The 57671-nt window shown below is 45.1% G+C and carries 37 protein-coding genes and 1 pseudogene (2 of these 38 only partly in view); 32 read left to right on the forward strand and 6 right to left on the reverse strand.

Going from position 1 to position 57671, the window contains the following annotated elements; translation table 11 throughout:
• From PAENI_RS14190 to cydC, 4 genes are all read left to right on the forward strand, one after another.
• Positions 1-760, forward strand: partial view of a cytochrome ubiquinol oxidase subunit I gene (locus tag PAENI_RS14190; protein WP_149645730.1) — the 3' portion only. It extends 605 nt beyond the left edge of the window; only the last 760 of its 1365 coding nucleotides appear in the window; its start codon lies beyond the left edge, outside the window; its stop codon occupies positions 758-760.
• The gene (locus PAENI_RS14195; protein WP_149645731.1) at positions 757-1773 is read left to right on the forward strand and encodes a cytochrome d ubiquinol oxidase subunit II; all 1017 of its coding nucleotides are present in this window, start codon (positions 757-759) and stop codon (positions 1771-1773) included. The genes PAENI_RS14190 and PAENI_RS14195 overlap by 4 nt, the downstream gene beginning before the upstream one ends.
• A 101-nt stretch (positions 1774-1874) precedes the next feature.
• Positions 1875-3674, forward strand: coding sequence for a thiol reductant ABC exporter subunit CydD (gene cydD / locus PAENI_RS14200; RefSeq protein ID WP_410477469.1), 1800 nt, complete (start codon positions 1875-1877; stop codon positions 3672-3674).
• Complete coding sequence (cydC, locus tag PAENI_RS14205) at positions 3671-5398, forward strand: thiol reductant ABC exporter subunit CydC (protein ID WP_149645733.1); 1728 nt, start codon at positions 3671-3673, stop codon at positions 5396-5398. Before cydD ends, cydC begins: the two co-directional genes overlap by 4 nt.
• Before the next feature lie 68 nt (positions 5399-5466).
• On the opposite strand, the gene PAENI_RS14210 is transcribed toward cydC, so the two are convergent.
• Positions 5467-5994 carry a DUF1036 domain-containing protein gene (locus PAENI_RS14210; RefSeq protein WP_149645734.1) on the reverse strand — a complete coding sequence of 176 codons (528 nt, stop codon included), beginning with the start codon at positions 5992-5994 and terminating at the stop codon, positions 5467-5469.
• Between the two features lie 324 nt (positions 5995-6318).
• Here PAENI_RS14210 and PAENI_RS32215 point away from each other — a divergent pair, with 324 nt between their 5' ends.
• The 3 genes from PAENI_RS32215 to PAENI_RS14220 all read left to right on the forward strand — a co-directional run bounded on the left by PAENI_RS32215 (position 6319) and on the right by PAENI_RS14220 (position 8052).
• Positions 6319-6552 (forward strand): hypothetical protein, encoded by a 234-nt coding sequence (locus tag PAENI_RS32215; protein WP_223178952.1) that lies wholly within the window; start codon positions 6319-6321, stop codon positions 6550-6552.
• Entirely contained in the window at positions 6549-7142 is a 594-nt protein-coding gene (locus tag PAENI_RS14215) for an RNA polymerase sigma factor (protein WP_042188431.1), read from the forward strand. Before PAENI_RS32215 ends, PAENI_RS14215 begins: the two co-directional genes overlap by 4 nt.
• 85 nt (positions 7143-7227) lie before the next feature.
• Positions 7228-8052 carry a hypothetical protein gene (locus PAENI_RS14220; RefSeq protein ID WP_149645735.1) on the forward strand — a complete coding sequence of 275 codons (825 nt, stop codon included), beginning with the start codon at positions 7228-7230 and terminating at the stop codon, positions 8050-8052.
• A gap of 200 nt (positions 8053-8252) precedes the next feature.
• On the opposite strand, the gene PAENI_RS14225 is transcribed toward PAENI_RS14220, so the two are convergent.
• A complete protein-coding gene (locus tag PAENI_RS14225; protein WP_149645736.1) occupies positions 8253-9275 on the reverse strand; it encodes an MBL fold metallo-hydrolase in 1023 nt (340 codons plus the stop codon).
• 166 nt (positions 9276-9441) lie between these two features.
• Here PAENI_RS14225 and PAENI_RS14230 point away from each other — a divergent pair, with 166 nt between their 5' ends.
• The 11 genes from PAENI_RS14230 (at position 9442) to PAENI_RS14280 (ending at position 28125) form a co-directional block, all read left to right on the forward strand.
• Positions 9442-10452, forward strand: coding sequence for a fumarylacetoacetate hydrolase family protein (locus tag PAENI_RS14230; protein ID WP_149645737.1), 1011 nt, complete (start codon positions 9442-9444; stop codon positions 10450-10452).
• A 92-nt stretch (positions 10453-10544) separates the two neighbouring features.
• Entirely contained in the window at positions 10545-11126 is a 582-nt protein-coding gene (locus PAENI_RS14235; protein ID WP_149645738.1) for a TetR/AcrR family transcriptional regulator, read from the forward strand.
• Positions 11127-11144: 18 nt separating this feature from the next.
• On the forward strand, positions 11145-11294 hold the full coding sequence (locus tag PAENI_RS14240) for a hypothetical protein (protein ID WP_262495607.1): 150 nt from the start codon (positions 11145-11147) through the stop codon (positions 11292-11294).
• A 351-nt stretch (positions 11295-11645) separates the two neighbouring features.
• Complete coding sequence (locus PAENI_RS14245) at positions 11646-12593, forward strand: ABC transporter permease (protein WP_076283686.1); 948 nt, start codon at positions 11646-11648, stop codon at positions 12591-12593.
• A gap of 13 nt (positions 12594-12606) precedes the next feature.
• Positions 12607-13476: a carbohydrate ABC transporter permease gene (locus PAENI_RS14250; protein WP_149645739.1), complete on the forward strand. Its 870-nt coding sequence runs from the start codon at positions 12607-12609 to the stop codon at positions 13474-13476.
• A gap of 66 nt (positions 13477-13542) precedes the next feature.
• The gene (locus PAENI_RS14255; protein ID WP_149645740.1) at positions 13543-15129 is read left to right on the forward strand and encodes an extracellular solute-binding protein; all 1587 of its coding nucleotides are present in this window, start codon (positions 13543-13545) and stop codon (positions 15127-15129) included.
• Between the two features lie 188 nt (positions 15130-15317).
• Entirely contained in the window at positions 15318-17057 is a 1740-nt protein-coding gene (locus PAENI_RS14260) for a sensor histidine kinase (RefSeq protein ID WP_149645741.1), read from the forward strand.
• Positions 17057-18679, forward strand: coding sequence for a response regulator transcription factor (locus PAENI_RS14265; protein WP_149645783.1), 1623 nt, complete (start codon positions 17057-17059; stop codon positions 18677-18679). Before PAENI_RS14260 ends, PAENI_RS14265 begins: the two co-directional genes overlap by 1 nt.
• An 84-nt stretch (positions 18680-18763) precedes the next feature.
• Positions 18764-20995 (forward strand): FAD-dependent oxidoreductase, encoded by a 2232-nt coding sequence (locus PAENI_RS14270; RefSeq protein WP_188114569.1) that lies wholly within the window; start codon positions 18764-18766, stop codon positions 20993-20995.
• A 17-nt stretch (positions 20996-21012) separates the two neighbouring features.
• Complete coding sequence (locus PAENI_RS14275) at positions 21013-22221, forward strand: SGNH/GDSL hydrolase family protein (protein ID WP_149645742.1); 1209 nt, start codon at positions 21013-21015, stop codon at positions 22219-22221.
• 297 nt (positions 22222-22518) lie between these two features.
• Positions 22519-28125, forward strand: a complete 5607-nt coding sequence (locus PAENI_RS14280) for a golvesin C-terminal-like domain-containing protein (RefSeq protein WP_149645743.1) — start codon at positions 22519-22521, stop codon at positions 28123-28125.
• Positions 28126-28669: 544 nt separating this feature from the next.
• On the opposite strand, the gene PAENI_RS14285 is transcribed toward PAENI_RS14280, so the two are convergent.
• On the reverse strand, positions 28670-29590 hold the full coding sequence (locus PAENI_RS14285) for a helix-turn-helix domain-containing protein (protein WP_188114570.1): 921 nt from the start codon (positions 29588-29590) through the stop codon (positions 28670-28672).
• On the opposite strand from PAENI_RS14285, the gene PAENI_RS14290 reads away from it, so the two are divergent.
• The 10 genes from PAENI_RS14290 (at position 29589) to PAENI_RS14335 (ending at position 51302) form a co-directional block, all read left to right on the forward strand.
• On the forward strand, positions 29589-31838 hold the full coding sequence (locus PAENI_RS14290; protein ID WP_149645745.1) for an FAD-dependent oxidoreductase: 2250 nt from the start codon (positions 29589-29591) through the stop codon (positions 31836-31838). The two genes, PAENI_RS14285 and PAENI_RS14290, sit on opposite strands and share 2 nt — an antisense overlap.
• 121 nt (positions 31839-31959) lie before the next feature.
• Complete coding sequence (locus PAENI_RS14295; protein WP_188114571.1) at positions 31960-33966, forward strand: cache domain-containing sensor histidine kinase; 2007 nt, start codon at positions 31960-31962, stop codon at positions 33964-33966.
• Positions 33938-35374: a response regulator gene (locus PAENI_RS14300; protein ID WP_149645747.1), complete on the forward strand. Its 1437-nt coding sequence runs from the start codon at positions 33938-33940 to the stop codon at positions 35372-35374. Before PAENI_RS14295 ends, PAENI_RS14300 begins: the two co-directional genes overlap by 29 nt.
• Positions 35375-35479: 105 nt before the next feature.
• A complete protein-coding gene (locus tag PAENI_RS14305; protein ID WP_149645748.1) occupies positions 35480-36817 on the forward strand; it encodes an ABC transporter substrate-binding protein in 1338 nt (445 codons plus the stop codon).
• 118 nt (positions 36818-36935) lie between these two features.
• Positions 36936-37805, forward strand: coding sequence for a carbohydrate ABC transporter permease (locus PAENI_RS14310; protein WP_149645785.1), 870 nt, complete (start codon positions 36936-36938; stop codon positions 37803-37805).
• Positions 37806-37822: 17 nt separating this feature from the next.
• Positions 37823-38671 (forward strand): carbohydrate ABC transporter permease, encoded by an 849-nt coding sequence (locus tag PAENI_RS14315; protein ID WP_076283675.1) that lies wholly within the window; start codon positions 37823-37825, stop codon positions 38669-38671.
• 109 nt (positions 38672-38780) lie between these two features.
• The gene (locus PAENI_RS14320; RefSeq protein WP_149645749.1) at positions 38781-42080 is read left to right on the forward strand and encodes a sugar-binding protein; all 3300 of its coding nucleotides are present in this window, start codon (positions 38781-38783) and stop codon (positions 42078-42080) included.
• A gap of 18 nt (positions 42081-42098) precedes the next feature.
• Positions 42099-43055 carry an alpha/beta fold hydrolase gene (locus tag PAENI_RS14325; protein WP_149645750.1) on the forward strand — a complete coding sequence of 319 codons (957 nt, stop codon included), beginning with the start codon at positions 42099-42101 and terminating at the stop codon, positions 43053-43055.
• A 422-nt stretch (positions 43056-43477) separates the two neighbouring features.
• Positions 43478-44419, forward strand: coding sequence for a hypothetical protein (locus PAENI_RS14330; protein ID WP_149645751.1), 942 nt, complete (start codon positions 43478-43480; stop codon positions 44417-44419).
• Between the two features lie 109 nt (positions 44420-44528).
• Entirely contained in the window at positions 44529-51302 is a 6774-nt protein-coding gene (locus PAENI_RS14335; RefSeq protein ID WP_149645752.1) for a stalk domain-containing protein, read from the forward strand.
• Positions 51303-51686: 384 nt separating this feature from the next.
• On the opposite strand, the gene PAENI_RS32615 is transcribed toward PAENI_RS14335, so the two are convergent.
• The 3 genes and pseudogenes from PAENI_RS32615 to PAENI_RS32625 all read right to left on the reverse strand — a co-directional run bounded on the left by PAENI_RS32615 (position 51687) and on the right by PAENI_RS32625 (position 54232).
• Positions 51687-52403 (reverse strand): galactose-binding domain-containing protein, encoded by a 717-nt coding sequence (locus tag PAENI_RS32615; RefSeq protein ID WP_262495612.1) that lies wholly within the window; start codon positions 52401-52403, stop codon positions 51687-51689.
• Positions 52380-53528, reverse strand: a pseudogene (locus PAENI_RS32620) (family 8 glycosyl hydrolase); the annotation flags it as partial. The gene PAENI_RS32615 and the pseudogene PAENI_RS32620, both read right to left, overlap by 24 nt.
• Before the next feature lie 572 nt (positions 53529-54100).
• Positions 54101-54232 (reverse strand): hypothetical protein, encoded by a 132-nt coding sequence (locus tag PAENI_RS32625; RefSeq protein WP_262495608.1) that lies wholly within the window; start codon positions 54230-54232, stop codon positions 54101-54103.
• A gap of 249 nt (positions 54233-54481) precedes the next feature.
• On the opposite strand from PAENI_RS32625, the gene PAENI_RS14345 reads away from it, so the two are divergent.
• From PAENI_RS14345 to PAENI_RS14360, 4 genes are all read left to right on the forward strand, one after another.
• Positions 54482-54781: a hypothetical protein gene (locus PAENI_RS14345; protein WP_149645753.1), complete on the forward strand. Its 300-nt coding sequence runs from the start codon at positions 54482-54484 to the stop codon at positions 54779-54781.
• A complete protein-coding gene (locus tag PAENI_RS14350) occupies positions 54775-56655 on the forward strand; it encodes a peptidoglycan D,D-transpeptidase FtsI family protein (RefSeq protein ID WP_149645754.1) in 1881 nt (626 codons plus the stop codon). Before PAENI_RS14345 ends, PAENI_RS14350 begins: the two co-directional genes overlap by 7 nt.
• A gap of 250 nt (positions 56656-56905) precedes the next feature.
• Positions 56906-57583, forward strand: coding sequence for a response regulator transcription factor (locus tag PAENI_RS14355; RefSeq protein WP_149645755.1), 678 nt, complete (start codon positions 56906-56908; stop codon positions 57581-57583).
• Positions 57580-57671, forward strand: the 5' portion of a protein-coding gene (locus PAENI_RS14360) for a sensor histidine kinase (RefSeq protein ID WP_149645756.1). It continues 916 nt past the right edge of the window; the window shows 92 of its 1008 coding nt (coding positions 1-92); its start codon is at positions 57580-57582; the stop codon falls past the right edge of the window. The genes PAENI_RS14355 and PAENI_RS14360 overlap by 4 nt, the downstream gene beginning before the upstream one ends.

The raw sequence follows: 57671 nt of genomic DNA on the forward strand, positions 1-57671 counted from the left end.
AGCCTTTGCGATGCTGAGAAAAGGAGTGTCCGCATACCACAAAAAATCCTTGAATCTCATGATGGCGGTCGTTTTGCTGTTCAGCTTGCTGAACACGTTAGCTGGTGATGTGTCCGCCAAGTTTTTGGCCGAGCATCAGCCAGAGAAGCTTGCAGCGGCAGAGTGGCATTTTGAGACGGGTAGCGGTGTGGACTTGGTTCTAATGGGATGGCTGAATGCAGAGCATGAAGTGATAGGGGCTCTTCATTTGCCGAAAGTGCTCAGCTTCCTGGCCTTTGGAGACTTTAATGCGGAGGTAACGGGGCTGGAGGAATTCCCCAAGGAAGAATGGCCACCGCTTCTTGTTCACTACCTGTTTGATTTAATGGCTGGAATCGGATTTGCTCTGCTCGCGATTTCGGTCCTGTACTTCCTGTTTGTGTTCTGGAAAAAACGCAATGTGCTTAACAAGTGGATGCTTGGCATCATCGCACTGATCGCACCGCTCGCGTTTCTAGCTGTAGAGCTGGGCTGGTTTTATGCAGAGGTTGGGCGACAGCCGTGGATTATCCGTGGATATATGCGTGTAGAGGAGGCTGCCACGACTTCACCGAATGTAAGAATTATATTCTTCGCCTTATTGCTCTTGTACATCGTACTCGGCAGTATGTGTGTAATCGTGCTAAGACGTTTGTTCAACAATAATCCGGCAGAAGCTGAGATGGAGAAATGGATGAAGGAACATCCTAATCAATCTGTGGAAAAGGGGGGCACTGAATGATGAGTTACGAAATAATTGGCATCTCGGTGCTCTGGCTGTTCTTGTACGGCTATTTAATTATAGCTTCCATTGATTTCGGAGCGGGATTCTTCGCCTTTTATGCACGTTTGACGAAGCAGGATCATCTCATTAATCGTCTGATTTCCCGTTATTTATCACCCGTTTGGGAGATCACAAATGTATTTTTTATCTTTTTCTATATTGGCATCGTCGGATTTTTTCCAGACACAGCCTATTATTATGGCTCCGCGCTGCTTGTCCCGGGAAGTATTGCAGTGGTTCTTCTTGCGATTCGCGGTTCGTTCTATGCTTTTGAAAATTACGGTTCCAAGAAAAACATAGTTTATCTTTTTTTGTACGGAGCTACAGGTCTGCTTATTCCGGCTTCGTTGTCAGTGGCGCTAACTTTGTCTGAAGGCGGCTTTATTGTGAAGCAGGCTGAGACGGTTTCTCTGGATTACTGGGCGCTGTTTACCAATCCGTTATCGTGGAGCATCGTTGGACTGGCAATCGTGTCCGTTTTGTTCATAAGCGGCTCATTTCTGACTTTTTACGCATCTCGTGCAGAGGATCATTCCGCGTTGAAGCTGATGCGGAACTACGCCCTGTTTTGGAGTACACCGACGATAATTCTCGCACTGACAGCATTTATCTATTTGGGTCAACACAATGAGCGGCATTTTCAAAATATGATGGATTTATGGTGGTTGCTGGCACTTTCCGTTGCTTTCTTCATGATCGCGATGTGGCTGATATATAACGGACGCCGTTACGGATTAGCTTTCATATGCATCATGCTGCAATTTTTCTGTGCCTTTTTCGCTTATGGGATTGGGCAATACCCTTATATTCTCGATCCGTATATCACGATTCAGAGCAGTGCAACTTCACCAGCAATGGGCTTAGCGTTAGTTGTTGTGTTTATCGGCGGTCTGTGCCTGTTGATCCCATCCCTTATTCTGGTCTTCAAGCTCTTCCTGTTTGATGCGGATTATGTAAAAGGGAAAAAATAAAGCTAATTGATCCATTACGGCGTGTTTGAGGTTTCTCTACAAGCCTATATATAAAGGAGGTGTGATCTGTGCCGAGGAAATCCAGTCTGATTTCTCAACAAATGTCTTCACAAAGAAAAAATATGCCCCTCCTCGCGATCCTTTCGCTCGGGCTAGGTACAGCTATTGTGAGTCAGGCTGGACTGCTTGCTGAAGCAGTCCAACGGATTTTTGTGGAGAGAGCTTCATTTTCATCGGTTATCATGTTGCTCGGCATTCTTCTGGCTGTTATGGCTGTACGCACATTGTTGTCATATGGGAACGGTAAAGTTGGCTTGCGCATGGCTGCCACTGCCAAGACAAATATGCGCGCAGCCGTGCTGCAAAACTTAACCCATGCTTCCATGCCTTCCACCCTTCGTGGACAGACGGGAGGCAAGGTCAGTATTGCTCTGGATGCTGTGGATGAGGCTGATAGTTATTTCAGTCAGTACATGCCGCGTATGATGGAAGCTGCTATCATCCCGATTCTGATTTTGGTCGTTACATTTATCCAACATGCCAACACAGGTTTCATTCTATTATTTACAGCTCCTTTCATCCCGCTGTTCATGATTTTGGTAGGGCTGAAAACGAAGAACAAATCCGAAGAAAAATATGCGCAGCTGGCCGAGTTTTCAGGTACGTTTCTGGATTCTCTTCAAGGGCTAGTGACGTTGAAAATATTTGGACGGGCACACCGTCAGCAACAGAAAATTGAACACAGTAGCCTGAGTTACCGTGATGCCACAATGGGCATTTTGAAGATTGCGTTTACGAATACCTTCATGTTGGAATCGATCGTGATGCTAAGCATTGGCATTGTCGCTCTTGAACTGGCCATCCAGTTGCTCGTTTTCAAATCTATGACGTTTCACACCGCCTTTCTCGTGTTGTTGCTCGTTCCCGAGTTTTACAACCTGTTAAAGAATACGGGAACGGCCTTTCACAGTGGCCGGACAAGTATGGGTGCGGTTCGTAAGGTGGAACAGATGCTTGAAGAACCGGCAGGGGAGAGTAGGGACGCGAATAGCATTGAAGGAGCATTAACAACCGTTGGAATCAACGAGATCGACAGCATGGATAGGGTCGAAAGGGGAAGCAAATTGGAAATTGGAAATTCCAATGATCTTTCAGTACCGCCATCCATGGAAATAGATCATCTTCAGTTTCAATATGCTCCAGATTCATTCAAGCTTGAGACGGGTCGGATCCAGTTTAATCCGGGAGAACATATTGCGATTGTAGGTAAAAGTGGTTCCGGTAAAACAACTTTGCTCCATCTCATTGCCGGTCTGCTGAAACCAGAATCGGGAACGCTTCTGGTAAATGGAAGTCCACTCTCGCAATACGATGAAACTGAATGGTTCGAACATGTTAGCTACATTACACAGCATCCGTATATTTTTGCAGGCACATTTTCTGAAAATATTGCGATTGGTGCTCGTGGGAGCATCTCCAGGGCAGAAATTGAGCGGGCGGGGGAGGAAGCAGGACTCACTGCGCTTACAGCCCAATTGGAGCATGGATTTGATACCTTTGTTGGTGAAGGAGGCAGGGGACTGTCTGGTGGGGAAAAGCAACGGCTTGCCTTAGCACGCGCTTTTTTGAAGCGTCCTGCTATCATTTTGTTTGATGAACCAACAGTTGGACTGGATTTGCACACCGAGCGGGTACTGCAACGCTCCATAGCCAAACTGGCAAAAACGGCTACGATGATTACGGTGGCTCACCGATTATATACGATTCAACAAGCCGACAAGATTTTGTTTATGGACAATGGCGTGTTGGTGGACTCCGGACAGCATGAAGAGCTTCTGGGGCGCCTGCCTCAATATGCCGAGATGATTGATGTAGAGCGGAAAGGGGGGATATCCTCATGAATGAACTGGCCGTTCTGTCAAAGGCGATGATTCAGGAGCGTAAGGATATCATTCTTTCGATTTTGGGTGGATTTATCGCCGGCATAGCCGGTGTGGCACTCTTTTCTGCGAGCGGGTATCTAATTTCGCAAACGGTATTTGCGCCGCCGCTTTATACTTTAATTGTACTCACCTCGATGGTCAAACTGCTTGGTCTGCTTCGGGCGGCGAGTCGTTATGGAGAACGCTTATATTCTCACCGGGCGACATTCTCCATGCTTAGCCGTGTACGTACATCCTTTTTTGCCAAGCTTATTCCTTTAACGCCTGGTATATTGAACAAAAATCGAAGCGGGGATCTGCTTGCGCGGATCGTTGGGGATGTGGAAAGTTTGCAAAATTATTTTTTGCGAGTCGCTTATCCTCCGATCATGGTCGTCATGGTGTTTTTGGCTACGGTGCTGTTTACTTCTACCTATTCGATCTGGATTGCCGTTTTGTTTGTATTAGGTATGCTGATAACGGCATTCGTTGTACCGGGAATTGTGTTACTCGGGCAGCGGAGAATACATGGACGCGTTCGTGAGCAGAGGGCGCAGCTGTCCACGGAAGTTACCGAAGTGTTGTACGGTTTCCGGGATTTGAAAGTATACGGTCAATTGGCACAGCGGGAGGAGCAGCTTCAGCACGCTTCCGCTGTATTGGCAACTGAACAGCAACGAGCAGCCGGGCACTTGTTGCGCGGGCAATCGATGCACACTTTTGTTACGTTTCTCGTTTCCTGGGGAGTGCTGACGCTCGGCGCCTATTTAATTATGGAAGGAGCGCTTGCAGGCGTATTTCTTGCCATGTTGGTCATGGCATCACAAACCGTATTTGAAGAAGCGACGGCTATGGCCACATTACCAGCGTATAAAGAGGATAGCGAACACGCAGCCAAACGACTGACGGAAACAGTTCAGACCTTTGATGAGCAGTCCTCGCAGCCAAGTGGCACATTGTCTGTTGATCATGCTGTTACGATGGAACTATCCGATGTTACGTTTCAATATGATGGGGAGTGGAGACCGGCGCTCAGGGATGTGTCCCTGCACATTTTACCTGGCTCCAAAACGGCGATTGTCGGGCCGAGTGGGTCAGGAAAATCAACGATTATCGAATTGCTGCTCAAACTGCGAACACCAACGGCTGGAGATATACGATTAAACGGCATTTCGGTGAAGGAACTGGATGAGACGAGCATTTGGCAAACGGCTAATGTAGTGTTTCAACAAAGTCATTTTTTCCGGGGAACGATCAGGGACAACCTGCTGCTGAATGGAGAAGAATATACTGACGAACAATTGTTGGATGTACTAGCTAAAATGCAGCTGCCCGATACATCGTTGACCGATATGGTGTATGAAAAAGGGGAGAATCTGTCAGACGGCGAGAAGCAGCGGCTGGCTCTAGCGCGAGTGATGCTCCGCAAAGGACGGGTATGGCTTCTGGACGAACCCACTTCATCGCTGGATTATGTGACAGAGCATCACGTTTTGAAGCATCTCTACGCACAGGCGGCTAATGATACGCTTCTCCTGATTTGTCATCGGCTAACCGGATTGGAAGAGATGGACCAGATTGTGGTCATGGACCAAGGCAGGGTAGTCGAAACGGGGTCCTATTCGGAGTTGATGGGGCAAAAAGGCTATTTTTATGAGATGAAACAAATCGAACAGCAAATGATCGGAGAAGTTGGAGTGTGATGATTTGAAAAGTAGAAACAGTCTTGGACTGAATAGGAATGTCCAAGACTGTTTCTGCATTTTTTCGCTTAACGTTTCGAGATAGATTTTCTGCCAGCAGCAGGCCGTACAACTCGAAGACCTTTAATAGGAGAGGTACTCCGGCCAACATTCTTCTTTTTACCAGGAACTGCCGTGTTGACATTTAAAAACTTAGATTGACTTTGAATATTACTAGATACAATATTAACTGTATAATTTCTAAAGTTACCAATCCTGATTTTTCTCAAACCTAGCCTTCTACAAAGCGGAGCATCACAGTAACCTGCGCCACCACAAAGTTTGAAAGCATTTTGCGGTAGAGTAAGATAGTTAACACCTGACCATACAAGACTCCTATCTGTAGATTCAGCATAGTAATATATCTCTCGATTGTTGACTGCCCCGCTCAATACCTCTACCGTTTGACCTGGATTTATTGTGTACCAACCTACCGCTTCATACCAGCTGGGCCAAGGTATCAAGGGGATAGAGCCCTGATTACAGCTTGCTGAGGAGTAATATGCGAAGGCAACATATACGGTTAAACTCGTATTGTTACGAAAACTAAGTCCCATTGCATTCAGCTCCTTTCTTGTTAATAGAATAAAGTATGCAGTTTAATAGAAGAAGGAAATGGACATCAAGAATACAATTTCGAATCGATTGGGCTGCTCATGAGTAAACTGACGATCTGGATTTATGAAGTTCTAGCACTACTTATTACAGTTTTATTTCACCAATCGTACCTGGATGAATATCTAAAATAAAAGACTGATTAATTCTCTTGCGGTGTCCAGAAAGCCATTTTATGGCTGTTTAGGGCACCTTTCGTTTTTTTATATAAGATTTAGGTAAACACCAAAATTCGTTTTTTCTTTGAATCTACTACAGAAAATGTGATGATACATAGTCATGATATTCCTAAGGTTAATGAAGAAGATGAACGCATTTATGCTGTGCAGGGGGTCGCAGGCTTTGTCTATGATGCGGCTATAACTGACTATGAATTTTCACATACAACAAAAGAAAAAATATTTAAAGTAAGTAACTATGGCTTAATCCATGAACAATTGCTGTCACATTTTGGGTCGAGCTCTTCGTTGTATAGAGTGAAAGGGGGGGAGACAGCTTGAATGATACGGAGTTAAGTCAGATCATTGCAGATGTGTTGGATGGGGACACAGAAAAATTCGAAAAAATCATGGAGGTTTATCAAAAACCGATTTTTCTCTACTGTTATCATATGCTGGGTAATTATGCCGAAGCCGAGGATAACGCACAGGAAGTATTTTTGAAGACATTCCGCACCTTGAAGAAATATACCCAATATCAAATAGATTTTGGCGCCTGGGTATACAAGATTGCCTACCATCAATGTATCGACATCATCCGTAAGCGAAAGTTGGTGAAATATTTGCCTTTCTTTTACCAGGATGAGAAAGAAAATAATGAAGTCGACTTGCATATTGAAGCCAACTATTTTGATGAATCCGTACATCAAGCCATGGCAAAATTATCAGCGGAAGAGCGTAATTTGTTAATCTTACGTTGTGTCGAGGATAAAAGCTACCAGGAGATCGGATTGATTCTCGGCAAAAACAGTGCCAGCCTTCGTAAAAAATACGAACGTGCATCTGCAAAATTTCGAAAGTATTATGCTCAAGTGAAGGGAGTGGGAGTGTATGAATATGGACAGGGATCGGGATTTGAAAAAACTGTTTGATGACCCGCGCATTCCCGACGCCGACTTGACAGGAAAAGTAATGAGAATATTACATGCTAAGCCAAAAGAAAAGGAGAGGTTTTTTATGAAATATAAAGTTGTTCTGACTGCGTGTATAGGGATGATGTTAATGGCCTCCACAGGTTATGCGGCAGTTCAATATCATTCTTTGACGAATAAGGATGGCGAAGTCGTATATGATACTAAATCGACGAAAGATTACGGAAAAACAGAATCGAAAGATGAGATAGAGCGTTACAAGGCATTTTATGAACTTAAGGATAAGGTGCTAAAGAACGGGGAAGCTGGGCTGTTCTATATGGTTGCCAATAATCCGAATCATGAAACAATTCTTGGAACGAAGGTGACTATCTTCCAAGATCTTTCTCAATTGAGAGATAAGATTACGGATAAATCCATTAAGGTCGCAGACAAAGTCAATGGAAATTATACATTCCAAAAGGCGGACGTAATCTTTAAAAATGCTCAGGAAGTGAATCCTCCTTCTTCGGAAGAAAAAAAGAAAATGGCAGAAAAGCTGAGAAAGCAGGCGGAAGAATCCAATCAGGGATATGCCATGATGCCGGTTGAAATGACAGATCAGTTTTTCCTTCTCTTTGCTACGTATCAAAATGGCGAAGATAAAATCGGGGTTAATATCACTAATCTGAGTGGAAAGAGCGATCCTACAATGTATATTGACGAGAAGGTTGAATTTAAGCAGGAGAAGGTTCAAGTGAAGGGAGTAGAAATGCTGCATACAGAATTTGCTCCTTCGCAGACGCACGAGCTGAAATGGGTATACGAGAGCCCTGACAAAAAGGTGAAATACGCCTATACTTTACGTGGAGACATAAATAAAGTAAGCAAAGAAACCCTAATGAAACTTGCCGAAAGCTATTTGGAATAATAATTCTAAAACAACGGAACTCTTCTCCAATCCAATTGGGTGAGAGTCCCCTCTAGTAAGTCATAAGTCCTTCTCCATTTTTTTTCATAATCGTTTCAAAGCACCGATTATAATTCCGTTGAACAATTCAAAAAAACGGCCGCTGTTCGCATCGTTTGCGACAGGGCCGTTTTTTGTATTTCGTAGGCTGCTTCAAATTGCTATTCTTGCCAAACACTCATAGGGTCCCATGGCTTGATTTGATTACCATATTTTCCGGCCAAAAAAACTTTCATGTCTTCCAGCTTAGCAGGCACCTCGTTCCAAATTGGAAGGGGTGGTAACCCTCGTTTGCTTTTCAATAGGATGTCCACTGTAACATACAAACGTTCTGGCTGAATCCAATGAAGGAAGCGGGAAATATCAATTTGCTTGGTCAGGGACAAGGCATCAATTTCGTCATTGTAATGCTTGTTGAACTCGCTGATCAGGTTCAGGAGGTAGTCTCTCTGCTCCTTCACGAAGTCCAGGCCGCAGATGGCGCCATGTCCTGGAATAACGATTTCGGGTTTAATTTCATCAATAATGCGGTCAAGCACTTTAACCCAATTGAGGGTTCCCTCTTCGCTGTATGCCGTACACCCGTTAAACACGACATCGCCGGCGAACAGCACTTTTTCTTTTGGCATCCACAGCAGCAAGTCACTGTCAGAGTGGGCCGGAGCAACGTTGTAAATCATTACTTCCGTATCGCCAAGACGGATGTTGATATCGTCCTTTATCTCAATATTCGGGAGCAACCATTCTACGCCTTCCAGGTCGAATCCTTCAAATTCCGCTGCAAAAAACCGCTCGCCCGAAGTAGATTCCGGAGAATCCTTTCCTCTTCTGATGACGCTGTCCATCCAGGCGATATTTTCGGTGAGACGCTCTCTGGAGGCTTCCTTGTGCATAATAATGCAAGCATCTTCAAACACTTTGTTTCCCCAGGCATGGTCGCTGTTATAGTGCGAGTTCACCACATATGCGGGAGAGCCGCCGTTGCTTACTTCCATAAAAGCCTCCCTCATTTCCCGCGCATGGAACAAATCGAAGAACGTGTCATACACCAGCCCTTCACCCTTGTTGATGAACCCGGCATTGGCCCAACTGATCCCGCGATACGGCGAAATACCGGCAAAAACGCCATCTGCAACTTCAATAAATTTAACGCGAGGTTTTTGGATAATACGTCCATACTTCATGAAAATTCTCCTTTTTCGTATATGTTTTTGGGGTAAGGCATACTGACTATGGCTTTATTATAGAGAACGGAAAACAGAAATGCAAGCATGTACTTGCATGCATTTATACTGTACGATATGATAGTAACAGAACAACATCACACTACATGGATGGAGGCGCTGCAACATGAAGCTAGTAACCTTTCAAACCAAAATATCCCAGGAACCTTTGTTTGGGCTTGTAATTAACGAGAAATTTGTCGTGTCTTTTGCCGCAATCATGAAAAAGCAGGGAACATTCGTTGACAGTCTTGAAAGTATGGACAGCTATCTTCATTATTTACCGGCAAGTTATGATGCCGCTAAGGAATTGATGCAATATGCTGTCGAACAGTCGCATCAATTTAATGAAAATGAAATCTGCCCGATTGTAGCGGTAAAACTGCTGCCGCCAGTTCCAAATCCGGCTGCGCTTATCGATTTCGGGCTGACACCAAGACATCTGAGAAATGCTGGCGTAAATCTGCTGCAAAGAGAATATACAGGGCCGGAAAGAGAAGAGCTTACACGTAAAATTGCCGAAAAATTCCAGCAAGATCTGAATAAAGTAACTTTCAGTTATTATAAGTGTAACCATAATGCATTAATTGGCGATGGGGATACGATTCATTGGCCTTCGTACTCTTCCTACCTGGATATCGAGCCGGAGCTGGCCTTTGTTACAGGGAAGGGGAACTGCATTGCAGGTTATGTTATTTTTAACGACAGTACTGTCCGCGATGTGCAGTGGCCGGATTTCCAGGCGATGACCGGACCGACGCGCTGCAAAGATTTTGATCGCAGCAAAGGAATAGGACCATTTCTGGTAACGCCGGATGAAATCGACAACCCGCTGGCATTGGATGTGAATGTATGCATCGGGGAGAGACTGCACTGGAAGGGGAGCACATCCGAGTATTCTGCACACCCTGCAAAAGTGATGGAGGAGATTCTCAAAGTTTTCACGCCGCTCCCGGGCACGATTATAGGAATGGGGACGATACCGGATTGCTGCGCAATCGAGACCGAACAATGGCTGTTGCCCTCTGACCGAATCCAGATTACATTTGATAAATTAGGCACGCTCACGCAATTGGTCCCTGATCATGTCAAGATTACGGAACCAAGCCGCTGGGAAAAAAGAAGCGATTCGTTTTAAATAAACGTTTATGAAAATGATGAACCCCGACCCTGCTGCATATGCAAAACTTGTAGTAGAATAGGTTTAACATATGCAAAAGGAGAAATGCAATGCAAACTTCAGACAGAATCATTGAAGCCGCGACACAGCTCATCAAAAAGAAGGGCTATCGGGGAGTAAGCACCAAAGCCATTGCAACGGAAGCTAAAGTCAATGAATCTACGATTTTTCGGCAATTTGGAAGCAAACAAGGCATATTGGAAGCCATCATTGAAAGACATTCGGATATCCCGCAATTTGAGAAGCTGTTAAAAGAGGACGCGACCGATAATCCGGAAGTTGATCTGCTGAATGTAAGCCAGCAGTACCGTTTGTTTTTCCATAAAAATGCGGACATCATTTTGATTGGCATCCGCGACAAAGGAATGCTTCCCGAATTAGACAGAGTGCTAGCCGATCCGCCAGCGAAGCTTCACTCCTTGCTGGTTGAATATTTTCAACGCTTGCAGAATAAAAAAGTTATAGCCAGACAGGATGAGCGTCTTGTCGCAATGTCTTTTCTCTCGATGTGCTACGGATTTCAGATGAGCGAGCTGATTCACCGGCAATATCAATCCCAACTCGTCACCGAGGAAGAGTTCTACAAGCACAGTGTCTCATTGTTTGTTAAAGGAATTTTGGCTCAGTCATAAGCACTATTGATTTATTTAATGAGAAGTCTAAACTTACGAGAACGGGCTGAGTCTGGAAACTCGGTGTTACAATCCATTCATCTAATGGAAGACCATACAGCGACGGTTGATGATGTGGTAATTATTAAGCATGGAACAATCGTTGCAGATGGAACATTGGAGAAGTAAAAGGTAACCCTTCCACGCTGGAGGATGCCTTTTTTGCTCATGAATGTAGTTTTTAGTAATGGAAAATAAAATACGTGGATGCATTATATAAAAAACATGACTCATTAAATTAAGCCCAATTTTTTCTAGGGCTTTTTTTGTTTGGGACCTCGGGATTGTATTTGGTCTATACTCAAACTTTCGAGTCAGAGTTATTGTACGAGCTTTAAATCAAGACAATCATGCCTATTGGATTGGATTTTTCCAAAGCCCCACTTACTTAAAATCTTATAAGAAATTCTTGAAATCACAGAAATTTATTCGGGTAGTGGGATGCTATTATACAAATATAAATAAAGACGAGGTGATGATATGCAAGCAAAATTGGCAGCGGACGCCATTCCCCTCACCAAAAAGCGAAATTCATGGATAAGAACGATAAAAAAGTATAAAGTGATGTACGCTCTCTTGTTCCCGGCATTACTTTACTTTGCCGTATTCAAATACATTCCTATGGCGGGAATCATTATTGCTTTTAAAAACTATAACCTAGCATTGGGACTATGGGATAGTCCATGGGTGGGATTTAGAAATTTTACAGATTTTATGAACGGCGTTTATTTCTGGGACATCATGAGAAATACGATAATCATATCGCTGTATAAGCTATTGTTCGGTTTCTCAGCTCCTATCATACTTGCTTTGCTGCTCAATGAAGTCTATACCCAATGGTTTAAGAAAATCGTACAAACGATCACTTATTTACCCCACTTTCTATCATGGGTCATTGTTTATGGAATGATGGTGGCATTATTAGCCCCAGGGGATGGTCTTTTTAACATGATTTTGAAGGAAGCTGGAGTTGAACCCATCTCATTCCTAACGGAACCTGCCTGGGGCAGACTGCTGATCATCTTATCTGAAATATGGAAGGATATTGGATGGGGAGCGATATTGTACCTTGCAGCATTAGCAGGAATCGATCCAAGCTTATATGAAGCGGCTAGAATTGATGGCGCTTCCAAATGGAGACAGCTATGGCATGTAACACTTCCCGGCATTCGAGGCGTGATGATTCTGATGCTGATCCTTAAATTAAGCCATATTCTGGATGCTGGTTTTGACCAAATATTCATGTTTGCCAACAGCTTTAATCAGGAGAAGATCGACATTATCGACACATGGGTATACCGTGAAGGGCTCGAGCGACTTAAGATTGGCTTGGCTACTGCTGTGGGATTGTTTAAAGCGGTCATCGGATTTGTTTTAGTGTTGGCAGCGAATAAGCTCGCCAAAAAATTCGATGGGCAAATTTGGTGAGGTGGTTATCAATATGATCAATTTGACAATCGGAGAGAAAGTCTGGCAAGCAGTCGTTTATTTTATTCTTATTTTGCTAGCTCTACTTTGCTTACTACCCTTTCTATATGTGGTTGCTGTTTCAGTGACGCCAGAAGCGGAAGTGTTAAGAAGAGGAATTGTTATTATACCAGAAACCTTTACCTTTCTAGCCTATAAAGAAGTATTCATTTCTCATGGTATCGGGCAGGCGTATAAAATTACATTGTTTCGAACGATAGTAGGTACTGCTCTTAATGTGTTCTTTACGGTAATAGCGGCATATCCGTTATCCAAAAAATATTTGCCGGGTCGAAGCCCATTTTTACTATTCATTGTCTTTACCATGATGTTTGGGGGAGGATTAATTCCGACTTATTTACTAGTCCGCTCTCTGGGATTGCTAAACAGTCCATGGGTATTGATTATTCCCAATCTCATTAGTGCATTTAATCTGGTGATCATTAAAGGCTTTTTCGAGCAATTGCCTGCTGAAATCGAGGAATCAGCGAGGGTAGACGGTGCAAGTGAGCTTCAGTCGTTATGGCGGATCATTTTACCCCTGTCCTTGCCCGTCCTTTCCACAATTTCCTTATTTTACGCAGTCGGGCATTGGAATAGTTATTTCGATGCTATTGTTTATATCAATGATTCCAACTTAATGCCGCTTCAAGTGATCTTGCGCAACATCCTGCTTAACGTCGCAACACAAAGTGCTGATTCGCTTGCCAATACCGGAGCTGTTAGTACGTTCGCTATACAAATGGCAGCAGTTGTCGTGACTACAGTTCCGATTTTGATCGTTTACCCATTTATGCAAAAGCATTTTACCAAAGGTGTACTCTTGGGATCGGTTAAAGGTTAAAAAGAAATTCCAACCTGAGTTGTTACGGGGAAACCGTGATAATATAGAAGCAAAGGAGAGGTCATTATGCAACGTAAAGCGATTACATTTGCTATTCTGACAGCAATGGTCGGTGTGGGAACGGTATTGTCAGGATGTGGGGACAAAAAAGAGGTTACATCGTCAGCTACGGATAATTCACAAGGCCAGTCTAGTCCCTTTGAAACCAAATTGAAAATTTCGATGTTTAACCAAGGCACTTTCAATGCTGCTGCTCCGATTCCTCCCCGTGAAGAAGATATCCAACGCCAAATGTTGGAGAAAGCAGTAAATATCGACTTGGAAATGATGATTCCTCAATCAGGTCAAGCAACGACTAAATTAAATACGCTCATTGCTGGAGGAGATATTCCAGATTTGATTTTCTTGAAGAGCCGGGCTGATCTCGCGCAATATTATGACCAAGGCGTTCTTGCGGATTTGACACCGTATCTGGATCAATTTCCTGAATTACAGAAACGTTTTAGCAACGACTCCTGGGAGGCGATGTCCTATCAAGGAAAAACCATTGGGGTTCCAGGTTATGATAATGTAAATGGTATCAGTCGAAGCTTCTTCATTCGCAATGATTGGCTGAAAAAGCTGAATATGGAAGTGCCAACGACACCTGACGAGTTATTCGAAGTTATGAAAGCCTTTACAGAGAAAGACCCGGACGGTAATGGCAAAAACGATACTTACGGATTCATAGGCGGCATGAATAAAGAAGGCAATCTGCAAACCTACGGCTTCGATAGTTTGATGTGGATGTTTGGCGTCAATCCTCCATCAGCCATTGATGTGAAAGACAATGAACCGGTGTTCCTGTATACCGACCCAAAAATGAAAGAGGCGCTCGCTTATATCAATAAAATGATGGAAGCCAAAGTTGTAGATCCAGACTGGGTGACAATGAATACTCCCGATTTGTTGGACCAAAAGTTATTTAAGGGTAAAGTTGGCTTCATGATAAGAGATGCACGCAGGCTGGAACCGGATTATCAGCAGAAAATGAAAGAAATCAGTGGAGAGGTGCCGGAATGGATCGTCATTCCTCCAATGATAGGTCCTTATGGTGATCAAATTGTAGAGAGAAAATCGTTCCAAGGCAATTCATGGGCCATATCCAAGAAAGCGGATAAGGACAAAATCATTCGGATCTTGTCCATGCTGAATTATCTCTTTACGGACAAAGAAGCATATCCGAATTTTGCATACGGAATTAAAGGAATTCATTGGGATTTAGTGGACGGCAAGATCAAGAATAAAACCTCCGAATTATCAAAGGAAATGAAAGAAAAGTACCTATGGGTTGACCATTATAGAATGCCGCGTCGTGGTGATGATGCTGAGTACTTCAGCTTCCAGAATCCTAAGACGGCAGAAGCTTTTGAGAACAATCAGAAATACGTGGCGCCTACTTTGCCCGGGAATTTATTGACTGAAGACCCGAACGATACATTGGCAGCTGACCGCCAACGTTTCATTAATGAAAGTTTGGTCAAATTTATGACCGGAAAAGATCCTCTTTCTAACTGGGAGAATTTCCTCAATACGTTGGATACCAAGTTTGACATGCAGAAATATAAGGACACAGTAATCAAGCAATTTAAAGAAGCGGGCTTAATTAAGTAAATCAAGTAGAAACGGCTTCGCCGTCCTTTTAAAGGACGGTACCGTTTCAGCGAGAAAGATAAGGAACATTTATGCGCGAAGCATATAAATTCTTATCTTTTAAACAAAGAGAGAGGCTATAAATAGCCCCTCTCTTTATTGTCATATGCTATTATTTGTTTAATACAGATTTAAAAGGAAGATGATAGATGCGAAGAAGAATCAGCTTGCCTTTAAAATTATTTTTTATCGTTTTTGCATTTGTATTAAGCTGCATAATCTTGATAAGTCAATTGTCTTATCACTATGTCCAAAAGGAAATAAGAAAAACTGACATTTATTACACTAACCAAATACTAGACAAGGTAGATCAGTATTTCACAGTTAATTTTTCCTCCTTCCAGACGATCCTGTTCTCGGTCGAAACATCGGTGAAAGCCAACATTGACAATACAGAAGTGATTAAAAAGCAATTAAGAGAGCTGTATGAACTCAACAGTAATTACGTCAGTAATATTTATTTGATCAAAAGCGATTTATCCATTCTAGGCGGGAGTACACCTACCCGAATATTCGATGAACCTTTAGCTGAAAGAGAACCTTTGTTTGATGCGGCTGACAAGAACAGAAGGACTACATTTGTCAGTGATCCTTACAAATCTAAATATTCCGGCTGGACAGTTACGATGGTTCGATATCTGAACAGTGCTCCGTTTCCTATGGCCATTGCGGTAGATTTGGATCTAAATGCCATTGAAGAAACCTTGTTCAAGATTAATAAAAAAGAACAAATGGATTTGGCTCTAATCACCGCATCGGGAAAAATCATTGCCGGATTTTCGGAAAATAAAGGACCCATGAATATTCAAGATCATACTTTTTCAATCGGTGAAACGTCAGCGGAACAAATTCTGGATACTACAGAAACAAGCCTTCAACTACATACCAAGGATGGTATTCCAGTCTCCCTTCTGAAAAAACCGACTGAGAAATTCAACTGGACCATCATCTCGATCAACGATGAATCACGCTTGAAAGCTGCTTTGTCCAGATTAGAAACCTATTATATCGGGCTTCTAGCTGCAGGTCTTCTCTTAAGTCTGTTCATTTCCTTTTTTATTGCCAAATATATAAGGACCCCTCTCTATGCGCTCAAAACAAAAATGAAGCGGGTGGAGCAAGGCCTCCTCACAACTACAATATCGATTAACCGAAACGATGAGTTTGGAGATCTCTCCCGAGCATTCGATCGTATGCTGCAGCAAATTGTGGAACTGATACGGGGAGCAGAGCTACATAATGAACTTGAGCGGAAGCTGGAAATCCAAGTGCTTCAGTCTCAAATAAACCCTCATTTTCTGTATAACACGCTTGGTTCTATCAGCAATGTCATACGACTCGGACAAATAGAGAAAGTAGATGTAGTGATCGAGTCTCTCATTTCAATATTGGAATATGGGATAGCTGATGCTTCGGAGAAGGTATCACTGCGTCAGGAATTGCAAAATGTATCGGACTATATCGCGATCCAGAACATCCGCTATAACAGGAACTTCCACTTGATTGAAAATATCGAAGCAGGTTTAATAGATTTCCCAGTTTTTCGAATGCTGCTGCAGCCGCTTGTGGAGAATAGTATCTTCCATGGTTATAACGGAGGGGGGATCGAAGGCCCTATTACTATTCATGCGTACAGGGAGGGCGGCATCGTCATCATAGAAGTAGTTGATCTAGGCGAGGGAATTCCAACTGATAAAATAAAGCATATTTTGATTTCAGAACCGAGTGATGTGGAATTGAAAAGGAAAAGAATCGGGTTAAATAATATTCATGACAGAATAAGACTTCACTACGGAGAACAGTTCGGGCTCCAAATCATAAGCATACCTAAGGAAATAACCCGTGTTCAAGCCTTATTCCCAGCAGGCTCGTTTAAAGGAGATGCATGATGGTGAGAGACTACACCTGCTTCATTGTTGACGACGAAGATCTAATCATTCAGAGATTGGAATTGTTTTTTAACGAACTCTCCCATAGGGATAAGCGATTTCATTTAGTGGGAAAAGCGAATAATGGGCTGAAGGGGATAGAGGAGATAGAGAAGCTTAAGCCGGATATCGTGATATCTGATATCGTTATGCCGCGAATGGATGGAATTTCCATGATTGAGCAGCTAAAACCAAAGCTTCCCCATACCCAATACATTCTTTTGACCGCCTATTCATCCTTTGAATACGCCCAGAGAGCTATTCAAGCTAACGTATTGGAGTACATTGTTAAGGTTCCGCTCAGGGAAGCAGATTTAGATCGCGCTTTAGATAAGGCAGCCGGGATTTTAAATGAGGTTAAGAAAAAAGAAGCGGAATTTCAATCGTTAAACGTATCCGTACTTGAAAATAAATATAGAGTCCGCAAGCAATTTTTTAATGAGCTTATCAGAGGCGAAATTCCATCTCATCGGGCATCGGATTTTGCCAATCGCATGCAATTCCATTTCTTTCAAGCCAACTATTGCTGCTTCATTGTTGAAATGAATCTATATGAAAGTTTCCGAAACGATTATTCAGCGTCTGATCAAAACATCTTGAAATATGCGATTACGAATATAATCGAAGAAACTGTGGTGAACGGTGGCAGAGGTGTAGCTGCGGATCTATCCGATAATCGTTTTATTGGTTTTCTTTCCTGGGAAAATAATCGCAGCGATATGGATACGGAATATGCTTGCCATTCATTGGGCAGTCAGATCGTCTCCCATTTACATCAATATTTGAATCAAAGGGTATCCGTAGCTTTTGGAGGTCCGCACCGAGGCTGGGAATCCATCAAACAAGCTTACATGGAAGCTAATAACGTGAGTGAGGATTTCTACTATCATGAAGAAAAAGTAGTCAAAACACCCATACATCGGTTCCATTACCGTAATGACAAAAAGGAGGACTTTCAGCTGAAACTGGCTGATTTTCTCACATGGGTTCAAAGGAAAGTTTCCAAGGAAGCGTTGGAAAAAGAACTCTCAGCTTTAAACCAATTTGTGACGGATTATAAAATTCATAAGTCCATCATGGCACCTATGCTTCAAGGCTTGTACAGAGACATAACTGCGAAATTTAAATCGGGGAACTCGTTGACCACGGATGCATCAGAGTTTCCCATAAAATTCATGACATTTCGGGAGCAGCTTGCCTATATTGGCGACTTCACATTCGAATATGTACACGCTGGCCAACTCTTACATCGTATAGAAATCATGAGTGCTATGCGTTTTATAGAGAAAAACCTTAAACAGAGATTAACGCTCGAGGCGATTGCCGAGGAAGTGAATTTAGCTCCATCGTATTTTAGCAGCTTATTCAAAAAAACAATGAACGAGGGCGTTATCAGCTACATCAACCGCAAAAAAATTCACTTAGCTCTCGAGCTATTAAATGTTCAGGATTATTCTTTATTGGAATTGTGCGAGGAAGTAGGAATTGTGAATGAAGGTTATTTTTGCAAATTATTTAAAGAATATACGGGTGATACACCTAAGCAATATCGGATAAAAATGACACGGTATGAATCCAAATAAGGTTGCAAAAAATGTATAAATTTCTCGCGAAATCATGTAAAAAAAAGGGCATCAAAAGGCTTACCATGATAGAAGGATCTAATCATGGAGGTTATCAAAATGGAGCTTATTAAAGCAGATGTAACCGTCGTAGGCGGAGGTATTGCTGGGATATGCGCTGCCATTGCTGCCGCACGCCAAGGGCTGCAGGTTTCACTTATTAATGATCGGCCGGTTCTTGGAGGAAATGCGAGCAGCGAGGTCCGGGTTCATATCAACGGGTCAGCATATCTCGGAAACAGTCCATCCTATTATGCACGCGAGGGCGGATTGGTGGAAGAACTCAAGTTGAAGATTTTTCACTATAATCCGTTATACAACAAGAAGCTTATGCTTTCGCTTTCGGATACGGTCTTGTTGGATATGGTTTATGCTGAGCCTAACATTTCTCTATTTCTGAATACATGCGTGCATGAAACGGGCATGGAGAACGGCAGAATTAAATGGGTGGAGGGCCTTCAATTGGCTTCCGAAAGAAAATTCCGTTTCGAAAGCCAAACCTACATCGATTGCTCCGGAGATGGAGTTGTCGGATATCAAGCAGGTGCTCTCTTCCGCTGGGGGAGAGAAGCGAAGCATGAATACAAGGAAGAATTGGCTCCTGAAGTGGCGGACCATTACACCATGGGCGATACGATCCTGTTTCAAGCCCGTGACGTAGAATATTCCGTTCCATTCAAAAGGCCTGGCTTTGCGTATGATATTACGAAGTTGGCTTTTTTCGATAGTATCAGAAAAGGCTTAAACCATCGGGCTTTACCAAGAAAAATCAATGGGCTTGGCGGATTGTGGTGGCTGGAATATGGTGGACATATGGATATTATCAAGAATAATGAAGACATCGCATTGGAACTGCGGAAATTGGTGTACGGGATTTGGGATTATATCAAAAATAGCGGCGAATTTGATGATGTAGACAATCTCATCTTGGATTATGTATGCCCGATTCCTGGAAAGCGGGAGTCGAGGCGGTTCATAGGGGACCACATGTTGTCTCAGAACGATCTTACAGCAAAGCCGCATTTCGAAGATGCTGTATCCGTCGGTGGATGGTATATGGATTTACATGCGAATAAGGGCATCTACGATGAGGGGCCAGCTACAGCATGGAATTTCGTGCCAGGATTGTACAATATCCCTTTCCGCAGTTTATATTCACGAAATATTCCTAATCTCATGTTTGCTGGTCGCAACATAAGTGCTACCCATGTGGCTTTCGGATCTACTAGGGTAATGGCAACCTGCGGTTGTATGGGGCAGGCGGTTGGAACGGCTGCTTCGTTATGCTTGAAGTATGAGATAGACCCCTCGGCCATAGTCGAATCTCATATGGAGGAGCTGCAGGCGCTGCTGCTTCGAGATGGCCAAACGATTGTAGGGTTTCAAGAGGAATTGAATCCTTACTTCGCTGACGGATTAACTATTCGTGCCTCGTCTCAGCGCAGCTATGATAATCTTCATCCAACCGAAGAGATTTCATTGGAGAAAGGGTTATGTTTGGCCTTGCCGATTCAGACATCCGTGGCTGAAAGTGTACGGATCAAAATTAAAAATAGGTCCGAGCATTCGGAAACTTTGCATGTAAAGCTGTTTGGCGGGGAACGGAAGGAAAACTACATTCCCACCAGCGAGTTGAAAGATTACCACTTGGTTATTGCAGCCGGTCATGACGACTGGATTACGCTAAACTTGGGCTGCAAGAAACCGGCTGACGACAAAATCTACATCGTATTGGAAGGTACGGCTAGCCTTGCCGTCTACGGCAATGAAGAAAAAATAACAGGAGCGGTCAGCTTCCATTATAGACCGGAAGAGCCGTCCAGGCTGAAGAAATTCAATAAGAGCATTTGCTTCAAGGATCTGTTACCGTCCCAGAGTATGTATAATCCCGAGAATGTCGTCAACGGCTTCTCCAGACCTTATGGTCTACCGAACGCTTGGATTTCTGAACGTACGGAAGAACAGGAATGGTTGGAATTCTGTTTTGCAAGCCCCAAAAATGTAGACGAAATCCATCTTGTTTTCAATTCACAGTTGGATTTGGAGCATTTCAACGACCCGATCGAGTCCCTTATCCAAGATTATGATATGACCTTGACCTTAGAAGACGGAACCGAGAGGACAATCATAACTCGTGGGAATTATCTCACGTTGAATAAACATAAGGTGGATGCGAAACGTGTAACCCGAATCCAGATTAATTTCTGCGCAACGTATGGTTCGCCTTATTTTGAAGTATTTGCTGTAAAATTGTTTGCTCCTAAAATTGATAAATGAGGTCAGGTGAAGTCACGATGAAGGAATTATTCCCTCGTAATGGGCTCCCCAATATAATTCAGAAATTGGAAAATGGGGATACCGTAACAATCGTCTATTTCGGCGGCAGTAATACTCGTTCTGAAGGCTACAGGGTCATGACGGCGGATTGGCTTCGTGAGAAATATCCTAAGGCGGATATCCGCTCTGTGAATGCAGGCATTAATGGGACAGGATCGGATTTGGGTTGTGCCCGTTTGGAGACAGATGTACTGCGTCATCGGCCTGATCTAGTATTTGTTGAATTTGTCGGTAACGATGGCGGAGATCCCGAATCCAAGGCGCGGATCGAAGGGATTGTCCGTCAGATCCGCAAGCGGAGCCGGTTTACCGATATCCTGTTCGTTTATACGCTGAAGGAGCGGGATGTGGCCTTATTTCAGTCTGGGGAATACCAGAAGGGGGCTCTAATGCAAGAGGAAGTGGCCGACTATTATGGTATTCCTTCGATTCATCTGGGCGTAGCGGTCAGTCACTTGGTGTCGGAGGGAAAACTCGTTTTCACCTCAAGGGAAGACGTGTCCATTTCTGGAGCCGTTGTTTTTACGCATGATTCGATCCATCCGACTATTCCCGAAGGACACCAGATTTACACGGATACGATCACCCGGTCATTTGAGGCAATTATCGAACTCAGAGGTCATCAGGGAAGGTTAGTACATCACTTACCTCAGAATCCATTGGTTCCGGCTAATCCTTGGGAGTATGCGACCATGCTGTCACTTGATAGTCTTACTACTTTTTCCGCAGGATGGTCTTACATGACGCCCGATGATTCTGCTTTAGTGCGCGAGTACAATTGGTTGTTCCCCGGCCTATGGCGAGCAGTCGATCCTGGAGAGGCTATCACGGTGCAGTTCGAGGGCACCCATATCGGGTTATTCGATATCGGGGGGCCTGATTCTGGCAGATTGAAGGTGTCGGTGGATGGTGGGCAACCCTTTATTATCGATCGATTCACACTACACAACGATCATAATCGAAATCAGTATGTATTCTTGCCGGAGCTCCCGAATGGAAAACATACGGTTCGCTTTGAAATCGATACCGAGAAGACAGACAAAGTGGCCGTGTTTGAGGCATGCGGCAATGAACGAAGTAGAGAGCACGTTAGGCAGCATCCAGATTGGTATGATCAAACGGTGATTCAGCTTGGGAAGTTGTTATTAGTGCAGCCGCCATTATAATTAATCATTAGGCTTTGTACAATTGGTAGACCTACATCATAACTGACTGCAGTTGAGCGGGCAGTTATGATGTAGGTCTCTTTTTTAAAGGACGACAAAGTCGTTTCTTCTTCCTTAAAATCTTATAAGAAATTCTTAAAATCAAAGAAATTTCACAGTTCTGTAACATGCTATGATAAAACCGACAAAGCGGGCTTAGCCAAAAGGATAAGGCTAATTGCTTCTTTACGATCTTCGAACAAAGGAGGGCAACGTTAATTTGAAAGCGTTATCAACACAAGGGAGGCTGTGAGTTGTATGATAAAAAGGAAGCTGTTTTTCTTAATCGTTTTCATCGTGACGATATTAGTTCCTTTCAGCCTAGTCGGAATAAGGACCGCATACGCGGAGCCCTTACCGTATAAGACGATTATCATCGATGACGGGAGCATCACGATCAATGATGTTGTGACACCTGATGTGGGTAACGAGAACAACGGATATTCAGCTCCGAATTGGACCACAAGTACAGGGGTGAAGGGATATGATAACTCCAGTTCTAAATATACGAGTACAGCAGGCAGAGCGATATCCTGGAATCCACGATTGGAAGCGGGAACGGCGAAAATTTCGTTATACAAACTTAACTGGGAAGATAAAGCAGATAGCAATGTAAAAATTGAAATCGTCCACAATGGAACGACTGATGTTCTCTATATGGATTTGCGGCCTTCATTTGGTGCTCCTGCGGGATGGGTTGATTTGGGAGAGTACTATTTTTCCGGAGTTGGTAAAGAATTCGTTAGATTAACTCGGTCTACCAGCACAACCAGCACGATAATTACGCGAGCTGATGCGGTCAAGTTCGAAGGGAATATTCAGCAAAAAGAGCCGCATAAGACGATCATCATTGATGATGGAAGCATCACGATTGATGATGTCGTCACCACTGATGTAGATAACGCAAATAACGGGTTCTCCGCTCCTTATTGGACTACAAGTACAGGAGTGAAGGGATATAATAATTCCAGTTCCAAATTTACCGATGCAGTAGGAAGAAGCATCACATGGAATCCGAGATTGGAAGCAGGGACGGCGAAAATATCATTCAACAAGCTTGATTGGGCGGATAAAGCAGACAGTAATGTTAAAATTGAAATTGTTCACAATGGGATTACGGATGTCATGTTTATGGATCTGAGGCCCTCGTCGGGCCCATCGGCCGGATGGGTTGATTTGGGGTCCTATTATTTCAGTGGTGATGATAGCGAATTTGTCAGACTGACTCGAACGCAACCTACGACCGGAAAGATCATTACGAGGGCCGATGCGGTCAAGTTTGAAGGGAATATCCGGCAGCAAGCGCCGCCGTTGCCTCCGCTGCGCAGCCGTACATTGGCGAATCTCAGTTACACGGAAAAAGGCAGCATCGAGAATGCCAGCTACAAAGTAACCTTCTATGAAGCAGCTTGGGATGGTGGCAAATCCATCGTTCGTGATATGTTCTACAAGGACACGGATACGGGGAACTGGGTGCCTATCAATAATGTGGCGGAAAGACTTGAAGAGCAATGGGTCTTAATGGATGGAAATGCGGGGAGTCTAACCAATTACTACGATACGATGAACAAACGCTGGATTACATTCGACGAGATTGATTTCCCTGACAGCCACACGGCGATATTAACCGATTCTTCACATGGAAGCGATTACGATTTACAAGTGAACTGGTCCATGTCAGGAGACAAACCTGATGTTTCCTTCGCTTTTACACCCCGCCGGGATGGCAATTACGTGATCGGCTATCAGTCTTTCACAACAGAGCAGATCTCTGGCGTCAATGAAGTATTAAATGGTTTCAGGTCACACGCCAAAATGGTAGGTTCGGTGGAATCAACAAGCTTAAGGGAGCTAAGCGCTCCAATGAGTCTGGTTGAAAAGAATGACGGTTCGGGCAATCCATTGACATATGGGGTATTTGTACCTTCGGATGAGCTTCCGGTTGAATTTGAACCGACGGGAGGTGTTACGAAACAAAGGCTTGGCATGAGCCTTGTCAACAACGAAGGCAGCGTGCAGCCAATCTTGTATGCTCCTCAATTAGGGACTTATTCGCAAATGGCCGCAGAAAGCACTTATAAATTTCATATGGGACTAATCGCTCAAAAAAGCAATTTGTATGAGTCCTACGCGGATATTCTTCGCAATGAGTACAGTTATTCCGCATATCGGGAAAATGTATCAGATCAGTCGCTTACTGACGCGATGTTCAATATGATCGATTTACTTAAGATAGAGCCGCAAGGGGATGACTCTGTTGATTATGTCCCGTCACCCAGCGGATGGTGGAGCCGTGCCAAGGGCTTTATTGACATCGAAAACGAGGATAGTGTTCGAACAAGCTCGAATGCGGTTCTTTTGGGGGCTTACTATTTGACTGGGGATGACCAGCTTTACGATACGAGAGCATTGCCGTCCGTCCAGTATGGCTTATCGCGAAATGGTATAGGTTGGTCGCCGACGCAGAAGCCAGTATACGGTGTGCCGTCGTTATGGAAAATGGCAACCTTGCCGTTTGATTTTTCAAGCGTAGCCGCTGTCAATCAGATGATGGGGACTTCAGCAGGAATTGGGGCGCTGGCACAGGAAGAGTACCTCGTGCGTGATCCTGACCAGAAAGACCGGGGTCCTGTCATTCAGCCCCTGATGATCTATCGTATGACGGGAGATGCGCAGTATTTACAGGCTGCCAAGGATGCAGCCGACAGCTATATCATGCAGCATATTGATACGCCTGCATCCGTAAATGTGAGTAAAAATGAGTTCATTTATTATTATAGCAAGCTGTGGATGGAGATCTTGGAGCTTTACGAGGAAACTCAGGATATCAAATACTTAAATGCTGCTTATAAAGAAGCCAAACGGTATGCAACGATGTTCGTTGCTCGTCCGGTTCCTGAAGGTGCCGTTACGATTCCGCAACCTGAGACGTATAATTACGCGGAGTCGTTCCATTGGCCGGAAAGTGGTAAATATCAATATCCTCGGATCAAGCTCCCAGAAGATGTAGCCGGAGGCGTACAAGCGGATAGTTGGCTTGTCTCTCCCAATGGATTGACGTTTGAAGCGGGAAGTACAACTGGTTATTATCGGATGAATGCTCAGGAAGCTCCATTCATGCTGAGATTGTCGCTCTATACAGGCGATAAATTGCTGCAGGATATTGCTCATAATGCAGTCATCGGACGATATTCCAGCTATCCAGGTTATTACTATAAGGGCTTCGCCGTTAGTCAACTTGAACCGGAGTTTCCTCTGGAAGGCCCAAGCGGGGCTACATCCATCTATTATCACCATATACCGGGACAGCTCGGGCAAACGATGGATTATTTGATCAGCGAACAATCGTTGAAATCGAATGGAAGTATTACATTTCCTTCTGTATTTGAAACTAATTTTCTATGGTTCAAATATCACCTCTATGGAAATAAACCAGGTCATTTTTACGGTAATTCCAACGTTTGGCTCTGGATGCCTAAGGGGATAATACAGACCAACCATTCTCAATTGAATTGGATAACGGGAGAGAGCGGGAATAAATTCTACATCGGGTTAAGCAACGAATCGGCAGCTGAAGTTCAGACTCCGATCGAATTGAATGCGCAAATCATTGGGTTCAACCCGGCACAAGATTATACCGTAACCATCATCCGCGACAATGGCACACCAGAGCAAGCGGTTATGAGTGGCGGAATCATTCAAGCCACGGTTTCAAGCAAGGGAATAACCGCTATCATTGTGGAAGGACTCAACATTGAAGTGCCGCTGCACCAGGTCAGAACTGTTGAAACATCGGATGCAAGCTATTTCTTCGATATCCACAGTCCAATAGATGCGGTTAAAGGCATGCTGATCGTCAAGCCCGACGAAACGGCCTACGATGCTTATGTGCAGGCAAAAACGACGAAACCAGCGACGATCCATTATTCCTTGGATGGCGGGGCTACGTATACAACCATTCCAGATAAGATCTATCCGATGGAATGGTCGATACGGGTAAACGATTTATCCCAAACCTTCACTTATTATGTGGAATCGGACGGGAAACAGACCCGCAAGCGGACACTCTATCTGCCTGATCAGGTAACCGAAACTCCAGTTCAACCGGATTGGCAGGAGGGTTCATCTATCATTGTGGATAATACGGAGGCAGAGTCAGCAGGCGTCTGGATACGGGATACAACGGCTAACGACTATTACTATGATAACTATGTGTATGCCAAATCGACTGCCGGCACAGCGACAAGCAGAATTAAATGGCGACCTGAGCTGCCGGAAAGTGTTACTTACAGTGTGTACTATAAGCTTCCGCAAATAACCGCTGCCAGTGAAAATTGGGCAACGAATGCCTCATTTACCGTTTATTATAGCGGAGGCTCCGAGACGGTTACCGTAGATGAGACAGCGGCCAATGGGACTTGGGTGTACCTGGGTGCTTATCCTTTTGCAGCAGGCGATAGTGGGTACGTGGAATTAACCAATAAGGCCAATAAGTCACGGGTAGTAGCCGATGCGATGATGTGGGTGGACCCGAACAAGATGCCGCAATTGGAGTCTGCGGTGATCCTGTCGGATCGGAACGAACTGCAGATGACTCAAACCGCACAACTAAGCGTAACCGGCTATTTGGATAACGGTCTGATTGGTGATCTATCACAGGCAAATGTGCAGTATTTCGTTGATCGAACCGATCTGGCTGAATTGGACAGTAGCGGTTTGTTGACCCTTCTAAGTCTCGACGGAGAAACGGATCACATTGAGGTATGGGCCACTGTAACGATTGACGGGGTGACCTTAACAACACCGCCTTTGACAATTGCGATCAGGGACCTAACGGTTATTGTCGACAGCACGAATACGACTGGGTTGTACACGACAGAAGGGTCTTGGAGCCAAAGCAATTTAGCCGGATACAAAATTGGTGTGAAATCCCGTTACTCTACCGTTCAAGGATCATCCGCGACTTGGAAAGGACAGTTTCCAGAGGGGAAATATACGGTCTCCATCTATAAGCTCGTCCATACGACGGCAAATGATAATTATGTCAAAGTGGAAGTGAAGCATCAGTCGGTTACCGAGGTCACGTATATCGATGCAACCGTTGGCTCGTCGGGTTGGGTTAATCTAGGAACGTTCGACTTTACTGGAGACGGCAGCGAGTATGTTCGTTTAACAAGGGTTACTCCGACAACGGTAGATCCGCCAACTCTACCTGCCGATATGATTTATACCAGGGCTGATGCAGTCAAGTTCGAACGACATTCCAGTAGTCTGCCGTTGCTTGCAAATGGGGTGCCAGATAAACCGACACTATCGAATAATAGCGGTGTTACGACAGGCTTACATGATGGCAATTATGAGGTTACGATGAATATGTGGTGGGGAAACAATGGCACATTGTATAAGTTGTACGAGAATGGCCAATTGATCCAAACGAAGTCACTCACCGATGTTTCGCCAGCTGCCCAGACTTCCATTATTCCTATTCAAGGTAAGCCGAATGGAACCTATGTGTATACATGTGAGTTATCGAATTTGTATGGAACGACTTCATGTGATCCACACACCGTCACCGTGACTGATGCGAAGCCCGGCAAACCTGTGTTGTCTAGTGACAACTGGGATCAAGATGGGGACTATAACATTACTGCTAATATGTGGTGGGGCACGAACGCAACACAGTATCGATTATATGAAAATGGCGAACTTATTGAAACGCAATCTTTATCTTCACAAACACCAAGTGCTCAATCGGCCACTACACAAATTTCAGGGAAATCTCCTGGCATCTATCAATATCGCTGTGAGTTTATGAATGGAAGTGGAACAACGGAAAGTGATACTATACAGATTATTGTAAAATAAACCTATGAGCTGAGTGGATGAGAACGATCCATTCGGCTTTTTTATTTCTTGGAATTTAGTATTGACTATGCAAAATGATAATCTTTCAAGGCTCACAACTGAGTGATATTTACACGAACAGGTAGTAGTGCTTCAGAATTCTAGCTAAGGAATTGAAGCAAGCAGGATTGCACCCGGATGAGGGAGAAGGCGTCGGATATTAGATGGAGAACGGACCAACTCCAGTGTAGTCTACTGAAGTCGGTCCGTTTTATTTATGGTCATGAGAGGTAGAGGTGAACATTATAGCGCTCGGGATCAAGTCCCAAGGGCAGGATAGTTGAAAGAGAAACAACCTAACAAGATCCGATCCAATTGTCGAGCGACAACAACATATACCGATTAATTTCCGCGTAAATCGCGGTTTTTTTATTCAATCGAAATGAGCCAAGATTATGGTCCGATTGTCGTTCTTATATTAACTGATGTTACCACTGCATTGTATTCATTATCCCCATATACCCTAAATTGCTTGTGCAAGAGAATTCATCCGTCCGATCTAAGCCTAGACGCGAGGCAGGCTACGATACTGTGAAGGGGGCATTCCCCGTTTGTTCCGGAATATACGACTCAAATAGAAGCCGTTCTCATATCCGCACAGCTGCGCAATTTTGTCGATACTAAACTCTGTTTCTAGCAGCAATTTGCTAGCCCTGTCCAGCCGTAGCCGTGTCATATATTCAGAGGGAGTCATTCCGTAGGCCGCACGAAAACGTCTCGTCAACTGCACCGGGGTAAGCTGTAGCGAGAGCGCTAAGCTCTTCATATCGACCGGACCGAAAATATTGGCGGTGATGAAGTGGGCCGCCTTCCGCATCTCCTCATCGGCAATCACCACTGTTAACCCTATTTCCTTCGGCACGTTCCTCTCCAGCTCGTACAAACGCCACATATCGCTTACGAGGTGTTGTTTTCGCTCTATTGCGGCCTTATCCTGTTCCAACGCAATTAGTCGCAAGTAGCGGTAGTCTGAGCAAAGGCGTTCGATGTCCGCGATCATCAGATTGCCAGTCAACGAGCGCTGCTCTTCAAGCGAAGGCTCCGTGTTCCATGTGAAATGAATAAAGTGAAAGGTCAAAGGCTCAAGTGACTTCCTATGAAACCAGGTGTTTGGAGGACAGACCACCAAGCTGCCGAACCCTGCTTCGCCTTCTTGATCTTCAATGCGGTAAGTGAATCGGCCTTCTTCCACAGCCAATATTGTCCAATAGGAATAAATATCCCGGTCGAGAGCAAACGACTCTTTCTTGTCCCAATAAAAGTGCGTCACTAGCCGGATCGCAAAGTCACTTCGCATTTTATCACCACCAATGTTATGAAATAAAGTATATACCTTATCGTAACATGGTGCATGGAAATTGAAAAGTTGATAGCATACGATGAAATCATGGATATTATAGTACTTTAAAAGGAGATATTCAATCATGAGACAGGAAGTTATCATATCAGATATTACAGTTGTCGGCGGCGGCTTGGCGGGAGTGAGTGCAGCTGTTGCTGCAGCCCGTTTGGGCAGGTCCGTATCACTTATTCAGAATCGTCCTGTGCTAGGCGGAAATTCAAGCAGCGAGGTACGTGTATGGGTGTGCGGGGCTACCGCTCACGGAACGAATCGGTATGCGCGAGAAACCGGCATAATGGGTGAGCTTTTTCTTGAAAACCAGTACCGCAATATCGACGGGAATCCGTATATTTGGGATATGGTTCTCCTTGAAACGGTTCGCGCAGAGCCCAATATCCGCTTGTTTTTGAATACCGATGTTCATGAGGTGGAAGCTGACGGCGATGCAGACAATAGGGTCATCCGTTCAGTTACCGGTTGGATGATGGGGTCAGAGCAGCGTATTCGTTTTGAAAGTAGCATGTTTCTAGACTGCTCGGGCGACGGACTGGTTGGATTTCTGGCCGGGGCCAAGCATCGTATCGGCCGAGAAGCGAGGGAAGAGTACAACGAGGATTGGGCACCGCCCGTTGCAGATGACATTACACTGGGAAGTACAATGTTCTTCTATACGAAGGATGCAGGCCATCAGGTCAAGTTTATACCGCCAAGTTTTGCGAAGGATATCACGAAGACGACCATTCCGATGACGCGCGTCATCCGCAGTGGCGATAATGGATGCGCTTATTGGTGGATCGAGTGGGGCGGTGAAATGGATACGGTTCTCGACAACGAACGTATCCGTGACGAGTTATGGGCGGTGATCTATGGCTTATGGGACTATATTAAAAATTCAGGCAACTTCAATGCCGACAACATGACGCTGGAGTGGGTGGGCTCGATTCCAGGCAAGCGGGAGTACCGTCGTTTCATTGGTGATTATATGCTAAACCAGAACGATATCGTTGCTCAGCGCGAGTTTGAAGACGCTGTGGCCTTCGGTGGTTGGTCTATCGATTTGCACCCGCCACAAGGGATGTATTCGACTGAAAGTGGCTCCAAGCATTTGCATGCAGACGGAGTCTATCATATTCCGTTCCGTTCCCTATATTCTGTCAACGTGAACAATTTGATCATGGCCGGCCGCGACATCAGCGCATCGCACGTGGCTTTCGGAACGACCCGTGTCATGGCTACATGTGCCGTCATCGGCGAGGCTGCCGGCACTGGGGCTGCATTATGCACTGAGAAAGGGGTCTTCCCACGTGAGCTATACCAGACTCATCTACGTGAACTTCAGCAAACACTGCTTCACCAAGGTGCGTCTATCATCGGTCTACGCAATGATGATGTGACCGATTTGGCACGGAGCGCGAAATTAAAAGCTTCCAGTACATTGACGCAACTATTTGTGAAGAAGCCGATCGAAACCTATCCACTTGCTTCCGACACCGGCCTGCTTCTGCCGGTCGACCCGGAGCTGAACGGAATCGCTCTATTTGTCGATGCCGCAGAGAACACGACATTGGAGCTGGAGCTATGGGACACCGGTCGCGGTGAAAACTATGTCCCGCATACGAAACAACTGGCGACATTGACTCCGGTAACAAAAGGCACAGGACAACATGTGATCGTGAACCTCCATTGGAAGCCGGCCACCCCACAAAACGCATTCCTAGTGGTCAAAGCCAACGAACGGCTTGCCTTACATCTGTCTGATGAGTCTCAATTTGGAGTGCTTTCATTTGCGAAAGGGCCACGCCCCGTGGTTTCTCCGGATCTCGGAGATCATCAACCAAGTCAGCCGGTCGTGCAGTGGAATATGCGTCCATTTAACCGCAAACCGATCTGCTTCCGTCTCCTCTCGCCAACGCAAGCATACGCAGCGGATAAGGTTATCGACGGATATCACCGACCGTTTGCTGGGCCGCATCTGTGGTCGTCAGCCTCACTTCGGAAAGACTCACCGGAGTGGTTGGAGCTCAATTGGCCAGCACCGGTCAGCATTCGCACGGTGCATATCACATTTAACGACGATGTGAACGAGGATCTGATCAATCTTCATCATCACCGCACAACGTTCGAAGTGATTCCCGAACTAGTCAAGGATTACCTTGTGCAGATTGATGTGGATGGCGAATGGATTACCGTTGCCGAAGGCCGAAACAACCGAAAACGCAGAGTTGTCCATTCATTAGAACGGCTGGTTACCTCTAATCGGCTTCGCGTTGTGGTAGAAGCGACGAACGGTTGCCCGAGAGCCGAGATCTTCGAGATTCGCGTATACGAATAGCAAACAACAAAGACCCGTCTGCAGTTCTGAAACTCCCAAGAATCGTTATATGAATCAACAAGTTTTATATCTTCTGGATTCGTTTTACAGATGATATAATCGAATGAATAAAGAGAGATTCATGACAAGATCAATGAATGAGCCGGACTTAAGTATCGGAAGTGGCTCTGCAAGGCTAGTATTGTTAACCATACTCCATACACCAATACCCACGATTGACTGTGGAAAAAAACCTCTTGAAACAGAGGTTTTTTTTGCCTATTCGAGAAATCTGGAAACTCTTCAGACAATGAGAACATTCAACTACATTTTTGGGAGTGGATCCTACACGATGTTCAACTGGCGCTATTTGCTTCCGAACAAATTGAAGTACAGGCTGATCATGGCTTATATCACCCTTCTGATGATTCCTTTGTGCATAGCTATTTTTTATCTGTTCCAGCATTTTGAATCGATTCGTCAGAAGGATATGATGGATCGGATGTCCGAGCACATGCAGCAGGTTCATGTGTCCTTGACAGATATGATGGCATTCGCCTATAAGGCGAATATTATGCTGAGCCAGGACGAGAGCCTGATCCAAATTATGCACGATCCGGACAAATACGATCCCCTTGAGCGAAAAAAAGTCATCGAGAGTAAGATGTTTGGCATCAACAACAGTTTCTTCTTCCATCAGACAGAACTGTATTTTAGATTCATCGACCTGAAGGGCAATGTATACACCTCCTATGCACCTGCCGGCCGGTTGACTAACGAGCTCAAAACCTTACAAGATTGGCAGGATAAGCTACATAGCGGGACACATTCATACCGGTGGGTGGCGGATGATTGGAATGACGTAATAGGCAGTAAAGGAAGCAAGGTTTTAAGCCTGTACATAGTCCTGGATGACCCACTGCGTGGAAACTTCGGACTGGCGCGCATCAGCATCAATATTCAGGAATGGTTCCTGAGCACATTAAAGGATAGTCCGGCTAACCAGGATTTGACCATCTTTACGGGACGAGGAGAGACTGTTCTCCAAAGTAAGAAAACAACCTTCAGTATGGATATGTTGCATAGAATTACGTCGCTACAGGCAAAGGAAGGACACTATGAGGATAAACGTTCCTCATCCCTAGTCAATTACAGCTATCTTGAAGATCTGGATTGGTATGTGGTCAGTCAAATGCCGTTAAGCGAACTGCAGCAGGAAATCCGGCAATTAAGGTTTATCGCATTCCTCTTTCTGACGATTCTGGTCATCGTCTACGTACTAGTAACCATCATCCTATCTGCTCGTATGACGAAGCCGTTGGTTGTCTTAGAGCGGAGCATGGAGGAGGCATTGGACAAGAAGCTGAATGTCAAAATCAGTATCGGAAAGGGGGCAACTGACGAGGTGCGTTCCCTTGGTGACAGCTTTAACCACATGATAGATGATGTCATCGCACTCATTAACAAGCTTAAGCTGGAGGAGCGGCAGAAGCAGGCGGTACGTTTTCAAATGCTGCTCTCCCAAATGAACCCGCATTTTCTGTTGAACACCTTGAATACGGTCAAATGGATCGCCAGAAAAGAAAAGCAGGAAGCGATTGCTGGCATCTGCACTTCTTTGGGGCTAATCCTGGAGGCCAGCCTGAACTCGGAAATTGAGCTGATTCCCCTTAAAGAAGAAATGAAGCTGCTGCGTTCCTACGAATCCATTCAGTCCTTTCGCTTCAGGGATCATTTCATCGTCCGCTATGAATTGGATGGGCCGGTTCAACATGCTCTCGTTCCCAAGCTTAGTCTTCAGCCTCTGGTGGAGAACGCTATCGTCCATGGCTTTGACATGACGGAAGGGTGTGGCATGATTTGGGTGAGGGTGAGAGCGGAGGGTAGAGAACTTATCCTGGAGGTGGAGGATAATGGTATCGGCATGGAAGCGGCCGCACTAAAACCGGGAAGACGAAGCGGTCATGGCATCGGACTGAGTAATCTGAGAGAAAGGCTACAATTGCTTTTTAAGCGGGAAGGTTCCATGGAGATTATTTCAGGCGCGGAAGGGACCCTTGTTCGGCTCCGGCTGCCTTTACTGATAGCAACACCTTATTCACAGGAAGGAGGCGATGGGCATGTGGGCGATTTTACTAGTGGAAGATGAGGCATTTGTCCGGGAGACCCTACGAGATACGGTGGAATGGGAACGGCACGGATTTTACGTTGTGGGTGAGGCTGGGAACGGTAAGGAAGCTCTTACGGCTATTCTGGAGCTTAAGCCTGACGTCGTGATCGCGGATATTGTTATGCCGGGGATGGACGGGATTGAACTGTTGAAGGAGACACGGAAAGCGGGAATCCGCAGCCGGTTTATTATGCTGACGGCTATGAGCGATTTTGAATATGCCCGGGATGCCCTTCAATACGGGGCCTTCAACTATCTCTTGAAGCTTTCCTTGAATGATGAAGTTTTGCTCGAGAATCTGGCGCGGATTAAGGGAGAACTGCTTGAGGAGCTTAGCGTAGCTAGTGAGGCACTTTATCCTTATTTTCACCGTATTTGGTCGGGTATCCGGGGAACGGTCGCAGCGGCCGATCAAGATCAGACCGGAACAATTGCGGTAACGGAGAAATTCCACGGCTTAGAACTTGAAATTTATACCATACTGAGTGGAGCTGTATCCGCTACTGCGGAAAAGATGAATATTCAGACAGAGGAATATCTGTTGGTTCAACCCTTCCATGAAGGAGGACTGACAACTTTCTTTTGCTGGGGCTTTGGAAAGAAGGCAACGTGTGCGAACAGACACAAACATATCCTTTCGATTGGAATGGCTTCCGGCAGCAGTCTGAGCCAGCTGTCCCAGGATTGGCGCTCAGCACTGAATCAGTTGAACAGATATTGGTACGGCTCAATGGGAGGTCAGGTGAAGGAGCGGCATGAACTGCCGCCGATCGCAGAGCTGGAAGCAGAGCTGATCCGGCGTTTCGAAGTACGCGACGAACGCCAATGCACCGAAGTGACAGCTTTAATGTGGAAGAGCATGGAAGCCTCTTCGTTCTCCCATGTAGAAGTGAAAATACTGGCTGCCCATCTTGTTCATATGCTAGCCATGCTAGCAGGACGAAAATCGGAGTACCGGCAGGAACTTGACTCAGCCATCAGCCATGCGTCGCTGCTTGTTCATGTACAGCAAGTCATACATAAGCTAATCCAGCAAATGAAGGAAGAACATGTAAGTTTTACAGATCATCCTGAGGTAAATCGGGTGATTCAATATATGCTGGAGCATTTCAAAGAAAATATCAAGATTGCGGATTTAGCCAAGCTGGTATCCATTAACGTCGATTATCTAAGCACCGTTTTTGGTAAAAAAACCGGACTGACACCGATCGCCTATTTGCAAAACATCCGGATCGAGCAGGCGAAGCGTCTTCTGCTGCATTCCAAACTGAATATGGAGGAGATCGCTTTTCAGACAGGCTTTGCCGATGATGCATACTTCATTAAGGTGTTCAAGCGCATGGTTGGACAAACGCCTAGCTCCTTCAGGCGTGAGAATAATACCTAAGTTTTGTACTATTCATCTGTAAGTTTCAACCCTGATGAGGCAAGGGATTGATTGGTATAGTTGGGTGGAATCAAACAATCCAATCAAAGGGAGGTTGCAGGGAAGATGAGAAACAGAAAATGGATGATGACAGGGTTTGCTCTGTTTATGACCGTGCCTCTGGCACTCGCCGGCTGTGGTGGAAGCGGGGGCGGGAAGCAAGCAGAGGGAGCTACTTCTCCTGGGGCAACTAAGACCAGCAGTGAGCCGATCAAACTTACCCTGTGGGGAGCGGTACCATCCGAGAATGGCCCACAAGAGGTCGTAGACAACTGGAATAAGCAACATCCGGATGTTCAGGTGGAGTATGTGCGGTTCGTCAATGACGATGCTGGGAACCTGAAGCTGGATACAGCTCTCATCTCTAATCAGCCCGTGGACATGTACGTCAACTATGATTTCAGCCTTTACGAGAAGCGGATTAAAGCAGGCAACGCACTTGATTTGGGCAAATTCTCCGATTACAACGTGGACGATAAGATGGGGAAAGGCGCTGCGCTATGGAAAGTAGACGACAAGTATTATGGTCTGCCTACCCAAAAAGGCTTGTCTTTTGTCTGGCTGAACAAGGATATGCTCGATGCAAAAGGACTGCCGGTTCCGACGGATTGGGGGCTGGAAGAGTTCAGAGATTACGCTGCCAAGCTGAAGAGTGACAAGGTATGGGGATTGGCACAGAGCGATTATTACTTCACCGTGCCTATCAACGGGTCCTTACAGAAGCAAAGTTTGCAACTGACCAAAGACGATGGAACTTCCGCTTTTTATAACCCGCTAACGGTCAAGACGCTTCAGGTCTATTCGGACATGATGTTCACCGATAAGAGCCTGATGCCTCATACGGAGCAGATCACTTCGAAGCCTGCCTTGGACCAGATGTTCGTGAAAGGAGAAGCCGCAATGTTGTTCTCCACGAACCAGATCTTCCGCACGACGAATAATATAGCTGAATTTCCCCGGTCGTTCAAGGTGGCAGCGGCACCAGCTCCCAAAGTGAACAAGGATCAGACCGATTATATTAACGCCGGTGGCCTGGGAGATGTGATTTCCATCAATCCGAGCTCCAAGCATCAGGAAGCTGCCTGGAAATTTATACAGTGGTATGCGGATGAAGGGATGCTGCCGATGGCGGCGGGCGGAAGAGTACCTTCCTCCAAGGACTTCCCGGTCGATGAGGCTGTCGCGCTAATGTTCAAAGGTGTGGAAGACACGTATGATCTGGATTCAATCAAACGGGTGATGTTCGGTGATCTGCCGCTGGGTCTGAGCCGTTTGGACCGGAAGACAGGAAGCGAGCAACAAGCTATCTATGACAACGTGTTTTCTCGGAAGCTGACAGCTGAAGATGGCGCGAAAGAATTAGCGCGGGTGCATAACAAGAATTTGCAGGCATCATCCAAATAGCACAACCTGGCCAAGGAGGGGCGGGTGATTCGTACCGTATCCCTCTATACACCGCTAGCTGCCTGATGATGCAAGTTACCTTATTTAGAGAGAAAGGCGGTGACCGATCGTGAGCTGGATGAAGCGACAGAGACTGATTGGTTATGTGTTTATCGCCCCCAATCTTATCGGAATGACCGTGTTTATGCTCATTCCAGCCCTGTTCTCCTTTTATTTAATGTTTACGGATTGGGTATTCGCTAGTGGGGAAGCCCCGCACTACGTTGGATTGGATAATTTCAGGATGCTGGTGAGAGACGATTTATTCCTAGTATCGGTCAAAAACACCTTGCTGCTACTGATCCCTGTACCGATTTCTATCATGCTTGGGTTTCTGATTGCTGTCATGCTAAATAATCGGACGTATTTTCAAAAGACACTCAGAGCGTTCTTTTTCGCTCCGTATTTTACCAGTGGCATAGCCATTGCTTTTGTCTGGATGGTACTATTTCAGCCTAGTAGTGGTCCGATAAATGCCTTTCTACACTCCATTGGTATAACTGATCCTCCACAATGGTTTGCTTCCCCGGATACAGCAATGTATGCAGTGCTGATTATGATGACCGCAGGTGGCATTGGCTATAACATGATCATTTATTTAGCTGCCTTGCAGGAATTGTCCGCCGAGCAACTGGAAGCCGCGAAGATAGACGGAGCAACATTTGGGCAACTGCTGCATCTCATTATTTTTCCATTAGTGAGTCCAACGACGTTTTTCTTAATGATTACTGGTTTTATCGGCTCGATCAAGGGATTTGGCATGATTTATGCGATTACCCAAGGCGGGCCGGGCAATAGTACGACGGTTTTCTCGATTTTTGCATATAAAAAAGCCTTCAACTTCTATGAAATGGGGTACGCGTCGGCTGTCTCGTGGACCATGTTCCTGATCATCCTGTGCATCACGCTTATTCAATGGGTTGGTCAGAAAAGATGGGTCCATTACTAACAGAGGGGAGACGCACAATGGCTAGGAGAAATGTAAGAGTAATCAGAACACGGGTGATGAGAACCTTCAATACGATCATCATGGCGCTTGCAAGTCTGCTGCTGCTGTCACCAATGATCTGGATGATCAGCACTTCGTTTAAGAAGCCGAAGGACGTTTTTAACTATCCGATTCAGTGGATTCCGCACGATCCTGTATGGACCAACCATTTTAAGGTTTGGACGACTGGAGACGGATTTTCGCTTTTTTATTTCAATTCCTTGAAAATATCTTTGATTTTGATGATTGGAGCTCCTTTGTTGGCCGCTTTTGCCGCATATGGTTTCAGTCGGATTCCATTTAAGGGAAGGAACGCCATCTTTTTGCTGTATCTGTGTCTGATGATGATTCCACAGCAAGTGTTGTTTGTCCCGAAATTCATCATGTTTGATTGGATGAAAATTTATAATACCCATTGGGCGCTCATCCTCCCAGGCTTATTTACGGTATTCGGCGTCTTCATGATTCGGCAATTTTTCATGAGCATTCCCCATGAAATATCGGAAGCGGCTTTCATTGACGGAGCCGGTCATTTCCGGATATTCTTTCAACTGTTTCTGCCGCTATCCAAACCAGTGCTTGCAACCTTCGCAATTATTGATTTTACATGGACGTGGAACGATTACGAGAATTCCTTGATCTTCCTGTTAGACAAAAGATTGTTCACGGTACCGCTAGGCATGCAGAATTTCATGCTGGAAGCGGGAGTGGATTATAACATGATGATGGCTGCCGCTACAGCGGGAGTCGTGCCGCTGCTCATTGTCTTCTTCATGGGCCAAAAGTATATTATTCAAGGCTTCTCAAGCTCTGCTGTCAAAGGATAAACAACGATACGAACAATAGAGATAGACGGAGATTAAAGACGCCTCGGGGTCCATTCAAAATGTTTTATGATAGCGCATACAAAAATGTTTTAGGAGGAATTTCGTCTGTATGAAGAGGATATCGATTGTGATTGTCATGGTTTTATTGTCCAATCTGGTATTGTTCTACAGTCCTGCGCATGCAGCAGCGGATTTTAATCATGTACTGAGTGATTTTGAGCAAGGAGACGATAACTGGATTTTCGCTATGGGAGATTCGCCTGAAGTGAAGGGAAGCTTCAATCGGATCGAATCAGCTGAGAGTTATAACGGAGCCCAAATGGGACAAATAAAAGCAGATTTCAGCCTAAGACCAACGGGATCGCCATTTGCATCCATAAAAAAAGAGGTGGATGAGCTAGATATTGAACAACTGGCGTTCTGGGTCAAAACCTCGGACTTGAAATCACTGCGAATCAGAACGACAGATTCGACAGGGCAAACATTCCAACAGCGCATTACATTGCAAAATACATCGGATTGGCAGCAAGTTGTCGTAAGTCAGATGGGATCGAACACATTTACTTACTGGAATGGAGCAAATGACGGTGTATGGCATAAACCGGCAAACGCCATCACAATCATTTTCGACCGATTTGATATGAAGAACGCCGCGTTACCGGCCACTATCCTGGTTGACCACATGACGGCTCAGATGGGTGATTGGCAGCCAGAGCTGAAAATTCAGCAAACAGCACTTGGCAATATTTTTCTGGATTCTGAACCGAACGTTTTTATTGTAAGAACAAGCAGACCATCAGTAAGTTGGGCCACATATGATATTTATGGCGCACAGATTACTTCGGGAAGCGAGAGTCCGGTCAACGGGAAAGCTCAGATCACGGTGCCTTTCAGCAAATTGGGCTATTTTACGCTTGAAGTTACTGCGGAGAGACCCGGCAGTGAACCCCTGGTCCGAAGTACAGCTTACGCCGTTGTTTCTTCAGCATTGCCACCCGGTAATGGGGAATCACCGTTTGGTGTCAGCACGCATTTGAACTGGACTGCCTCCGGGTGGAGCAAAGAGCTGAGTAAACTTATCCGTTATATGGGCGCATCCTTCGTTCGGGATGGCATGGAATGGAGCAGCATCGAGAAACAAAAAGGCGTCTATACCTTCGCCCCTTCACCGGATGATTATATGCAGAAGCTTGCGGAGAATGATCTTAAGCTGCTTTTTGTGGCGGCATTTAACAACCCATTCTACGATAATAATGCAACACCCTACACGGATATAGGAAGAAGGGGACTTGCGGAATACGCTAAAGCTTATATAGAGCAGTACAAGGATCAGCTCATCGGTTTCAATGTATACAATGAGTTCAATGGCGGGTTCGGCAAAAGGGGCAACAGTCCTGCCAATTCGCAGCCGAACTATTACTTCAATCTGATGAAAGAGACCTATAATGTCGTTAAACCGGTCCATCCGAATGTGCCGGTTGTCGGTATCGTCTCAGGAGGCGTCGACCTTGACTGGATTGAAGGTGTACTGAAAGGCGTAGGAGAAGGCGAGGACAAAAACGCAGGACTGAAATATCTGGATGCTGTCTCTGTACAGACCTATATGGACCCGAACGCACCTGACGACGTATTTGCAAAATTGAAAGGTCTGAAAACTTTGATTAAGCAATACAATAACGGCAATCTGGTACCGATCTGGGTAACAGAATTCGGATCACCGACACATCAATCTGCAAAAGGCGTCGATGAGAAGACCCAGGCCAATTATTTGCCGCGTGGTTTTGTATCGGGATTGAGTCTCGGCGTAGAGCGGATGTCTTGGTATGATTTTATGAATGACGGACTTCGAGCTGATTATAATGAGGATAATTTCGGACTGGTCCGACATAAGGATGACCCGATGGGGGCCTATACACCGAAGCCGGCCTATGCGAGTTATGCCGCAATGAGCAGACAACTTGCCGGTGCAGTATTCAAGGAAATTGAGCAATTCGGAGATCCGATCAGAAGCAACTTATTCACAAAAGGTGGCGAAAATCTTAGAGTTGTCTGGGCGCAGAGTGACACTCAAGCCGTTATCGAAACGGATAACAACCTAGAAATTACTGATTTTATGGGAAATACAGAAATTTACTCCCCGCATCATGGCAAGATCTATATGTCGATAACGGGAGAGCCATTCTATATCAAAGGAAGCATCAACCGGATCGTTACGGACGGCACATTTACAATCGCTGGAGGGCAAACAGCAGTAGGAGATCCGCATGCGTTCAACTTAACGATTAATAACGATGATCTGCCTAACCTGACTATAACAGCGAAGATGGAGGAGAATAGCTATCCGATTGAAGCGGTGCAAGGTCAAACAGAAGCGCTTACTCTAAGCATTAACGAGACGCGAGAAGGTTTCCGTTCGGTAATCATTCACTTGTTGGACGAAGCTGGCAACAAGATAGGCAAGCTACAGCATAGCGTTGCAACCGGCGTACCACACAAGGTTACGGTCAGACCTGCGATGCAACAGAAGGAAGGACAGTACAGTCAAACGCTAAATATCGATGTAGAAAACTTCAGAAAGGCCGCCGGTCTTACTGTCGACAGGGTGATTTGGCAGGTTGGAGAACAGTCCGATCAAGAGCTTATCAACACGGTCGTACTGCCAGGCAGCAAACAGCAATTCAGTATCCCGCTTAGTCCGATCGCGCTGGGAGGGGATCAGCCGGCGTCCATCCGCGTCGAGTTTGCGGAGCAGGAGCCATACGTCTATAAAGGAAATTTTAGTTTTAATCCGATCAACCGGGGGACGATTGCGATCAATGACCATATCGAACCGGAGATTGAAGCTATGACGCCTACAATCGATTTGTCGCAGGGTAAGCCTGTCTTGCTCTCCGGCCATAGCGGAACCATTGGCGTGAGCGGTCAAGCCTGGCTTCACTTTGATCAGGATCATCTGTATCTGACGGCCAAAATTAAGGATAATGTTCACGCAGTAGCGTCTTCCGGCGCTGATATTTGGAATAATGACAGCATTCAGTTTGCGTTGTCTCCGGGAATTCCGGGCGAGAGCCGGGGATGGTATGAGTATGGCATATCGGATTCGCCTAATGGTCCGCAAGTCTATCGCTGGACGGCGTTGGGGGGATTGCCAGCAGGGCTGGTGCAACATAGCGAAGCATCGGTAACCAGGAATGAGGAACAGAAGCTGACGATTTATAAGCTAGCTCTACCTTGGTCGGAGCTGACACCGATTGCACCTCAGCATGGAGATGTGATGAGCTTCTCGCTGCTCGTGAATGAGAATGACGGACAGGGACGACGAGGCTGGATCGAATGGGCAAGCGGCATCGGTTCCGAGAAAAGACCGAGTTTATTCCGCTCCATGCAGTGGATGATGCCGACCCAATAAGCAATAAGGAGAAGAACTATGCCACTTGTTGATATGCCGTTAGAACAATTGAAAACCTATGAAGGAACGAATCCACGCCCAGCGAATTTCGATGAATATTGGGAGCGTGCTCTGGCAGAGATGCGGACTGTTGATCAGCAGCTTGAGCTGGTGCCTAGCAGCTTTCAAGTCCCCCATGCCGAATGCTTTGACCTGTATTTCACAGGCGTGAAGGGAGCGCGAATTCATGTGAAGTACGTGCGCCCCAAGAATATGGAAACCCCTCATCCGGCTGTCGTTATGTTTCACGGCTATTCCGGCCATGCCGGGGATTGGAGCGAGAAACTGGCTTATGTATCGTTAGGCTTCTCTGTGCTTGCCATGGATTGCCGCGGCCAGGGGGGAACCTCGGAGGATGTAGGAGGGGTAAAGGGAAATACGCATCACGGACATATTATCCGCGGGTTAAATGATCACCCGGATGAACTGCTATTTCGTCATATTTTTTTAGATACTGCACAGCTTGCCGGAATAGCGATGAAGCTGCCTGAAGTCGATCCTGAACGCGTTTACGCTGCAGGGGGATCTCAGGGAGGTGGACTTACGATAGCTTGTGCTGCATTGGAGCCGAGAGTGAAGAAGCTTGCACCGATTTTCCCTTTTCTTAGTGATTACAAGCGTACATGGGACATGGATTTAGATCAAGAAGCTTATGGCGAGCTGCGTACGTATTTTCGCTACTATGATGTGCTTCATCAACGCGAACATGATGTATTTGAGAAGCTCGGCTACATTGACATACAATTTCTAGCTGATCGAATTCGTGGCGAGGTCATGATGAGCGTCGGGCTAATGGATACCATATGCCCGCCATCTACGCAATTTGCAGCATACAATAAAATGAACACGATGAAGCAGCTTGTTATTTATCCTGACTTTGGACATGAGTATTTACCGGGTTCGTCCGACCGGACGATGCAATTTTTCCTGGAGTAATGAATCAGAACGAGATATCAACATTAAAATAATCACCCATAATTACATTTAAACGTTAATATCTAATGGCTTCGTCCTTTGTTTTCAGAGGGCGAAGCCATTAGTGTTTTGGGGATTATAACGGACAGCTCGCTTTAGGCTGTCTTTTGAAAACCAAAATTGAGGTGTTACTTTGTCAAAACGACAGTTCCTTTATAAGATATTGATCCCCTAGCACACACAAAATTGCGAACTAGAACTGTTTTTTTATTAGTCAAATTTGTTTTAATTCAGTCTAAATAAGCGCTTACATTAGAGGGCAGCTAAACTTACAATTATGTCTAACCATTTAAATTTGGGAACTTCTCCAGCAACGGCGATGAATTTCACTGTCATAGGCTTTCTTGCAAAGCTAGGTTGAATATTTGAAAGGGGGGGGCGTCATGGGGATTACTAGACGAAAAGCAACCGTGATTATTTTGTTTACCACTCTGATTGTTCTTGCTTTACTCGTGTTGAGTTTAACTAACAAAAAGGCGGAGCTACCTGAAGATTGGATATTTACAGTAGATGGATACGCCGTAACAGAGGACGAATTTCAATTTTATGTCAAGGAGCATAGAGCTATAACGGCAGACTATTTCTTCAGAACTTATGGGGTCCAAGTAGATGAGGGCTTCTGGACACGTCAATACGGAGAAAATCATGAAACCCCAACTGAATACGCCAAAAAATCTGCAATGACTGCATTGCTAAAGACCAAGCAGGAGCAATTTATTGCAGATGAGCGGGGGATCGCCCCTTACAAAAGCTTTGATGAGCTAAAATCCGACATGGAAGATGAAAATGTTAAGCGAGCTATGATGGATGATTCAGAAGGGACTTACTATGGATTGCCTCAGTTTGATTTAAATCAATACATGCAATATTTAAGTGGCGCCCGTTGGCCGGATTTGGTAGAAACGCAGGTTAAAAAAACGAAAATGAGCGAAGCAGAGTTGCAAGTTGAGTATGCATCAAAAAGTGCGGAATATGTTCGTGTTGCAAATGAATTGACGGCTGTGTTAGCGACAGCGGGACAGGCCAAGGAAGAGAAAGTGCTAAACCGTTTGGATATATCCAAAGAAGAAACCGAGTCTCTTAAGTTCTGGGAGTCTTTAGCTGCTGCTTCTGTAGGTGAGACAGTAATCGGTAAATATATGGGCGAGGATGTCGTTGCCACATTAACCACAAAACCGGAAATCACCAAGCTTAAACTGGAAGAAGTGAAAGATTCCATTCTATACGGATCGGCGGAGTCTGACTTGCGAGCGTTAATTGCAAATACGAATAAGTTGAAGATCGTATATAACGGTAATCGATTCAGTGAATTAGTAGTGAACTAGAATAGTTATGTTTTTAAGTTTATAAAAATCTATGTCTATTGAGGCTTCCATAGATGCAGATTTTTTATAAAGTATTAATTTATTAATTTCAAAGGGAGGAAGTTTTTGGATGATACGATCGAAATGGATGCAAAAAGCTTTGTCGATGATTACGGCAACTTCGTTGGTGTTCCCTGGTCTGTTCGGCTTGGCGCCTTCATCTGAAGTGTCAGCTGCGGGAGGGGGCGAATCTTTTGACTCTGTTGTACTAGAATTGACACAAGCGGCAGGTCAGGCAGGCAGGGTGAATCTTACCTATAAAGGTTCGCCTTTAAGCAGTCTCGTGAAAGGACCGGTTATTGACGAGGTTAATTATGATTCCAGCAATGCGAATCTTTTAACTGTTAATAATCAGGGGAACATTACTTTAGCTAGCGGTTATACATTTGCGTTGCCAGGTGCTCCGGGCATCCCGGTGACAATCACGGCCGCGGCGAGTTATTACCATGACTCAGATGTATTATTCATGGAGGATTTCGAGAACAACAATGGTCCAATGACATCAACTGGAAAATTAGGTTCGTCATACACGCTTTCCGATGCTCAGTCTCGTTCTGGATTGAAAGCGATTACACCTTCGAATGATACGAATAATGAAAATGTAGCCCAAGACGTGGCATTGCCGACAGGTAGCAATTATAAGATGACAGCATGGTATTTTGACCCGTATCCTGATGAGGAGAAGACAGCGACGGATAGAACTCAATTTGCTATTGTAGATGGCAAAAATGCCACCTTTGCCGGGACATTCTATCAAAGTTCAGAGGCTGATGTTATTCATAACCCGACTAGATATACTTGGGCATATGCACCATCATCAGCGGGTACAGCAGGCAACCGTTGGAAAGATAGCGGGGCTTTACGTTCCACAGGCTGGCATAAATTCGAGTGGCTCATTACACCGAATGGTGCGACTTTACAAATAGACGGAACATTAATATCCGATTCAGCGCAAAGTAATATTTACAAAGCTATGAAGAGCGGTACAACCATTCAGCCTAAAATAGCTGGAGGATGGAACAACCAGTCAGGTAACAAAGCTTATATTAAAAATAAACATCTAATCGACGATTTTTATGTTGTTAAAGATGTGGCTACAACAACAGGAACCAGAACATTAACATTAAATTTGGTACCTCCCGGTGGATTGCCAAATTTAGAAATAATCACTCAGCCAACAGCGGCAGAAGTGAAACAAGGTGAGACAGCAACATTTAGCGTTGCGGCATCAGCCGCTGCTTCAGTATATCAATGGTATGTATCTGACGACGAGTCTGGCTTGAACGGGACAAAAGTCAGCGGAGCTGATAAGGCGCTATTAACGCTTCCCAATGTGGACGCAGCTTCACAACAAGGCAATTTCTATTATTGCGAAGTGTCTTCGGCAGACGGAATTGTGGTGAAATCCAATGCTGCACCGTTGTTGATAACCACCAATACACAGGTGAATGCGCCAATTAAACCGACGCTCGACTCGGACACGGGCATTTATAGTGGCGCTTCCAATTACGGTGACACCCTTGTAACACTGTTCAAAGACGGTGGACCTGTTGGTTATTATTTATCGAAAAATGGAGGACCCGACCAGCCTAACAATCATGAAAGGCATCATGTTCTGCCCTATGCAAGGGCACTGGGAGTGGGCAACTACACGGTTACAGCCATTGTCATTAATAATGCGGGGGACATCAGTGAAGAAGTTGCAGCATCCGGAATATTAAAGATCGAGAAATTGCCTGTACCGGTAAATGTCAGATGGAACGGCACATACGCTACATGGGACCGCGTCGCTAACGCACCTGCCTATTCGGTTCAACTCTTCAGTAATGGAGTGGCTAAAGGAAGCCCGATTGCAGCAACAAGCAATGATGCGGCTTTGTTCCCGACTTTAAACGATACATTTAAAGTAAAAGCAAACGGCAGTGCAACGTCACGATTCTTGGACTCTGATGAATCAGGAGAGAGTGCACAATATTCAGCCAACATTGCACTAATTCGCCAGAGCGATACTTTACGGGCAGGAGATAGAACACGGTTAATCGTTGACACTGCTGATGTGTTCGTTGCTGATAACATCAGCTTCAGACCGGCAGATCAAGACAAGGATAAGATTAAAGTTGACGATGCCGGATTCGTGACGGTTAAGAAAGGTTATGTTCCGACAGGGAACGAAGAGGTTACTGTTCAAGTGAGCGTTGATTACTTCAATAAGGCTGACACTATGTTTTACGATGGATTTGAAGGGGAGAAGAAATTTTCAAATGGTGCGAACGGATATGTTCACAGCGATGTGATGTCCCGTACCGGAGGAAAAGCCGCAACATCAAGCGGCGCCGGTCAGGTGGCTACTGTTCCAGGTACCTATAATTACGCCCCTGCAACCGGTAAGACAACAATCGTTACTGCTTGGTACTATGATGATGGCAGAACGGCTTCCAATGACCACGCTGTCTTTGGTTTAACCCCATCATCCAATGAACATATCGCAATAAATTATGGCAATGGAGATGGCGATTGGGCGGCAAATCTGACCAATTACGCAGTCAGACCCGGTTCATCCGGGAGATTCTATCCTGTAGATGTCAAGCGAAGCGAAGGCTGGCATAAATTCCAATGGTTCGTTACATCAACGGGAACGACCTATAAAATCGATGGACAAGACATTCAAAGGCAATCAACAGATGGCGGCAATTTTGATACCCTAGTTAAGAACAATATTTCCAAGATCGATGCATTGCAGCTTGCTACGAACTGGGGCAACAAGGCTGGAACGATTAAGGATATACAGAACAGGCACTTTATCGATGACGTATATGTTATCGATAGTGGAATAACAGCCCAAACCGGAACATCTTCTATTACGCTAAAGCTCATGCCCAAAGAGTATAGCCACTTAGAAGACAGCACATATGTTATTGGTCTGGACGACTATAATATCACCGTAAATCCTGATTTAGCAGATCTAGCTGGAGTGGAGATCGGCGCTGTAACACTGCAGCGGGATATGGATTATACGGTTAGCGGTAATGTATTGAAAATTAACAAAGAATCATTCGCAAGAAATAATATCGTGCCAGGAAAATATACCGTTAGACTGGATCTGAATCCTGCCGAAATCACATTCGAGTTGAACATTCTACCACTTGAAGTCCGTGATTATTATTTCTCCAATAACGGTGACGATCATGCAGATGGACGCACACCGGCTACGGCATGGAAATCAATCTCCAAGATTAATGAATATGTATTTATGCCAGGTTCAACCATTTATCTGGATGCGAATAGCGTATGGAACGAACAAATCAGACTGCGCGGCAATGGTGAGGAAGGAAATCCGATTACGCTTACAAAATATAATACGACCGACCCTAACCAACGCCCGATAATTAATGGTGGAGGAACAGCATCAAGCCCATCAGGCATTTCCTTAAACGGTACAATTGAGTTATATGACGTTAACTATTGGGTAGTCAGTGGAATTGAAGTAACGAACATCGGCAATAAAGCAGGTGACGGCCGTTCCGGTATCGCTGTAATGTCACGGATTTCCAAGCTGGGACAAGGTCAGTTTAATATTCAAGATTATGCTGATGCTCGTATGCAAGGAATCGTCATTCGAGATAACTACGTTCATGATGTAAATGGGCTGCACCAAGCAAATGGAGCAAGTAAGGTATCCGGCGGCATCATTATTAATGGTTATGTAGATATATTGGTTGAAGGTAATAAAACCCTTCGCTGCGATAACGAAGGTATTCGCAACAATGCCTACGGGCCAAGCAATCCAGGGACGAATAACACAGGCATTACTTGGAGTAACTCAAGCTATCCTTGGGCATCAAACGCTGTGTTTAGAAACAACTGGATTTCTAGTTCGGTTGGAGATGGCATTGTCATGTCCGGCGGAAACAACTCCCTTGTGGAACGAAATGTGGTCACAGACAGCGGATACAGCTATTTAAGCGATAAGAGCGGCAACCTGGTTACGAACTGGGGGCCAAATAATACAACGCCAACATATCTAGGTTCGCAAAACTATGCGGCAGCGTGGATTATGGCAAGTAAAGGCACGATCTTCCGCTATAATGAAGCCGTGGACAACCCTTATCATGCAAGTAATGACGGTATGGCTTGGGACATCGACAACTATTGTCAGGACAATGTGTATGAATACAATTACAGCCGAAATAACTATGGCGGTTGGTACTTACAGATGAATGCTGCCAAGGGCAATATCGTTCGCTATAACATTAGCGTGAATGACGGTCGCAGCCCGGATTTTAACAAGAGCTTTAACAGTCTTATATTACTTGCGGGAGGTTCTTCAACGAGCGAGGAATTAAGCGGATTATACTATAACAATGTCATCGTCACACCATTGAAGAATAGCAGTTCGTTAGTATTTGATCCGACGGCCTCCAACTTGCATATTTATTTCCAAAATAATATTTTTGCCTACACTGGGGCAAACAACCAGGTTGGTCTGAAAGGCGGGGGAACATCAGCTTCATTTGCAGCCGGACGTTTTACGAACAACATTGTATATCCGGCTAATCTTTTTGGTAGCATGAACGCAGGCGGAGGCGGGTATCTAGGTGCAGGCGTAACAGCAACAGACAACCACTATGTATCGGAAGAGGAACTTAACTCTATATTAAATGATTATAAATCTGCGCCGGAGCATTGGATTACCAACAGCGGAACAGTGGATGCCAAGCTTGATTACAGTGCGATGAACGGGTTCCGTCTTGCTGACGGTAATAACCTGGCCTATGGTGGAGGTACCGAGATTGTAAGCCCATATGTGGATCGCGCGAACGCTCTGCCTCATATGACGGAGAGAACAGACTTCTTCGGCAATCCACTTAGCGACAGAACGCCTTCCATCGGCGCACACAACCCTTATGCGGTAACTTTTGATTCCAACGGTGGCAGCGAAGTGGTGATGAAGTTCGCAGATATGGGCGGGACAATTACCGAACCAACAGCGCCGACAAAAGAAAACACTATTTTCGGCGGTTGGTATCAAGATGCAGGATTAAACGATGTCTGGGATTTCGTTGCTGATCCTGTTACAAGGGATATTGAATTATATGCGAAATGGGTTGAAGACGCAGGTACTGCGCCAATGATTACGACGAAATCGCTTGCGGATGGCAAGGTAGGACAACCTTATTCGGCAGTTCTTACCACTGATAGCGATAAGCCGATCAAATGGGCTGTTGTAGATGGTCAATTGCCATCAGGATTGAGCTTGGATGAAGATGCAGGTGTTATCTCGGGTACACCGGATCAATGGGGTCAATTTACATTCAAAGTTCAAGCTAACAATGACGCAGGCAGTGACTCGAAAACGTTCAATATAGTGATCACTGAAGATGTCTCAGTTGACACAGCTCCGGAGATTATCACTAAGACTTTGCCGAGTGGCAAAGTTGGACAACCGTATACGGTAACATTAGCGGTATACGGCAGCGAACCGATTACTTGGAAGGTCCAGGGAGGAGATTTGCCAGTAGGTTTGAACCTAGATGAAGCAACAGGCGTTATCTCGGGTATGCCTCAAGAGGCAGGATATTACGAATTCACTGTTGGCGCAACGAATGATTTTGGTATAGATAAGCGAGTATTGAGCATCGAGATTAAAGAGGATAAGCCAGTGGAAACAGCTCCGGAGATTATCACTAAGAATATGCCATGCGGCAAAGTTGGAGAACCTTATACGGTAACATTAGCGGTATACGGCGACGAACCGATTACCTGGACAGTGAGTGATAATTATTTACCTGCTGGGTTGAATTTAGAAGGAGCTACGGGTGTTATTTCAGGGGTGCCTACTGAAGCGGGAACATACAAATTCACTGTTACGGCTTCTAATCATGCTGGCATGGATACGATAGAGTTAACTATCGTAATTAATGCAAATAATAACGGCGGAAGTTCAGGTGACCAAAGCAGTACGCCGACTCCTTCGCCAGAATCACCGATAGCGGATCTTATTGATGCTACAATCAAAGAGCAGCTGAAGAAAGGCAATTCCATAGCATTGACGATGTCAGCCGGAAAAGATGAGCTTGAGATTCAAAACGATACGATCGGTGAGATTATTAAAGCCGACAAACCGCTAACTGTTACGAATGACACCGTATCTGTTGAATTGTCCCCTGAATTGTTGAAGCAGTTGAATACAGGCAAGAGTATGAAGGTTGTCATTAAACCTGTAAATGATAGATACAGAGTTATAGGGCGGGGATATGAGTTGAAGATCTTCGCAGATGGCCGGGAAGTAACGGATTATACAGGGCTTATACCAGTAACCTTCGATCTGACAAAAGAGAAGTTGTCGACTAACGATATTAGCATGTTATGCGGTGTCATGCTTCGATTAGACGGTAACATGGAACGCTTAGGCGGCAAATATGACCATAAGACAGGTAACTTTACCTTCACGGCAAAAGGACTAGGCTATATCTTTGTTACAACCAAGCCTGAACCTGTGAAATTAGAACTTACTCTAGGTAAGAAAGGGTATAAATTAAACGGAATCGAAATGAGTATGGATGTTGAGTCGATGGTAGTTAAAGGCAGAACTTTAGTGCCGCTGCGCTTCGTTGCGGAGAGCTTAGGAGCAAATGTAGGCTGGGATAACATTACGAAAACCGTAATGATTACCTTGGAAGGTCAGACTTTGTCCATTGCGATCGGTGAACTTACACCAGGAATGGATGTTGCAGCTGAACTTGTAAACGGACGTACTATGCTCCCATTACGCTTCATTGCTGAATATTTTGGTGCAGTTGTATTCTTCAATAATACTACGAAATCCATTAGTATCATGAAGTAGTATTCGTTAGTATTCGCTTACAATAGCAGCTACACACGAAACCCTCTAGCATGCACTGCAGCGTCTCATAAAGATTCGTTTCGAGGACGTTGAAAAGGCAATCGCTGAATAATTATGAATATTTCATTTTCAGTTATGATCAAAAAATCTTGATGATAACTGAAGTGCACCCCTTAGAATAGATATTGGATAAACCCCCTGGTGTGTCCGATGAAATTCTAGGGGGTGCATTTTTATGGCGATTAAAGGGTAGAAGTTTAAGACATACTCAAATGAGATCAAAAAAGAGGCCATTCGTTTACTAACGAACCCCCCGAGAAGTTACATTCTGCTCTTTTAGACAAACAAATCCTGACAGATTCATATCCGCCAGGATTTGTTCAATTAAGAGCTGTAAACCTCAAAATCGAATATCGAATATCCGTATACTGTCCCTCTAGCAGTACAGAGCACTCTGACGTAACGTCCGCTATTTGCGGTAAATGTAATATCGTCAATAGAACCATTACCGGTCGTTGTTACGTAAGTATCCGTCCATGTTGTTGCATCGTTAGACACCTGAACTTTGTAGCCTTTAGCGTAAGCGTCTTCCCAATTCAACTTGACGCGGTTTACGCTTTGGGTTGCGCCCAGATCGACGTAAATCCATTCATTGTTGCTTCCTTCGATGCTCGCCCAACGGGTAGTAGAGTTGCCGTCTGTTGCCTTGGAAGCTTCAAATCCTACACCTTCGATAGAACTGGCTACCGCTGTCTTGCCCAGCGCAAGGTTGATACCGGCAGCAGGAGTTGAACTTGTAGTTGCTGATGCGGTATTACTGTTAGCAGACAGGTTGCCTGCGGCATCGACAGCTTTTACCATATAGCTGTAAGCTGTCGATGCGGTAAGTCCGGTATCGCTGAAGGATGTGTCTGTAGGCGCTCCTACTTCCACGCCGCCACGGAACACCCGGTAGCCTGTTACACCGACATTATCGGTAGAAGCAGTCCAACTCAGATTAATTTGGCTGCTTGAAGCTGCTGTTGCGGTCAGATTCGTTGGATCCGAGGGAGCTTGAGTATCCGCTGCACTGTAGGTAGGCTTCCACCAGTTCCCCGAGATGAACAGTAGGTTCAGCATGTTAAAGGAGTCGCTGAAGTAACTTTCTTTTTTGTTCTTCATCCAGTCCCATCCTGCATTGACCCAAGCTTGATGCGTGTTTGTAGTCGTCGCTGCGGAGATAAAAGGCGCTACGAATACCGCTGTCGCATAAGTACCGCGATTCGAACCGTTCAGTTGGTAACCGTCCTTCACATTGTTCGGATTGTTGCCTGTTTTTCCTTTGATCCATACTACCATTTTATTAGCGATATCCTTACCACGGGTGTCTCCGTACAAGGCGTAATCCATTACGATACGAAGTGGTACACGGCTTGCATTGTAGTTGTATTCATTTGTTTCAGGGAACTCTTCCAAATAGTTTTGGGGGGCCGGCTTAGGCGGGTTGCCTACCACAAAGTCCGAAATCAGACCTGTGCTAGACGAATAAGCTGCTGTAAATTGGCTGTATACGTTATACAGATTGTTGATGACATTTAGCCAAGTTGAATCTCCAGTAACTTCATTGAAAGCCCGTAGATGACTGAGCATCCAGTCGGAGGGACGCGTATTCAAGGCGCTCTTCGTATCCCAGTCACCAAGGTTCAGCCTGTTGTTAGTTGTCACATTGCTAAGCTTAATAGCGCCAATCATCTTTTTGGCTTCAGCCAAATAATTGATCGTTCCAGTCGAGCCCCATTGGCGATCAGCTAGAATAAGGGAGTAAGCGATATCGAGGTCCCCATCTGTTGCTGAACCGAAGTGCCCTTGAGCCCCAGTACTATCTGCTATTACCCATCCCATCAGGTTCGGATTATTAGAGCTCTTGAACGCTCTAGCCGTTTTGAACAAACCGTCATAGATTGTTCTGGAATTCGTATCGTATCCAGCCATTAGCACGGTAATAACCATACCGTATCCTTGGCCTTCCGATGTGCCGAGAGGATCGAAGCCGTCCGCTTCGCCAGTAATATCACCTTTTACATAGTACCCTCCGGGCAGCGAGGACAAGTTGTTTTTAAGATAAGTAGCCTTCCAATAGTCATAGTAGGAAGATACAGAACTGTTCATCGAGGATTGACTGACGTGGTTTGGTTTAATGATACCCGGATAGCTGACTTGTTGAGGAAACGGTTTCAATTCACCCGCTCCATGAGCTTTCTGTTGAAGCGGTGCAGGGGCGGCTAATGTCGCTAGAAGCATAACCGCCGAAAGCATGACAAGTAACATCACTTTCATTGTGCCTGAGGTCGATTTCAATGAGTACACAAAAATTCCTCCTTTAGTGATGGTTAGTTTAATTAACGTCAATGAATCCTCCTTCCCTTTAGACTGATCTCCAAAGTAAAACGCTTAACAATAAGTGCTATTCGTGCTCTTAAAGTTTAAGCGCTTTAACTTTAGGGCGGAAGTGACATTTTACATATATGCTGAAGAGATTTGAAGGTACGCGCTTCAGTAGGAAATCATCGCATCTTCAACGTCACTTTTCACCTACAGGTTACAAATCACCAGCCAAACAGTATTCCTTTATTCACACAAATGTAACACAACTATTTTCGCCGTGTCTAGGTGTTTTAAAATAAATTAAAAAGTAATGTTCATAAAATAAAAGCGTTTACACTAAATAGATTATAGTAAACAACATGGTCATTCTGGATTAGATGGCACGAGGAACATTCTGGAATCATCCAAAAAGAAAAAGAAATATTCATACGGTTTCATAGCATAGTCAGAAAAATGAGCATCAGTCCATCGGTGAACAGACTGGCGCCGGATACGATCAGGACATCAATAGACGCTGTTAATCTCTTGGCATAAATGGCGGTAATTGAAAAGATAAAAGCCGCCACAATTTTAAATCCTTCACCCTTGAAGGAAAGGAATAACTCTAGCAGATTACTCTGGAATTTGAGCTGATTACATCGATAAAGCCGAGCAGGCAGCCGTTGAATTTATTTTTGCTCAACCTCATACTGGCTCAGCGCTCCTTATCTGAATGACCGCATACAGTGAAATGGAGAATTCACAAAGATGTTCCAATTGTCTATTACATGTAGCCTAAGTTCCCGAAATAGCGTAGTGACAAAGGATTCACAAAAATGGTTGTTTTTACCTTGTTATACATTGTACAATGTGTAACGAGCCTGGTGTTCATTATGGTGATCATTTATCAAACTAATAAAAAACCTGGCATTACCTATGCCTACAATAATGAGCCTTACTGGGACAAGGAAAAACAGCAATCCCGTGCCAAGGTTGTTCAGCTAGCCATGGATATGGGATATCAGGAGGCGAATGCCGACGATACCATTCATATCAGCGAACAAAACGCGGTGACTATTAACGAGCGATTTGCCGAAAATTGCAATATATATGTTTGTGGGGTTTGCTTATGGTGAAGAGAATAAAACTTCGTACGCTGTTTATAGGAGGGTGTATTACCCTCTTTTTTCTTGTTTTGCTCGGCAGAGTGTTCTGGATTCAGGTGCTGGATCGTGATTTCTGGCAAACCAAGGCCGCAAAGCAATGGGCCCATACTTCGGTGTTTAAAGCGGTGCGTGGCACGATCGAGGACCGCAACGGCAGGATGCTGGCTAGCGATGTGCCGGCCTACACGGTAGTGGTCAATCCGGAAGCGATTACCGCTCTCAGTATCGGGGAAGAAGTTATCACCGGCCTACATGAACTGCTCGGCAAGCCTGAGGATGAGCTTAAGGCGCTCGTGGAAGCCAAAGACGAGAACGGAAAGTATCTGAAGAACCGGGAGATCCGTAATGAAGGCTGGAAGATAGACCAGGAGCTGCGCGACAAGGTCAACGAGTTCATTGAGAAACTGAAGGATGAACATGACACTCTGGAGACTGGCGTTGGCCTGATTAGGGAGCAGAAGCGCTATTATCCGCAACAAACACTGGCCGCACATATATTGGGTTATACGGACCGCGATGGCAATGCGGTGATGGGGTTCGAAAAGTATTTTGACAAGCAGCTTAAGGGCGCGGATGGTAAGCTATTCTACCAGAGCGACGCCAAAGGCATCAAGCTGCCTGACTCGGAGGACACTTACCAGCCGGAGGTCAATGGAAGTACTTTCAAGCTGACGATTGATAGCACAATCCAGTATTATATCGAGCAGGCAATGCAGAAGGCCTATGAAGAATATAAACCCAAGAGTATTACGGTAATTGCCGCGGATCCCAGCACCATGGAGATATTGGGGCTAGCGAATATGCCGACCTTTAACCCGAATGAGTTCTGGAAATATGCCTCTGATCCAGGGGTATTCTTCAACCATGCCATCAAAACAAGATTTGAACCAGGCTCCACGTTCAAAATTGTACCTCTTGCCGGAGCGGTGGAGGAGAATTTGTTCGATTCGGACGCAACCTTCATGTCCGGTTCTATCCGCATCAAGGGGTACGGCAAGCCGCTGTATGACCAGAAGAGAAGCGGTTATGGCGAAATCTCCTTCCTGGAAGGCGTGAAGCGGTCAAGTAACGTGGCCTTCGTCAAGCTTGGCTATGAAATGCTCGGTCCGGAAAGGCTGCTGCAATACGTGGATGATTTCGGATTTAACGATCTTACAGGTATTGACCTGCCGGGCGAAATCAGCGGAATCGTCAATCCGACTCCGAATAATGCTTCAGAGAACGCGACGATTGCATTCGGGCACGGCAAAGTGCTTGTTACTCCGATTCAGCAGCTTACCGCCATCTCGGCCATCGCCAACGGCGGAAAACTGATGGTGCCGCACGTGGTCAAGGCGACCACCGATCCGAATACCGGCAAGACTACCGTAACCCAGCCCCAGGTGGTACGTCAGGTTATTTCCGAGGAAAGCGCCAGGGAAACAAGCAGCTATCTGGAGCAGGTCGTTGCAGACCTGGTCCATGGAACTGGCCGCCATGCATACATTGAAGGCTATAGTGTAGCAGGTAAGACCGGTACGGCGATTAAACCTGACGGTAAGGGAGGGTATGACCGCGATAAGGTGCACTCGTCCTTTCTCGGATACGCACCGGCTAATAATCCGAAGATTGTGGTTTATGTCGGCATTGACGAGCCTGCTAATGCTGCTGGCGGTGGTGCTGCGGCGGGGCCGGTGTTTAAAGAGATCGTATCCGAAGCATTGTCATATATGGGTGTGCCAAAAGTTACATCGGGCGATGGAGGCAGTGTCTCCATATCCGTCAAGAATGCACCTTCCGCGCAGCGCTCCGCACCCGATCTGACCGAAAAAAATGATGCAGGCGGCCAGAAAATTGCTGATTGATTAGGGCTTTTATTTTGAAACGGTCGGAGGCTCAATATCTGGACTATGGATTGGTGTCGGTGAACAATAACATAGTCCCATTAGAATCCGCGCCTGGCGCGGTTTTTCTGTTTTATGGGATCAAGTTCTTGTCCTTTGCTTAAGACAAGAACTTGATCCCACTGCCGATTTCATGAGCATCTAAACAAATATTTTTTAGATTGTGTTAATCTGTCTAATAGTGAATTCAATTTAGAGCGAGGGATGTTACTTGAAAAGAAACGTATTATACATTGAAGATAATGAGAAAATAGGCAGCTTTCTAAAAGAAGAATTGGAACAGCGGGGATTTTCAGTTCAGTGGCTGCTTTCTGGTGAAGGCGCTGAAAAAGAAGTAAATCAGCATGAAATCGTTATTTTGGATATCATGTTACCCGGTTTAGACGGATTTACAGTGGGGAAACGATTAAAAAAGGCAGCTCCTGCTGTTCCTATTTTGCTGTTAACAGCTCGAACATCGATAGATGATAAGGTAGAAGGTTTACAATTTGCTGATGACTATCTAACGAAACCATTCCATACGGATGAATTAGTTGCAAGATTAGAAGTACTAATCCGTCGAAATGGCGGAACGCATTCCGATCGCATTTCATTAGGAAATTATATTGAAGTAGATTCAGAAGGCCAAATGGTATTTGACAAACGCACAGGAGAAGAAATTATATTAACAGGGAAGCAACATCATATTTTAATGTACTTCTTACGCCACCCTAATCAAGTTTTACCAAAAGAACAAATCTATGAAGCCATCTGGGAAGAAACATATATAACTGGCGATAAAACACTAATGGTACATATCCATCGACTGCGTCAAAAGTTGGAACGTCATCCAGATTCCCCAGAGATTATTGAAACGTTGAAGGGAATAGGCTATCGGGTGAAACTATGAAACAGACTAAATCATTATTTCGTCATTTTCTAAAAGGACATTTTCTATTTATCTTTTTACCTCCAATTATACTTATTTTCTTATCTGC

Source organism: Paenibacillus sp. B2(2019), assembly GCF_008370385.1.
GTDB lineage: Bacteria > Bacillota > Bacilli > Paenibacillales > Paenibacillaceae > Paenibacillus_AQ.

What these genes read in the sequence shown, in the direction of transcription:
- PAENI_RS14195 (WP_149645731.1), top strand. Translation starts at nt 757, where the DNA reads ATGATGAGTTACGAAATAATTGGCATCTCGGTGCTCTGGCTGTTCTTG.
- cydD (WP_410477469.1), top strand. Translation starts at nt 1,875, where the DNA reads ATGTCTTCACAAAGAAAAAATATGCCCCTCCTCGCGATCCTTTCGCTC.
- cydC (WP_149645733.1), top strand. Translation starts at nt 3,671, where the DNA reads ATGAATGAACTGGCCGTTCTGTCAAAGGCGATGATTCAGGAGCGTAAG.
- PAENI_RS14210 (WP_149645734.1), bottom strand. Translation starts at nt 5,994, where the DNA reads ATGGGACTTAGTTTTCGTAACAATACGAGTTTAACCGTATATGTTGCC.
- PAENI_RS32215 (WP_223178952.1), top strand. Translation starts at nt 6,319, where the DNA reads ATGATACATAGTCATGATATTCCTAAGGTTAATGAAGAAGATGAACGC.
- PAENI_RS14220 (WP_149645735.1), top strand. Translation starts at nt 7,228, where the DNA reads ATGAAATATAAAGTTGTTCTGACTGCGTGTATAGGGATGATGTTAATG.
- PAENI_RS14225 (WP_149645736.1), bottom strand. Translation starts at nt 9,275, where the DNA reads ATGAAGTATGGACGTATTATCCAAAAACCTCGCGTTAAATTTATTGAA.
- PAENI_RS14230 (WP_149645737.1), top strand. Translation starts at nt 9,442, where the DNA reads ATGAAGCTAGTAACCTTTCAAACCAAAATATCCCAGGAACCTTTGTTT.
- PAENI_RS14235 (WP_149645738.1), top strand. Translation starts at nt 10,545, where the DNA reads ATGCAAACTTCAGACAGAATCATTGAAGCCGCGACACAGCTCATCAAA.
- PAENI_RS14240 (WP_262495607.1), top strand. Translation starts at nt 11,145, where the DNA reads ATGAGAAGTCTAAACTTACGAGAACGGGCTGAGTCTGGAAACTCGGTG.
- PAENI_RS14245 (WP_076283686.1), top strand. Translation starts at nt 11,646, where the DNA reads ATGCAAGCAAAATTGGCAGCGGACGCCATTCCCCTCACCAAAAAGCGA.
- PAENI_RS14250 (WP_149645739.1), top strand. Translation starts at nt 12,607, where the DNA reads ATGATCAATTTGACAATCGGAGAGAAAGTCTGGCAAGCAGTCGTTTAT.
- PAENI_RS14255 (WP_149645740.1), top strand. Translation starts at nt 13,543, where the DNA reads ATGCAACGTAAAGCGATTACATTTGCTATTCTGACAGCAATGGTCGGT.
- PAENI_RS14260 (WP_149645741.1), top strand. Translation starts at nt 15,318, where the DNA reads ATGCGAAGAAGAATCAGCTTGCCTTTAAAATTATTTTTTATCGTTTTT.
- PAENI_RS14265 (WP_149645783.1), top strand. Translation starts at nt 17,057, where the DNA reads ATGGTGAGAGACTACACCTGCTTCATTGTTGACGACGAAGATCTAATC.
- PAENI_RS14270 (WP_188114569.1), top strand. Translation starts at nt 18,764, where the DNA reads ATGGAGGTTATCAAAATGGAGCTTATTAAAGCAGATGTAACCGTCGTA.
- PAENI_RS14275 (WP_149645742.1), top strand. Translation starts at nt 21,013, where the DNA reads ATGAAGGAATTATTCCCTCGTAATGGGCTCCCCAATATAATTCAGAAA.
- PAENI_RS14280 (WP_149645743.1), top strand. Translation starts at nt 22,519, where the DNA reads ATGATAAAAAGGAAGCTGTTTTTCTTAATCGTTTTCATCGTGACGATA.
- PAENI_RS14290 (WP_149645745.1), top strand. Translation starts at nt 29,589, where the DNA reads ATGAGACAGGAAGTTATCATATCAGATATTACAGTTGTCGGCGGCGGC.
- PAENI_RS14285 (WP_188114570.1), bottom strand. Translation starts at nt 29,590, where the DNA reads ATGATTGAATATCTCCTTTTAAAGTACTATAATATCCATGATTTCATC.
- PAENI_RS14295 (WP_188114571.1), top strand. Translation starts at nt 31,960, where the DNA reads ATGACAAGATCAATGAATGAGCCGGACTTAAGTATCGGAAGTGGCTCT.
- PAENI_RS14300 (WP_149645747.1), top strand. Translation starts at nt 33,938, where the DNA reads ATGTGGGCGATTTTACTAGTGGAAGATGAGGCATTTGTCCGGGAGACC.
- PAENI_RS14305 (WP_149645748.1), top strand. Translation starts at nt 35,480, where the DNA reads ATGAGAAACAGAAAATGGATGATGACAGGGTTTGCTCTGTTTATGACC.
- PAENI_RS14310 (WP_149645785.1), top strand. Translation starts at nt 36,936, where the DNA reads ATGAAGCGACAGAGACTGATTGGTTATGTGTTTATCGCCCCCAATCTT.
- PAENI_RS14315 (WP_076283675.1), top strand. Translation starts at nt 37,823, where the DNA reads ATGGCTAGGAGAAATGTAAGAGTAATCAGAACACGGGTGATGAGAACC.
- PAENI_RS14320 (WP_149645749.1), top strand. Translation starts at nt 38,781, where the DNA reads ATGAAGAGGATATCGATTGTGATTGTCATGGTTTTATTGTCCAATCTG.
- PAENI_RS14325 (WP_149645750.1), top strand. Translation starts at nt 42,099, where the DNA reads ATGCCACTTGTTGATATGCCGTTAGAACAATTGAAAACCTATGAAGGA.
- PAENI_RS14330 (WP_149645751.1), top strand. Translation starts at nt 43,478, where the DNA reads ATGGGGATTACTAGACGAAAAGCAACCGTGATTATTTTGTTTACCACT.
- PAENI_RS14335 (WP_149645752.1), top strand. Translation starts at nt 44,529, where the DNA reads ATGATACGATCGAAATGGATGCAAAAAGCTTTGTCGATGATTACGGCA.
- PAENI_RS14345 (WP_149645753.1), top strand. Translation starts at nt 54,482, where the DNA reads ATGGTTGTTTTTACCTTGTTATACATTGTACAATGTGTAACGAGCCTG.
- PAENI_RS14350 (WP_149645754.1), top strand. Translation starts at nt 54,775, where the DNA reads ATGGTGAAGAGAATAAAACTTCGTACGCTGTTTATAGGAGGGTGTATT.